This window comes from Actinoplanes cyaneus (assembly GCF_016862095.1).
Lineage (GTDB): Bacteria > Actinomycetota > Actinomycetes > Mycobacteriales > Micromonosporaceae > Actinoplanes > Actinoplanes cyaneus.
Genome location: NZ_BOMH01000061.1, coordinates 1 through 57,671, shown reverse-complemented (window position 1 = coordinate 57,671; position 57,671 = coordinate 1). Strand labels below are relative to the sequence as shown.

Annotated in this window: 38 protein-coding genes; 22 read left to right on the top strand and 16 right to left on the bottom strand. The window is 72.0% G+C overall.

Going from position 1 to position 57,671, the window contains the following annotated elements:
• Positions 1-965 precede the first annotated feature (965 nt).
• The 4 genes from Acy02nite_RS47310 to Acy02nite_RS36200 are packed head-to-tail and all read right to left on the bottom strand — an operon-like array spanning position 966 to position 5,867.
• On the bottom strand, positions 966-2,162 hold the full coding sequence (locus Acy02nite_RS47310) for an O-antigen ligase family protein (RefSeq protein WP_203751841.1): 1,197 nt from the start codon (positions 2,160-2,162) through the stop codon (positions 966-968).
• Positions 2,159-3,448, bottom strand: a complete 1,290-nt coding sequence (locus tag Acy02nite_RS36210) for a lipopolysaccharide biosynthesis protein (RefSeq protein ID WP_203751839.1) — start codon at positions 3,446-3,448, stop codon at positions 2,159-2,161. Before Acy02nite_RS36210 ends, Acy02nite_RS47310 begins: the two co-directional genes overlap by 4 nt.
• A gap of 15 nt (positions 3,449-3,463) precedes the next feature.
• On the bottom strand, positions 3,464-4,471 hold the full coding sequence (locus tag Acy02nite_RS36205; protein ID WP_203751836.1) for a glycosyltransferase family 2 protein: 1,008 nt from the start codon (positions 4,469-4,471) through the stop codon (positions 3,464-3,466).
• Between the two features lie 16 nt (positions 4,472-4,487).
• Positions 4,488-5,867 (bottom strand): tyrosine-protein kinase domain-containing protein, encoded by a 1,380-nt coding sequence (locus Acy02nite_RS36200; protein ID WP_203751833.1) that lies wholly within the window; start codon positions 5,865-5,867, stop codon positions 4,488-4,490.
• An 88-nt stretch (positions 5,868-5,955) separates the two neighbouring features.
• Between Acy02nite_RS36200 and Acy02nite_RS36195 the strand changes: the two genes are divergently transcribed.
• The 3 genes from Acy02nite_RS36195 (at position 5,956) to Acy02nite_RS36185 (ending at position 15,954) form a co-directional block, all read left to right on the top strand.
• Positions 5,956-7,740 (top strand): nucleoside-diphosphate sugar epimerase/dehydratase, encoded by a 1,785-nt coding sequence (locus tag Acy02nite_RS36195; protein ID WP_203751830.1) that lies wholly within the window; start codon positions 5,956-5,958, stop codon positions 7,738-7,740.
• Positions 7,741-8,152: 412 nt separating this feature from the next.
• Entirely contained in the window at positions 8,153-13,003 is a 4,851-nt protein-coding gene (locus tag Acy02nite_RS36190) for a PDDEXK-like endonuclease domain-containing protein (RefSeq protein WP_203751827.1), read from the top strand.
• Between the two features lie 176 nt (positions 13,004-13,179).
• Positions 13,180-15,954 carry a transglycosylase domain-containing protein gene (locus Acy02nite_RS36185; RefSeq protein WP_203751823.1) on the top strand — a complete coding sequence of 925 codons (2,775 nt, stop codon included), beginning with the start codon at positions 13,180-13,182 and terminating at the stop codon, positions 15,952-15,954.
• Positions 15,955-16,109: 155 nt separating this feature from the next.
• Here the strand turns inward: Acy02nite_RS36185 and Acy02nite_RS36180 are convergent, their stop codons facing one another.
• Together Acy02nite_RS36180 and Acy02nite_RS36175 are read right to left on the bottom strand one after the other, a co-directional pair.
• A complete protein-coding gene (locus tag Acy02nite_RS36180) occupies positions 16,110-16,715 on the bottom strand; it encodes a TetR/AcrR family transcriptional regulator (RefSeq protein ID WP_239175498.1) in 606 nt (201 codons plus the stop codon).
• Between the two features lie 22 nt (positions 16,716-16,737).
• Positions 16,738-18,318 carry an MFS transporter gene (locus tag Acy02nite_RS36175; protein WP_203751803.1) on the bottom strand — a complete coding sequence of 527 codons (1,581 nt, stop codon included), beginning with the start codon at positions 18,316-18,318 and terminating at the stop codon, positions 16,738-16,740.
• Positions 18,319-18,485: 167 nt separating this feature from the next.
• On the opposite strand from Acy02nite_RS36175, the gene Acy02nite_RS36170 reads away from it, so the two are divergent.
• Positions 18,486-19,493, top strand: coding sequence for an aldo/keto reductase (locus Acy02nite_RS36170; RefSeq protein ID WP_203751800.1), 1,008 nt, complete (start codon positions 18,486-18,488; stop codon positions 19,491-19,493).
• Here Acy02nite_RS36170 and Acy02nite_RS36165 read toward each other — a convergent pair.
• Both Acy02nite_RS36165 and Acy02nite_RS36160 read right to left on the bottom strand, forming a co-directional pair.
• Positions 19,416-21,716, bottom strand: a complete 2,301-nt coding sequence (locus Acy02nite_RS36165; protein WP_203751798.1) for a putative bifunctional diguanylate cyclase/phosphodiesterase — start codon at positions 21,714-21,716, stop codon at positions 19,416-19,418. The genes Acy02nite_RS36170 and Acy02nite_RS36165 overlap by 78 nt on opposite strands.
• Before the next feature lie 184 nt (positions 21,717-21,900).
• Positions 21,901-22,311: a MarR family winged helix-turn-helix transcriptional regulator gene (locus Acy02nite_RS36160; protein WP_203751795.1), complete on the bottom strand. Its 411-nt coding sequence runs from the start codon at positions 22,309-22,311 to the stop codon at positions 21,901-21,903.
• A 178-nt stretch (positions 22,312-22,489) separates the two neighbouring features.
• On the opposite strand from Acy02nite_RS36160, the gene Acy02nite_RS36155 reads away from it, so the two are divergent.
• The 4 genes from Acy02nite_RS36155 to Acy02nite_RS36140 are packed head-to-tail and all read left to right on the top strand — an operon-like array spanning position 22,490 to position 26,159.
• Complete coding sequence (locus tag Acy02nite_RS36155; RefSeq protein ID WP_203751792.1) at positions 22,490-23,359, top strand: SDR family oxidoreductase; 870 nt, start codon at positions 22,490-22,492, stop codon at positions 23,357-23,359.
• Positions 23,356-24,231 (top strand): amidohydrolase family protein, encoded by an 876-nt coding sequence (locus Acy02nite_RS36150; protein WP_203751790.1) that lies wholly within the window; start codon positions 23,356-23,358, stop codon positions 24,229-24,231. Before Acy02nite_RS36155 ends, Acy02nite_RS36150 begins: the two co-directional genes overlap by 4 nt.
• A complete protein-coding gene (locus Acy02nite_RS36145) occupies positions 24,228-24,683 on the top strand; it encodes a MaoC family dehydratase (RefSeq protein WP_203751788.1) in 456 nt (151 codons plus the stop codon). The genes Acy02nite_RS36150 and Acy02nite_RS36145 overlap by 4 nt, the downstream gene beginning before the upstream one ends.
• Before the next feature lie 9 nt (positions 24,684-24,692).
• Entirely contained in the window at positions 24,693-26,159 is a 1,467-nt protein-coding gene (locus Acy02nite_RS36140; RefSeq protein ID WP_203751786.1) for an acyl-CoA synthetase, read from the top strand.
• Between the two features lie 11 nt (positions 26,160-26,170).
• On the opposite strand, the gene Acy02nite_RS36135 is transcribed toward Acy02nite_RS36140, so the two are convergent.
• Positions 26,171-26,923, bottom strand: coding sequence for an SIR2 family NAD-dependent protein deacylase (locus tag Acy02nite_RS36135; protein ID WP_203751784.1), 753 nt, complete (start codon positions 26,921-26,923; stop codon positions 26,171-26,173).
• A gap of 224 nt (positions 26,924-27,147) precedes the next feature.
• On the opposite strand from Acy02nite_RS36135, the gene Acy02nite_RS36130 reads away from it, so the two are divergent.
• Together Acy02nite_RS36130 and Acy02nite_RS36125 are read left to right on the top strand one after the other, a co-directional pair.
• Complete coding sequence (locus tag Acy02nite_RS36130) at positions 27,148-27,693, top strand: hypothetical protein (RefSeq protein WP_203751782.1); 546 nt, start codon at positions 27,148-27,150, stop codon at positions 27,691-27,693.
• A 59-nt stretch (positions 27,694-27,752) separates the two neighbouring features.
• Entirely contained in the window at positions 27,753-28,883 is a 1,131-nt protein-coding gene (locus tag Acy02nite_RS36125) for a hypothetical protein (protein WP_203751780.1), read from the top strand.
• 89 nt (positions 28,884-28,972) lie between these two features.
• Here Acy02nite_RS36125 and Acy02nite_RS36120 read toward each other — a convergent pair whose 3' ends face one another.
• On the bottom strand, positions 28,973-29,899 hold the full coding sequence (locus tag Acy02nite_RS36120) for an alpha/beta fold hydrolase (RefSeq protein ID WP_203751777.1): 927 nt from the start codon (positions 29,897-29,899) through the stop codon (positions 28,973-28,975).
• Positions 29,900-30,019: 120 nt separating this feature from the next.
• Here Acy02nite_RS36120 and Acy02nite_RS36115 point away from each other — a divergent pair, with 120 nt between their 5' ends.
• Together Acy02nite_RS36115 and Acy02nite_RS36110 are read left to right on the top strand one after the other, a co-directional pair.
• Positions 30,020-31,675 (top strand): GMC oxidoreductase, encoded by a 1,656-nt coding sequence (locus Acy02nite_RS36115; RefSeq protein ID WP_203751774.1) that lies wholly within the window; start codon positions 30,020-30,022, stop codon positions 31,673-31,675.
• Positions 31,672-33,183 carry a flavin-containing monooxygenase gene (locus Acy02nite_RS36110; protein WP_203751771.1) on the top strand — a complete coding sequence of 504 codons (1,512 nt, stop codon included), beginning with the start codon at positions 31,672-31,674 and terminating at the stop codon, positions 33,181-33,183. The genes Acy02nite_RS36115 and Acy02nite_RS36110 overlap by 4 nt, the downstream gene beginning before the upstream one ends.
• A 38-nt stretch (positions 33,184-33,221) precedes the next feature.
• Here Acy02nite_RS36110 and Acy02nite_RS36105 read toward each other — a convergent pair whose 3' ends face one another.
• From Acy02nite_RS36105 to Acy02nite_RS36095, 3 genes are all read right to left on the bottom strand, one after another.
• Positions 33,222-33,806, bottom strand: coding sequence for an MmpS family transport accessory protein (locus Acy02nite_RS36105; RefSeq protein WP_203751768.1), 585 nt, complete (start codon positions 33,804-33,806; stop codon positions 33,222-33,224).
• Between the two features lie 350 nt (positions 33,807-34,156).
• Entirely contained in the window at positions 34,157-35,551 is a 1,395-nt protein-coding gene (locus tag Acy02nite_RS36100; RefSeq protein ID WP_203751765.1) for a glycoside hydrolase family 43 protein, read from the bottom strand.
• Positions 35,552-35,562: 11 nt separating this feature from the next.
• Entirely contained in the window at positions 35,563-38,025 is a 2,463-nt protein-coding gene (locus Acy02nite_RS36095; protein ID WP_203751762.1) for an alpha-L-arabinofuranosidase family protein, read from the bottom strand.
• A gap of 487 nt (positions 38,026-38,512) precedes the next feature.
• On the opposite strand from Acy02nite_RS36095, the gene Acy02nite_RS36090 reads away from it, so the two are divergent.
• The 7 genes from Acy02nite_RS36090 (at position 38,513) to Acy02nite_RS36060 (ending at position 46,444) form a co-directional block, all read left to right on the top strand.
• On the top strand, positions 38,513-39,052 hold the full coding sequence (locus Acy02nite_RS36090; RefSeq protein ID WP_203751747.1) for a SigE family RNA polymerase sigma factor: 540 nt from the start codon (positions 38,513-38,515) through the stop codon (positions 39,050-39,052).
• Entirely contained in the window at positions 39,036-40,235 is a 1,200-nt protein-coding gene (locus tag Acy02nite_RS36085) for a hypothetical protein (protein WP_203751744.1), read from the top strand. The genes Acy02nite_RS36090 and Acy02nite_RS36085 overlap by 17 nt, the downstream gene beginning before the upstream one ends.
• A gap of 88 nt (positions 40,236-40,323) precedes the next feature.
• Positions 40,324-40,812 (top strand): SRPBCC family protein, encoded by a 489-nt coding sequence (locus Acy02nite_RS36080; protein WP_203751742.1) that lies wholly within the window; start codon positions 40,324-40,326, stop codon positions 40,810-40,812.
• The gene (locus Acy02nite_RS36075) at positions 40,809-42,005 is read left to right on the top strand and encodes an acyltransferase family protein (protein WP_203751739.1); all 1,197 of its coding nucleotides are present in this window, start codon (positions 40,809-40,811) and stop codon (positions 42,003-42,005) included. Before Acy02nite_RS36080 ends, Acy02nite_RS36075 begins: the two co-directional genes overlap by 4 nt.
• A 173-nt stretch (positions 42,006-42,178) precedes the next feature.
• A complete protein-coding gene (locus Acy02nite_RS36070; RefSeq protein ID WP_203751736.1) occupies positions 42,179-44,290 on the top strand; it encodes a PhoX family protein in 2,112 nt (703 codons plus the stop codon).
• A 21-nt stretch (positions 44,291-44,311) separates the two neighbouring features.
• Complete coding sequence (locus tag Acy02nite_RS36065) at positions 44,312-45,250, top strand: NAD(P)-dependent oxidoreductase (RefSeq protein WP_203751726.1); 939 nt, start codon at positions 44,312-44,314, stop codon at positions 45,248-45,250.
• Between the two features lie 75 nt (positions 45,251-45,325).
• On the top strand, positions 45,326-46,444 hold the full coding sequence (locus Acy02nite_RS36060) for a sensor histidine kinase (protein ID WP_239175497.1): 1,119 nt from the start codon (positions 45,326-45,328) through the stop codon (positions 46,442-46,444).
• Here the strand turns inward: Acy02nite_RS36060 and Acy02nite_RS36055 are convergent.
• A complete protein-coding gene (locus Acy02nite_RS36055; RefSeq protein WP_239175496.1) occupies positions 46,431-47,192 on the bottom strand; it encodes an enoyl-CoA hydratase/isomerase family protein in 762 nt (253 codons plus the stop codon). The two genes, Acy02nite_RS36060 and Acy02nite_RS36055, sit on opposite strands and share 14 nt — an antisense overlap.
• A 133-nt stretch (positions 47,193-47,325) precedes the next feature.
• On the opposite strand from Acy02nite_RS36055, the gene Acy02nite_RS36050 reads away from it, so the two are divergent.
• The gene (locus tag Acy02nite_RS36050; RefSeq protein ID WP_239175495.1) at positions 47,326-48,225 is read left to right on the top strand and encodes an endonuclease/exonuclease/phosphatase family protein; all 900 of its coding nucleotides are present in this window, start codon (positions 47,326-47,328) and stop codon (positions 48,223-48,225) included.
• 785 nt (positions 48,226-49,010) lie between these two features.
• On the opposite strand, the gene Acy02nite_RS36045 is transcribed toward Acy02nite_RS36050, so the two are convergent.
• Positions 49,011-49,580 (bottom strand): helix-turn-helix domain-containing protein, encoded by a 570-nt coding sequence (locus Acy02nite_RS36045; RefSeq protein ID WP_203751722.1) that lies wholly within the window; start codon positions 49,578-49,580, stop codon positions 49,011-49,013.
• Between the two features lie 72 nt (positions 49,581-49,652).
• On the opposite strand from Acy02nite_RS36045, the gene Acy02nite_RS36040 reads away from it, so the two are divergent.
• A complete protein-coding gene (locus Acy02nite_RS36040) occupies positions 49,653-51,215 on the top strand; it encodes a bifunctional NAD(P)/FAD-dependent oxidoreductase/class I SAM-dependent methyltransferase (RefSeq protein ID WP_203751719.1) in 1,563 nt (520 codons plus the stop codon).
• Positions 51,216-51,294: 79 nt separating this feature from the next.
• A complete protein-coding gene (locus tag Acy02nite_RS36035) occupies positions 51,295-56,529 on the top strand; it encodes a DUF3320 domain-containing protein (protein ID WP_203751716.1) in 5,235 nt (1,744 codons plus the stop codon).
• A gap of 14 nt (positions 56,530-56,543) precedes the next feature.
• Here Acy02nite_RS36035 and Acy02nite_RS36030 read toward each other — a convergent pair whose 3' ends face one another.
• Positions 56,544-57,353, bottom strand: coding sequence for an SDR family oxidoreductase (locus Acy02nite_RS36030; protein ID WP_203751713.1), 810 nt, complete (start codon positions 57,351-57,353; stop codon positions 56,544-56,546).
• Positions 57,354-57,671: the final 318 nt, after the last annotated feature.

Genomic DNA, 57,671 nt, shown 5'->3' with positions numbered 1-57,671 from the left:
GGCGCGTTCCGGCGCTTGCGGCAGCATTTCCCTGGCTGGGATAATATAATGGTGGCGCAGATGTCGTTGTTCAGCCGAGGCGAGCTCGCGGGAATGCGGGATCGCACCCTGGCGCGCAACTATTCGGCGGAGCGGGAGCAATTCCGGCGCGACCATGAGCGGCATCGTGCCTGGGGTTTACGTCAGCGTCATGCACGGAAGCTGGTCCGGGCGGGATGGGGTGCTTCGGCAGCGTGGGCCGCCGTTACCGCAGGGGAAGATCGGCAGCGTGAAGCGGCGTCAGTGATCCCCGCTCCGTCGCGGCCGGCGAATCCTGCTCCGAGGTCGCCCGCTGCGGTTGCTGTCCATCGGCGGGACGGATTTCCGGTGGAGCACCGCTATCGCCGCAGCTCGCGCTTGGGCCGCCCGCGCCTGTGCTGCCCGCGCCTGTGCCTGCGAACTCGCAGTCGGCGTCTGGGCCGCCTGCGCCTGCGTCCGCGTACCTGCAATCCGCGTTCGGGCCACCTGCATCCGCGGTTCCGCAGCTTGCGCCCGGCTGGGGGCAAGGTGGGTTGTTCATTGTTTTGGTGGGCTGGTGTGTGATGGTGGTCGAGGTGGCACTCGATAGGGCGAGAGGCCGCCGGGTCCGCCGTGGTCACCGGGCTGTGGTTCAGCTCAGGGCAACCATTCCTGATGTTTCTGGTTGTGGGTGGGAGGCTTCTGGCGCGCGTGGTCCGCCGACAGTTTTCGTGCCTTTGCCAACGGTTGGTTGATCCTTTCATCGGTGTGATGAATATGCCGCTCGAGTGCCTTGATGCGTGCGCCCGCCACGGGAACGCCAGATCGGTCGACGTCGTGTCCAAGCGTGCGAAGATCATGGGCGAACTCCGCTCGCGGTCACGGCTCCATCGGCAGTGAGTCGGATTCGCTGGAGGTCAGTGCCGGCGGGAGGTCAGTGCCGGCGGGAGGTCAGTGCTGGTGGGAGGTTAGTGCCGGCTGGGGGTCGCTGCGGGAGCGCGGGCGGGATGTACCGCTGCCAGCAGCAGCATGATCCACATCGTGCGGGCGTCGTAGTAGTCGCCCGAGAACAGGTTCGTGCAGCCGATGAAGATGCCGCAGTAGGCCGCGAACCGTGCCTCCAGGCTGCGGTCGCGCAGCGGCACCGCGGCGTACCCGTGCCACAGCCCCAGCCACGCCACCAGCAGCAGCGCCAGCCCGACCGTCCCGCCCTCGGCCGCGATGGAGAGCGGCAGGTTGTGCGTGTACAGCTCCAGGCCGAAGCCGCTGACCATGGTGAAGCCGTTGAGCCCGGTGCCCAGCAGCGGGTGTTGCAGGAAGATCCGCACCGCCATCCCGAACAGCACGTCACGCGACGACGCGTTCTGCTGTTCGAGGGTGCCCTGGATGAACCGCGCCTGCACGTAGTCGGCGATCGTCGGCCCCGCGGTGATCACCAGGAGGATGCCGACGACGACGATCAGGCCGAACGGCTTGGCGAGCCGGCCGAAGTCGAGCCGCGGCCGGATCGCCAGCAGCGCGATCGCGATCGTGACGCCGAGCGAGACGAGACCGCCGCGGGAGCCGGAGGCGATCGCGCCGAACAGGAAGACCGGGATCGGCACCAGCCAGATCAGCCGTTCGGCCTCGCGCAGGTACAGGTAGAACGAGGTGATCATGCCGAGGATCATCAGCCGGACGAAGACGTTGGGCCCGCCGCCGAGCGCCGCCCATCGGCCGTTCACCTCCCGCCCGAAGCCGGCCGCGGCGGCCGCGAAGTAGACCCAGGCCGCGGCGTGGAACAACTTCAGGGTCGTCGCGGTCACCCGGTCGCGGTCCCAGGCGGCCAGGTTGTAGTAGACGATCAGCAGCCCGAAGACCGCGCACAGGTCGCCGAGGACCGGGCCGGTGACCGTGCCGGGCGGCACCCACAGGATGGAGAGCCCCTGGTAGGCGAGCAGCGCCAGGATGCCCAGGACGGCGTGCCCGCCCGCGGCCGGGCGAGGGCCGACATGGTGCGACTCCAGGGCCAGGCTCAGGACCAGGACCAGGAACATCGGCACCCGTACGTCGTTGGCGACCGGAATGTCCACGCCGGCGCGCGACAGCGTGAACCGGCCGGCCAGCGTGACCAGGAAGGCGAACAGCACGATCAGCCCGGGGCGGGCGGTGGGTTCGCCGGTCATGGCCGGGGCAGGCGGACGGCGTACGCGGCGAGCCCCACCCCGTCGAACCCGAGCGCCGTGGCCGCGGCGGCCAGTCCCAGCACCGCCGCGTGCGGTGGCGTCAGGAACACCGTCCCGATGGCGGTCACCACGATCTCCAGGGCGAGGCAGGCGATCAGCAGACGGCTCATGAACTTCGGCTCGAGCAGCGTGTCCATCGTCGGGCGGGCCGCGTAGAACATGGCGAGCGGGATCGCGGCGAACACACCGAGCCGCAGGATCGGGATCGCCGCGGAGAACTCCCGCCCCAGGAAGCCGTGCACCAGCGCCGGCGCGAACACCAGGATCACTGCGGTCGGCAGCGCGGCGAGCACCCCGGCCAGCACCGGCAGCGCGGTGAGCAACTGGCGCACCCCCGCGTTCTCCCCGGTGCGGTGGAACAGCCGGCTCAGCCGGGGCATCAGCACCGGGGTCAGCATCGCGAAGACCGAGCAGATCAGGGTCACCGCCGAGGTGGTGAAACCGACGTATCCGGCGTCCGGCCGGCCCGGCATGGTCACCGCCACGGCGAAGGTCGGGAAGGTGTAGAGCGTCGGCAGCGCCACCTCACCGGGCATGCGGCGGACGCCGTACGCCAGCAGGGTCTTGAAGGTCGGCTCGTGATCCTCGGCGGTGGAGGCGGGACGGCGGCGGACGACCAGGGTGCCCCAGAGCCCGACCGCTGTGGCGCCGACGCCCTGGATGATCAGGAAGTCCTCGATCGTCTCGGCGCTCAGGAACGCGACCAGCGGGATCAGGCCGAGCCCGAGCCCGTAGATCAGGTTCGAGTCGACGATCTGGTGATTGCCGCGCAGTGCCGCGAGCCCGGCCGAGCACAGGCAGTTGCCGCCGAGCATGACCACGATGGCGACGACCGCGTCACGCCCGCCGGTCAGGCCGAGCGCGTCGGCGATCCGGGCCCCCGCGCCGACGCCGATCAGGCCGACGACGGTGACGAGCGCGGTCTCCACGTAGAGGGCCTGCCGGGCGAGCCGCCGGGTGGTGTGCTCGGTGCGCGGCAGGTAACGCTGCAGCCCCAGGCCGAGCCCGAGTAGCAGGGCCGGCTGGAACGTGCTCACCGTGCCGCGCGCGATCTGGTAGTAGGCGAACCCGCTCACGCTGCCGCGCCGGGCGACCAGGTGGAACAGGTACAGCCCGGTGCCCAGCACGAACCACTGGACGGCCAGGGTGGTGACGTAGTCGCGCCGCACGGCGGCGGGCACGGCACGCAGCAGTGTTCGGAGGTCCGGGCGTTCACCGGCGGACATGCGGCCGAGCCGTGCTCATCCGCGCCGGGCGGCCGGGTCCAGCGCGCCGCAGATCGAGCCGATGCCGTAGAGGACGTGCGTGGTCACGAAGACGATCGGCAGCGTGACCAGCAGCGCCGGGTCACGGTGGCGCCGGGCCAGCCGCCCCGCCGAGGCGAGCGCCGCCGCACCGTAGAGGCCGGCGATCCCGGCCGCGGCCCGCCGGGCGTGCCGGCTCCGCGGCGACGCGGCGGCCGCGACACCCAGCGCCACGACGAATCCGACGGGTACGAGGTTGCGGAACGATCCGATCCAGCGGCCGACCGAGCGCGACGCGCGGAACGGCCAGTACCCGGCCTCGAACGTCCACGCGCAGAACTCGCGGAAGTCGCTGCGGGCGTAGTACGTGCTGGAGATGTCCGGCAGGAGGAGGATCTTCCCGCCGGAGGCCCGCAACCGATGGTTGAACTCTCGGTCCTGGGCCCGGTCCAGGTCCTCGTGGAACACGCCGACCCGCTCGAACACCGCTCGCCGGTAACAGCCGCCGAACACGGTGTCGACCCACTGCGGGCCGCCCGTGCCGGTCCGGTACCGGGCGCCGCCCGCGCCGAACATGTCGGTGCCGGCGACCGCGATGGCCCGGCCCAGCGCGGTGTCGTCGCGCGGCAGTGGCCGCCGGACGCCGCCGACGTTGTCCGCCTCCGGGTTCTGCAGCAGCCCGTGCACGCACTTGAGCAGGTAGTCCGGCTCGTACTCGGCGTGCACGTCGAGCCGGACGATGACATCGCCGCGCGCTTCGGCGATGCCCCGGTTCAGCGCGGCCGGCCGGCTGCGCCCCGGGTTGTCGAGCAGCCGGATGTTCGGCTCGCGCAGCGCGTGGTCACGGACGATGGCGCGGGTGCCGTCGTCGCTCATCGCGTCGACGAGCAGGATCTCCATCCGCTCGGGCGGGTAGGTCTGCGCCTTCACCGAGTCGAGGAAGGCGTCGACGAACCGGGCCTCGTTCCAGCACGGGATGACAACCGTGACATAGGGGAGTTCCATCATCGGGCTCCGATCATCAAGCGGCCGCCTGCATCTTCCAGCCGCCCCAGGCCCGCGGCGGCTTCCGGCCGGACAGATAGGTGTCGTAGCTCGGCACCGCGTCCGGGCCCTTGTGGGTGACCATGTTCAGCACACAGCCGAGCAGTGTGGCGTTGACCGCGTGCAACGCCCGGACGGCCTGCGTGACCTGCGCGGACGTGGTCCGGCGAGCCCGCACGACGAGCAGCGTCCCGTCGGCGCGGGCGGCGACCACTGCCGCGTCGGTGACCGGCAGCAGCGGGGGACAATCGAAGATCACGACATCGAATCTCTTGCGTACGTCGTCGACCAGCTCCGTCATCCGCGGTGAGCTGAGCAGCTCGCTCGGGTTCGGCGGGGTGCGCCCGCTGGCGAGCAGCCACAGCCCCGCGCCCCACGGCTGGAGCACCTGTTCCAGCACCGCGGTCCCGTCCAGCACCGTGCTGAGCCCGGCCGCGTTCTCCTGCCCCAGGAACGCGGCCAGCCGCGGGTGGCGCAGCTCGGCGTCGACGACCAGGACGCGCTGCCCGGCCTCGGCGAAGAGCAGGGCCAGCCCGCACGCGGTGGCCGACCGGCCCTCGCCGGGGACGGCGCTGGTGACGGCCAGGGTCTTGACGGAGCTCGCGGCGGCCGCGCACTGCACCTGCGTACGGACCTCGCGCAGCGCCTCGGTCCGCGGCGACGTGCTCGCCGAGACGAACGGGCCGCCCGGGTCCATCGGCACCCGGGCCAGCACCGGGGCCGACGTGAGCACCTCAAGGGTCTCCCCGGTGCGTACGGTGTGGTCGGCGACCTCCCGCCCGACCGAGCCCATCGCGCCCAGCACCAGCCCGGCGACGGTGGCGAGCGCGAAGTTGTTCAGCGTGTTCGGCGCGACCGGCTTGTCGTCCAGACCGGGCCCGGTGACGACGGTGACCTTGACGGTCGACGGCTCGGTCGGGGCCGGCCGCTCCAGCTCCTCGACCGCGTTCCGGAAGCGTGCGGTGACCCGGGTGAGCAGCAGCAATGCCCGGTTGCGATCCCGGTCCTCCACGCTCACCTCCATCATCACCGTGTCCGCCACCGTCTCCGAGGAGATCGCCTCCCGTACCTGCTCGGCGTCCATGTCGATGCCGGGCGTGCCGGCGAGGGGAGTGGCGACCTCGTCGCTGGTCAGCAATCTGGCGTAGGTGGTCAGCCGGCTGGTGTTGAACATGCTGGCCGGGTAGAGATCGGAGGCGCCGACGGCCGGGGTGGAGAAGAAGAACGTGACCCGTGCCGCGTACACCGGGGTGGTGTTCAGGTTCACGACCAGGGCAGCGCCGAGCGCCAGGACCACCGAGGCCAGCATCAGCAACCAGTGCCTTCTGGCGACACGGAGGTAATCGCGCGGGCCCACGCGGCAACGATATGGCGGCGTATGGGGTCCTTCTCCGGTATCGAAAAAGTCCGTTTTAATCTACGTTTGTCCTGCTAAAGTGCCGGTCATGAGGGCCGCTCGCCTGCTGCCGCTGCTCGTGGACGGCGCCGCGTGGGCGGCCGGCCTGGTGATGGCCGTCCTCGCCCGGTACGACCTGGCGCCGCACCGCCACCAGGTGGCCGGCGCCCTCGCCGTCGTGCTGCCGGCCGTCGTGCTGCAGGCGGCCGTCGGTCACACCCGGGGGCTCTACCGCGGCCGCTACCGGTTCTCCGGCTTCGACGACATCCGCGCGGTCGCCTTCACCGCGGTCATCGTCACCCTCGTCCTGACCGTCACCGACCTGATGCTCACGCGACATCCGATCCCGCCCGGCCTGCCAACGATCGGCGGCGCGGTGGCGCTGGTGCTGATGCTCGGGGTCCGCTACCTGCGGCGGGCGCGGCTCTCCCGGCGCCGCCGGCCGCGCGGCGCCGACCCGGTCATCCTCTTCGGGGCCGGCGCCGCGGCGGAGGTGCTGGTCGACTCGATGCTGCACGACCCGTCCGGCCGTTACGTCCCGGTCGGCCTGATCGACGACGACCCCCGCAAGCGGAGCCTGCGCCTGCGCGGGGTGCCGGTGCTCGGCGCGCGCGACGACCTCGCCGCGGTCCTGGCCCGGACCGGCGCCGAACTGGTGGTCTTCGCCGTGGCGAACGCGGACGCGGCGCTGGTCCGCGACGTGCGGGACCGCGTGACCGCGGCCGGGGCCGGCTTCCGGGTGGTGCCGTCGGCCAGCGAGCTGATGAACCACCCGGTCGAAGTCGGCGACATCCGCGAGGTGCAGGTCACCGACCTGCTCGGACGCCACCAGATCGACACCGACCTGTCCGCCATCGGTGGCTACCTGACCGGCAAGCGGGTCCTGGTGACCGGGGCCGGCGGGTCGATCGGCTCGGAGCTGTGCCGGCAGATCCACCACTTCGGCCCGGCCGAGCTGATGATGCTGGACCGGGACGAGACGTCGCTGCTCGCGGTCCAGCTGTCCATCGATCCGCGAGCTCACCTGGACGACCCGCGGGTGATCCTGGCCGATCTGCGGGACGGTCCGCGGATCCGGGAGATCCTGCGGACCCGCCGGCCGCAGGTGGTCTTCCACGCCGCCGCCCTCAAACACCTCGCGCTGCTGCAACGGCACCCGGTGGAAGCGATCAAGACCAACGTCCTGGGCACCCTGAACGTCCTGGAGGCGGCCGAGTCGGTCGAGCGGTTCGTCAACATCTCGACGGACAAGGCGGCCGACCCGTCCAGCGTCCTGGGCTACTCGAAACGGATCACCGAGCGGCTCACGGCGTGGACCGCGCGGCGGCGTCCCGGCACGTTCCTCAGCGTCCGCTTCGGCAACGTGCTGGGCAGCCGCGGCTCGGTCTTCACCACGTTCAGCACGCAGATCGCCGAGGGCGGGCCGGTCACCGTGACGCACCCGGACGTGACCCGCTACTTCATGACCACCCAGGAGGCCGTGCACCTGGTGATCCAGGCGGCGGCGATCGGCCTCGACGGGGAGGCGCTGGTCCTCGAGATGGGAGCCCCGGTCCGGATCGCCGAGGTGGCCCGGCAGATGGTGGCGCTGTCGAAGAAGCAGATCCCGATCGAGTTCACCGGGTTGCGCCCAGGCGAGAAGCTGGCCGAGTCGCTGTTCGGCACCGGCGAGGTGGACCGGCGGCCCTTCCACCCGCTGATCTCGCACGTCGAGGTGCCGCCGCTGGACCCGGTGCGGCTGCGGCCGCTGTTCGCTGAGGCCGACACCGCGGTCCAGATCGCCCGCCTGTCCGAGGTGTGCGACGCACCAGCCCCGGCACCGGTCCTGCGCTGATCGACCCGGTCCCGCCGGAGCCCGGCGCGAAGCCGCTGCCACGCCCGGCCGCGGCCGCGGTCCCGCTCGCCGGCTGGTCCTGGTGGTCGTTGTTCGTGCCTCATAACAACCACCAGCACCAGCCCGATGCGCGAGCGGTCGCTGGGACGGGTCGCGGTCGTCGGCTGGTGCTCACGGTCGTTGTTCGTCCCTCATGACCACCGTGAGCACCAGCCGGCGAGCGGGGGCGCGGCTGGGCCGTTTCCCGCGGCGGCGGTGGCGTTCCGGCTTGCGGGCGCGCTGAGGCGGGGCGGGCGGCTCATGGCCGTACGGGGAAATCGGGGTCTGCCGAAGGCTCGGCGAACGGAAACCGACAAAGACGAAGAACGCCATTTTCCAGCGCGAAAGCCTTTCGCACTGCTGCAATCGGGGCATGGGACCCCGCCTTGAGGATGACCGGCCCGAACCGAGGCCGGCGCGGGCCGGTGTGCACGCGGCGCTGCGGGCGTGGCGGGAGAGCCTGGTCGACCTCGGCGACAACAACCGGTTGATCAACTTCGCGGGCGGCAACGCCGACCTGGTGGAGATCACCTCGCCGGAGCCGGCTCAGATCGTCACCGCGCTGACCCGCGGGGCCCTCGCCGCGCTGACCGGGCCGGGCGGCATGCCGGGGGACGCGGTCTTCCGGACCGAGGTGCCGGAACGCTCGCTGGGCCCGCTGCTGCGCCGGATGCAACGCCGGGGCCAGCAGGAATACCTGGATCGTGGCGTCTCCGTGCTGCACCTCGCGCTCGGGCTGCTGCACTGGCGGCCGCTCGCCGACGACGAGGACACCGCCGAGACCGCCGGAGCCGCCGGGTACACCAGCCCGCTGCTGCTGCTCCCGGCCGAGCTGGTCACCGGCGAGCTGGGGGAGCTGCCCGAGCTGCGGCTGCGCGACGAGGAGCCGGTGCTGAACCCGGCGCTCGCGCTGCGACTGCGCCGGGCCGGGATCGCGGTGAAGCAGCTGGAGCCGGGCGCCGAGCTCGACGTCGACCGATTCTGGTCAGAGTTCACCGACACCGTGGCGCGGCGGCACGGCTGGCACATCGAACGGTCGGTGATCCTGACCTGCCTCACCTTCCACAAAGAGGCGATCTACCGCGACCTGCAGGAGAACGAGGAGCGCATCCTCGCCCACCCGGTGATCCGCGCGCTGGCCACCACTGATCACCGGCGGCAGACCGACGAGTTCCGGTTCACCCCGATCAGGCCGGAGGAGGTGGACCGGCTCGCCCCGCCCGAGGACGTGCCGCTGGTCCTGGACGCCGACTCCTCGCAGCGGGCCTGCGTGGCCGCCGCGCTCGCCGGGCACAGCTTCGTGATGGACGGCCCGCCCGGGACCGGCAAGTCGCAGACCGTGGCGAACATGGTCGGCGCGCTGCTGCACGCCGGCAAGCGGGTGCTGTTCGTCTCCGAGAAGGTCGCCGCGCTCGACGTCGTCCGCAACCGTCTCGCCGAGGCAGGGCTGGACCGGTACATCCTGGAGCTGCACGGGCAGCAGGCCGGGCGGCGCGAGGTGGCGACGCTGCTCGCCGCGGCGGTCGACGAGACGCCTGAGGTGCCCGGTGAGGGCCCGGTCGTCGACCGTGGCTCGCTGCGCGAGCGAAGGGAGAGACTGACTGCTTTCGCGTACGCGATGAACGAGACCCGCCGGCCCCTCGACGCCACCCTCCACGAGATCATCGGCCGCTGCGCCGGGCTCGACGAGGCTCCCGCCGCGCCGGTCCCGACGATCGTCCCCGGCTCGCTCACCCCGGACGTGATGCGCCGCGTCCACGAGGCCACCGACCAACTCGCCCGCTCCTGGCGTGCGATGGCCGGCGGCGACGGGCTGCTCTGGCGCGACGTGATCACCCGTGAGCCGCTCGACCCGGCGCTCAGCCGTGCCGAGAAGGCGCTGGCCGCGCTGGCCCGGTCGGCCAGGATCGCGGACGCCGCGGCGAAGGCGTTCGGGCTGACCGGACCGGACGACGCGCCGGCGCTGGCCCGGCTCGCCGACCACGCCGGGAGGCGTCCGGCCCAGGTCGCCGACTCGTGGCTGACCGCTGAAGACCTGGCGCCGGTGAAGAAGGCGGCCGACCGCCGGACCGGGGAGCTGGCCAGTGCCGCGGAAGCCGCCGACGCGGTGAAGCAGCGTGCCGGGGTGCCGTGGACCGCGCTGCCGTCCCCCGCCGACCTGCCGATGCCGCCCGCGCTGGAGACGCTCGTCGCGCCGGTCGAGCTCGGCTCGCTCACCGCCGCCGACGCCGACGAGCTGGCCCGCACCTTCACCAGGGCGGCCGAGCAGCTCGACAAGCACCGCCGCGCGGTCAACCGGGTCACCACCAAGCTCGGCCTGCCGCAGGCGAACACCATCCGGGACATCGCCCGGGTGGCGGCCGTCGCCGAGCTGGGAGCACGGACGCACAAGCCGGAACGGTTCTGGTTCTCCCCCGGCGCCCTCGCGGGCGTGCAGACCGGGGCGAGCGCGCTGCGCCGGGCCCTGGAACTGCTGGTCGGGGCGGAAATCCAGGCACGTCCGTACTTCTCCGAGGCGATCCTGGCGCAACCCGTCGAGGAGATCGCCGAACGGTTCGCGACGACGCACCGCGGGTTCGGAAGGCTGCGGGCGGCGTACCGGCGGGACAAGCGCGCGCTCGCCGGGTTCGTGCTGCCGGCCGCGCACCTCGGGGACGCCATCGACCGGCTGAGCACCGCCGTCGCGTGGAAACGGGCGCGGCAGGAGCTGGCGGCGGCGGAACACGCGTACGCGACCGCGCTCGGCCGGTACTGGCAGGGCCGGGCCACCGACTTCACCGCCCTCGACGAGGCGATCGCGGTGGCCACCGCCGCGCTCGCCTCCGCACCGCAGTCCGGCTTCGAGGCGGTGCTCGCCTACGTCTGCGCGCCGGCACCCGACCCGGAGCCGATCCACGTCGTCACCGAGGCGCGCGACGCGCTGCTGCGCTGGCAGGCGACGCTGCGGCCGGCGCCGTACCCCGCGGCGCGGCCGGAGCTGGTGTCCGGGCCGATCGAGGACGCGATCACCTGGCTGAACGAGCACGTCACGGCGTTGCACGCGACAGCGGACACGGTACGGGCGTTCGACGCCGCGACCGGGCGGACCCTCGACTACGCGGAGACGCTGCGGCTGGGCGAGCTGCGCGCGGCGGCCGCCACGGCGGAGGCGGCACTCCGTGGCCGCGCCGAGGAGCTGCCGGAGGCCGATCCCGCCGCGCTCGCCGCGACGGTCGAGTGGGCGGCGGCCACCCGCGAGGTCGCCGATGGGCCGCTCACCGACGCGCAGGTCGGCGCGCTCCGCGACCTGCGGCCGATCACCGGGCTCGCCGAACGCGCCCAGGAGTGGGCCGAGGCCAGCCGCGCGGTCCTCGCCGGCTTCGCCCCGACCCGGCAGCCCGACCTGCGCGAACGCTTCGCCGACTATCAGCGCGCCGCCGCGTTCCTGCGCGAGATCCGCGACGACAGCAGCGGCCAGGAGGAGTGGTTCGCCTGCCTCGACGCCCGCGACGTGCTCACCTTCCACGGCCTCGACGCGGCCGTCGAGTTCTGCGCCGACCAGCACCTGGACAGCCACGACGTGCCCGCGGTCATCGAGCGCGCGCTGCTGCACGGCTGGGTGGACGCGGTCGTCCGCGACGACCACCGGCTGCGGCCCTGGCGCGCCGAGGACCGGGACCGCCTGGTCGCCGAGTTCCGGGCCGCCGACGAGCGACTGGCGGCGGTCGCGACCCGGGACATCATCGCGGCTGTCGAGGCCCGCCGGCCGTCGGGCGACAGCACGGCCGCCGGGTTGCTGCGGCGGGAGGCGATGAAAGCAGACCGCCAATTGCCCGTACGGGAGTTGATCGCCCGCGCCCGTGACGTCGTGCTCGCCCTCCGGCCGTGCGTCCTGGCGTCGCCGCTGACCGTGAGCCAGTCACTGCCCCCGGACATCGGCTTCGACGCCGTCATCTTCGACGAGGCCTCGCAGATCACCCCGGCCGACGCGATCAACTGCATCTACCGTGGCCGGTCCCTGATCACCGCGGGCGACGACCGTCAGTTGCCGCCGACGTCGTTCTTCGACCGGGCGTTCACCGCGGACGCGACAGCGGACACCGAGGTGCTCGACTACCAGTCGGTGCTGGAGCTGGCCAAGGCGTGCGGCGCGTTCGCGGGCATGGGGCTGACCTGGCACTACCGCAGCCGCCACCAGGCCCTGGTCGCGTTCGCCAACGACGCCTTCTACCAGGGACGGCTCAGCACGTTCCCGGCGCCGGGCAGCGGCGGGCCGGACACCGGCGTCGAGTTGTTCCCGGTGGCCGGGGTCTACCGGCGCGCGACCAGCCGGGACAACCCGGTCGAGGCGGAACGGGTCGCCGAGCGCATCGTCCACCACTTCACCACCCGCCCCGATCGCACGCTGGGCGTGGTCACGTTCTCGGTGGCGCAGGCCGAGGCGATCGAACGTGCGCTGGAGAAGATCGCGGCCGGGCACCCGGCGCTGGAACGGGCGGTCGCCGACGACCGGCTGCACGGCTTCTTCGTCAAGAGCCTGGAGTCGGTGCAGGGCGACGAGCGCGACGTGATGATCTTCTCGGTCGGCTACGGGTACGACGAGTCCGGGAAGATCAGCGCCAACTTCGGGGCGCTGAACCGGCCCAACGGCTGGCGGCGGCTGAACGTGGCGATCACCCGGGCGCGGCACCGCGTGGAGCTGGTCACCTCGATCCTGTCCCGGGACGTCCCCGAGTCGGAGAACGAGGGGGTGCGGCAGCTCGCGGCCTACCTGGACTACGTCGAGCGCGGCGCCGGGGACACCAGCGCGGACCTGGCCGACGGCGCCGGCGAGTTCGTCGAGTCGGTGCTGGAGACCGTCCGGTCCTGGGGCTACCCGGCGCGGACCGGGCTGGGCACCGCCGGTGGGCGGGTCGACATCGCGATCCGGCACGGCGACGACCCGGCGGGCGACTACCTGCTCGGCATCCGGTGCGACGGGCCCGGGTACCGGGACTGCCCGGCCGCGCGGGACCGCGACCGGCTCACCGACCAGGTGCTGATCGACCTGGGGTGGCGGCTGCACCGGGCGTGGGCGCTGGCCTGGTACCGCGACCGGGCGGGGGAGGAGGCCCGGCTGCGGGCCGCGCTCGAACGGGCGGCGGCCGGTCGCCCGGGTCGTACCGGAGCGATCGAGGCGCCGGCCACGGACCGGGCGCCGGGTGCCCGGCGCCGGGTCGTGCCCGCCGCCCCGGCCAGGAAATGAGCGGCCGCGCGGGCCGGAAAGCGAGCCGCCGTTCCGGCCCGGAAGTGAGCCGCATACGGATTTTCGGGCGCAATGGTTGCCTCCGGCCGTAAAAAGTGAGCCTTTCCACCCGCGTCACCCAAATCGCCCCCTCGCGCGCGTCTCGGACATAGACGTAGCGCGAAAGGGAGGCCCGCATGCAACGGAACCCGGCCCGGCACCGCGAACAGTCCCGCCTCCCGCACCGGTTGCGCTGGCTGCGCTGGCCGGTGGCGTGGTTCCGGCGGCGTCCACGGTGGCTGCGCCGGGTGACGGCCGCCCTGGTCGCGCTGCAGGTGGTGCTGATCCTCGTCGCCGCGGGTTACGTGGTGAGCGTGGACCTGCCGTCCGATCCGACGCCCCCGCAGGCCTCGGTGCTCTACTACCGGGACGGCAAGACGGTGCTCGCGCGGATCGGCACGACCGACCGCACCGACGTCCGCCTGGACAGGGTGCCGACCGGGGTGCGGCAGGCGTTCCTGGCCGCCGAGGACCGCGGGTTCTACGACCATTACGGCGTCTCGGTGCGCGGGTTGCTGCGGGCCGTGTGGTCGAACGTGGTGAAGGACAGCGGCCAGGGCGCCTCCACGATCACCCAGCAGTATGTGCGCAACGCCTACCTGACCCAGGAGCGCACGGTCAGCCGCAAGGCCAAGGAGGCGGCCCTCGCGCTCAAGGTCGAGCACCGGTTCACCAAGGACGAGATCTTCGAGCGCTACCTCAACACCATCTACTTCGGCCGTGGGGCGTACGGGATCGAGGCCGCCGCCCACGCCTTCTTCGGCACGTCGGTGGACCACCTGAGCGCGTACCAGGGTGCGGTCCTCGCCGCGATGGTCAAGGACCCGACCCGTGGTGACCCGGCCGTCGACCCGCGCTGGACGCTGGACCGGTGGAAGTGGATCCTGCGGGCGATGAGCGGCGCAGGGTGGCTGCCGCCCGGTGCCGCCGACGCGACGCCGTTCCCGGCTGTCGCCGGTCAGTCGGTCACCGCCAGCACCAACGACGGCCCGATCGGCCTGATCACCGACCGGGTGGAGGACGAACTGGTCAGTGTGGGCATCAGCCGGCAGCAGATCCGCACCGGCGGCCTGCACGTCACGACCACCCTCGACGCGACCGCGCAGCAGGCGGCCACCGCGAGCATCGGCACGGCGCTGAAGGGCCAGCCGGCCACGCTGCGGTCCGCGCTGGTCGCGATCGACCCGCAGGACGGGGGCGTGCGGGCGTACTACGGCGGCGACCGCGGGCGCGGTTTCTACGACGACGCGCAGGCGGCCCGGCCACCGGCGTCGACCTTCAAGCCGCTGGTGCTGGCCGCGGCCGAGGAGCGCGACATCAACTACCGGTCGTACTACAACGGCGCGTCGCCACGGGTGTTCGCCGACCGCGGCGGGGCGCCGCTCTACAACCTGGAGAACCTCCAGTGTCCGATCTGCCCGCTGGACACCGCGATGGTGCACTCGTTGAACACGCCGTTCTACGCGCTGACCGAGCAGATCGGCCCGGCGAGCGTCCGGGACCTGGCCGTGCGGCTCGGTGTGCCGGAGCGTTACGGGGAGCAGACCACCCTGGTCGACCTCAAGGGCGAGCCCACCCCGGGCCGGACCCGCGCCGACATCTCCATCGGGCGCTATCCGGTCACCCCGGCCGACCTGGCCAGCGTCTACGCGACACTGGCCGGTGGCGGCGAACGGGTGAACCGGCACTTCGTCGCGTCGGTCGCGGGCCTCTACCGGGCGAAACCGAGGGCGGTCCGGGCGCTCGACCGTGGCGTGGCGGCCGACGTGGGCGCGGTGCTCTCCGAGGTGGTGGACCACCACGGCCGGGTCGCGGGGGTGCCGGCCGCCGCCAAGACCGGCTCCCAGCAGTTCGGGAACACCGCCGACTCGTCGGACGCGTGGACCGCCGGATGGGCGTCGGGCCTGGCCGCGGTGATCTGGATCGGCCGGGAGGCGCCCGGCCCGATCCGCACCAAGAACGGCAAGGCGATCAACGGCGAGGGCCTGCCGTACCAGATCTTCCGCTCCTTCCTCTCCGGGGCGCTCGCGGGACACCCGGCGAAGCAGCTGCCACCGGCGGCGAACGTGGGCAGCCCGGGCAAGGGAGACCTGGAGACCCTCGCCCCCGACACCGCCAAGTTCGCGCCCGGCCAGGTCTTCCCCGGCCCGCAGCGGGGTGACCAGGTCGACAAGTCACTGGCGAAAGGCAGTTGGGAGCAGCGCACCGAACGGCTGACCGGCGAGCTGTCGAAACTCGCGGCGGCCGGACAGGACTTCGCGGTCTCGTTCGTCGATCGCAAGTCCGGCCGGCGGTACGACTTCCGCGGCGACCGTCCGTTCGAGACCGCCAGCGTCGTGAAGGTCGAGCTGCTCGCCGCGCTGCTGCTCCAGGCGCAGGACGCCGGGCGTGCACTGACCTCCGCCGAGCGCACCCGCACCCGCAAGATGATCGTGGCCAGCGACAACGACGCGGCGTCGCAGGTCTACGCCGCGATCGGCGGCACGGCCGGGCTGCGCCGGGCCCTGGAACGGCTCGGCCTCGACGACACCGACCCGGCCGCGAACTTCGGCCTGACCACGACCACCGCGAAGGACCAGACCCGGATGGTCGACGCTCTCACGGCCACCGGCAGCCCGCTCACCAAGGCGTCCCGCGACCAGATCCTGTCGCTGATGTCCTCGGTCAACGCCGACCAGACCTGGGGCATCAGCGCCGCGTCCTTCAGCGGCGAGCAGACCGCCCAGAAGAACGGCTGGCTGGCCCGGTCCACCGAGAACAACCGCTGGATCATCAACAGCACCGGCCGGATCAGCAGCGACAAGGTCGACGTGGGGCTCTCGGTGCTGTCACACGGGCACAGCGGTCAGCCGGACGGCATCAAAGCCGTCGAGCGGATCGCCGCCCTCACCCGCAGCTACCTCGGCTGGTGACGACGGGCCGCGGCGCCGGCCTGTTCCCGTGCCGGCCCGCGGTGCGGCTTGCGCTCTGCGGCTGGTTCCCACCGTGGTTGTCGACGACGGACGACCACGGGACAACCAGCCGCAAGCGTGCGCCTTCCGGAGCCGCTGCGTCGGGCGGGGCGGGTTCAGGCGGCGAGGCCGCGGACGAGGGCGTCGACCAGCCTGGCCGGGAAGTCCTCCTCGGAGACGCCGGTCGCGTCGCCGAACATGCCCAGCATCATCGACGGGCCGGAGAGCATCAGGGCCGCCAGGTGAACGTCCAGGTCGGCCCGGAACTCGCCGTTCGCGACGCCCCGGCGCAGGATCTCGCGCATGCGCTCGCGGCGGGGCTCCATCACGGCGTGGTGCATCCGGTTCAGCTCGGGGTCGCGCTGCAGCTCGGGGAGGATGCAGGCGGTGACGATGCCGAACTCCCGGGCGCGTGACGATCGGTTCGCGGTGACCAGGGCGATCAGGTCCTCGCGGGCGGAGACGCCGCCGACCTCCGGCAGCGGGCCCTTCATGCTGCGGACCGCGTCGATGAGCAGGGCTTCCTTGTTCGCCCACCGGCGGTAGATGGTGGCCTTGCCGACGCCCGCCTTGGCGGCGACCGACTCGATGGAGAGGGCCGCCGCGCTCTGCCCGTCCGCGAGCAGCGTGAGCACCGCGTCGAGGATGGCCTGGTCGGCCTGGGCGTTGCGGGGCCGGCCAGGAGCCTTGCGCTCCTGGCCGGTCGTCGTCGTGCTGGTCATGGGGTTCATTGTTACTGAGGCGTTACGCCTCGACCAGGGCTACGCCCTGCTCCTCTGCGAGAACCGGGCTGTGCGGGCCCGCCGTCCGCTTGCCCGGCAGGAAGAGCGCCGCGACGAGAGCGCCGAGCAGCGCGAACACCAGCGAGCCGGCGGAGGCCCAGTGCATCGCGGTGACGAACGACTCGTTCGCGCTGGTGATCAGGTTCGCGCCGGTCGGGCCGGCCTGTGCCGCCACCGCGTACGCCCCGGAGATCGACTCGCGGGCCGTGTCGGCCGCCGCGCCGGGCAGGCCGTCGGTGGCCGAGCCCAGGTTGTCGCGGTAGACCGAGGAGAGGATCGCGCCGAGCACCGCGACGCCCAGGGCGCCGCCGAGCTGGCGGATGGTGTTGCTGACCGCGGAGCCGACGCCGGCCTTCTCCCGGGGCAGCGCCGACATGATCGACTCGGTGGCCGGCGGCATCACGTTCGCCATGCCGACGCCCTGGACGAAGAACGCGAGGGCGACGACCACGATCGGGGTGTCCGAGCCGATGAACAGCCAGGTGGCCAGGCCGAGCGCGACGAGCAGCAGGCCGACGGTGCTGACCAGCTTCGGGCCGAACTTCTTCACCATGTTCGAGCTGATCGGGGCGAAGACCATCTGGCCGACCGCGAACGGGACGAACAGCGCGCCGGAGGCGAGCGGACCGTAGCCGCGGACCAGCTGCAGGTAGAACGCGCCGAAGAACATGGCGCCCATGGCCGCGAAGAAGACCAGGCCGATCATGCCGGTGGAGGCGGAGAACTGACGGTTCTTGAACAGGCGCACGTCCAGCGAGGGGAACGCGATCGACCGCTCGAAGAGGACGAAGCCGATCAGCACCAGGATGCCGCCGGCCAGCGGGCCCCAGGCGAGCACGTCGCCGAAGCCGTCCTCACCGCCCTTGATCACGCCGTAGGTGAGCAGGGTCAGGCCGATGATGGAGAGCAGCACGCCGACCACGTCGATGCGGCCCGGCTTCGGGTCGCGCGACTCGGGCACCAGCAGGAAGACCAGGGTGACGCCGGCCACCACGATCGGGACGTTGATCAGGAAGACCGAGCCCCACCAGAAGTGCTCCAGCAGGAAACCGCCCAGGATCGGGCCGAGGGCGACGGCGAGACCGACCGCGCCGGCCCAGACGCCGATCGCGCGGCCGCGCTCCTTCGGCTCGAAGACGTTGGCGATGATCGACAGGGTGGCGGGCATGACCGCCGCGGCGCCGAGGCCCATCAGCGCGCGGGCGCCGATGAGCTGGTCGGGGCTGTTCGCGTAGGCCGAGATCAGCGACGCGATGCCGAACAGCGTCAGGCCGATGGCCAGGGTGATCCGGCGACCGATCCGGTCGGCCAGGATGCCGGCGGTGAAGAGCAGGCCGGCGAAGACCAGCGTGTACGAGTTGATGGCCCACTCGAGCTGACTCTGAGTGGCGCCGAGGCCGCGCTGCGGGTCGGAGATGATCCGCAGGGCCACGTTCAGCACGGTGTTGTCGAGAACCACCACGAGCAGGCTGATGACCAGCACCGCCAGGATGGCCCAGCGTCGGGGATGCCCGGCGGTCTGGGTTGTTTCTTGCGCGTTCATCCGGTGTTGCTCCCCGGTTTTCGAAACGGAACTGTCTCGTATCTCAATGAGGGACAGTAGTCCTCGGCATTGGGAAACGGAACGCTCTCGTATCGAAAGTGTCTCCCGTCACTGAAGTCGGCGGCGACGGTTGACCTGGAGCGCGCTCCAGGTCCTACGGTCGAGTCATGGAAATGATCGAACTGGGGCAAACCGGCACCCACGTCAGCAAGCTCGCCCTGGGCGCCATGCAGATGGGCGGCGCGACCGGCGAGCCCGACGCGATCCGCATTCTCGACAGCTTCCTCGACGCGGGCGGCACGTTCCTGGACACGGCGGACTGCTACGAGTGGTGGGCGCGCCGCGGCAGCCGTGGCGGCGAGAGCGAGGAACTGCTCGGGCGCTACCTCAAGGGCCGCCGCGACCAGGTCTTCCTCGCGACGAAGGGCAGTGCCCTCCCGGCGTACTCGGACAAGCTCTGGAACGCCGACGGGAGCACCGACTGGGAGCTCGCGCGCCGGACCTTCGCGGGAGCCGGCGGAGACACCCTGCGGCAGGCGCTGGACGGCAGCCTGCGACGGCTCGGCACCGACCACGTCGACCTCTACTACGTGCACGTGGACGACCTGGGCACGCCCCTCGAGGAGACCCTCGAAGCGCTCGACGGGCTGGTCCGGGCCGGCAAGATCCGCTACCCGGGCTGGTCGAACGTGCGGACCTGGCGGCTCGAGGCGATCCGGCAGCTCTGCGACCGGCACGGCTGGGCGGCGCCGGTGGCGGTCCAGCAGCAGCACTCCTACCTGCGCCCGAAGGTCGGCAACGCCTCCGCGTCGATCGTCGGCGCGGAGCAGTCGGAGTACCTGGACCAGCATCGTGACCTGCAGTTGGTCGCCTACTCGCCGATCCTCAAGGGCGTCTACGACGACCCGGCGGCCCAGCGGACCGGGGCCTGGGCGCTGGAGAACTACGCGGGGCCGGACGCTGACGCGCGTCTCGCCGTACTGCGGGAGGTCGCCGGTGAAGTCGGTTCGACGCCCAACCGCACGGTGCTGGCGTGGCTGCTGCACCAGACCGCGCCGTCGGTGATCCCGCTGATCGGCCCGAGAACTCCCGGGCAGCTAGACGACCTGCTCCCGGCCCTCGACATCAAGCTCGACGCCGGTCAGCTCGCCCGCCTGGACGCGGCCGGGGCGTAACTCCACGGACTCGCGCGGCTCGACCAGGGCCAGCTCCAGGATGCCCTCCTGTCCGACGGGGTGGGACAGTAGGTAACCCTGGGCGAACTCGCAGCCGAGCCGCGCCAGAACTTGCAGGTCGGCGGCGTTGTCCACGCCCTCGGCGACGGTCACCATGCCGAGGGCGTGCGCCATCTTCACCATCGCGTCGGCCAGCGCCGTGCGGGCCTGGTCGCGGTGGATGCCGGCGACGAACGCCCGGTCGATCTTCACCACGTCCCAGCCGTGGTCGGCGACCCGGGCCATCGACGAGTAACCGGTGCCGAAGTCATCCACGGCGATCTTCACGCCGGCACGGCGCAGCGGCCCGAGCGCGTCCTCCACGGTCGCGGGCTCGGCCACCCCGGTCTCGGTCAGCTCCAGGGTGAGCATGTCCGGCGGGGTGCCGGCCCGATCCAGCGCCGCCAGCACGAAGTCGGCGGTGAACCGGTCGAGCTGGCGCGGCGACAGGTTGACCGCGACCGGGATCCACCGGCCGGTCCGGTCGAACCAGCCGCGCTGCGCGGCGAGGGACTGGTCGAGGACCACCGCGAAGACCTGCGCGATCGTGCCGGCCGCCTCGGCGATCGGCACGAACACCGCCGGGGGCAGCACGCCGTCGGCCGGGTGATGCCACCGGGCCAGCGCCTCCACCGAACTCAGCCGGCCGTCGCCGACCCGGAACACCGGCTGGTAGACGCAGAAGATCTCACCCGGATGGCTCAGCGCGCGCCGCAGGTCCGCGTCGATCCGCAGCCGCTGCGCCGCCTCCGCGCGGATCTCCGCGTCGAACCGCACCATCCGGCCCCGGCCGGCCGCCTTGGCCTGGTACATCGCGGTGTCCGCGTCCTGCACGAGCGCGTCCGGGTCGGCGTTCCGGTCGCCGGTGGTGCGCAACCCGATCGACAGCGTCGCGAAGAACTCGGTGCCGTCGGCGAGCCGCATCGGCCGCCCGAGGGTCGTGGCGACCCGGTCGGCGATCTGCGCGGCCTGCTCCTCGGTCGTCTCCGGCATCAGGATGACGAACTCGTCGCCGCCGAGCCGGCAGACCACGCCGGCGTCGCCGACCGCGGCCCGCAGCCGGGCGCTGATCTCGATCAGCAGCTGATCACCGGCGTCGTGCCCGAGACTGTCGTTGACGTCCTTGAAGTGGTCCAGGTCGCAGAAGAGCAGCCCGACCCGGGCCGTGGGCGCGGGCGGCATCGCGTTGAGTGCCAGCGCCAGCCGGTCCATCAGCAGACTGCGGTTGACCAGCCCGGTCAGGATGTCGTGCCCGGCCCGCCAGGACAGCTCGTGGATCGGCCCGGCCAGCCGGACCGCGACCAGCGCCATCGACAGCGCCGACCCGAGCACCAGCGGGGTGTCCGAGCCCGGCTCCCAGAACAGGTGCAGGCAGGGCAGCAGCAGCGCCGCCCCGAACAGGATCAGCGCCCGGGGCAGCGTCAGCGTCCGCATCACCGAGCGCCGGGGCGTGGTCGCCACCATCGAGGGGTGCAGCGCGGCCGTGCCGAGCAGGATCGGCATCGCCATCCAGCCCAGATCGATCAGACCCCCTTCGCGGTACGACCCGGTCAGGCCCTGATGCGTGTAGAGCGCGTCGGAGAGGAACCAGGCCACGAGCCCCGACAGCAGCCAGCGCACGCCCGGGGTGCGCAGCTCGACGCCGAGGGCGAGGGCGAGCGCGCAGTAGACCACCAGCAGCGTGCTGACCGGCGCGGCCATCGCGACGAACCGGGCGGTCACGCTGCCGCCCTCGGTCATCGTCGGGCCCACCACCAGGATCCAGGCGATGCTCGCCAGCGGTGACAGGATCACCGCCGCGTCGACGAAGGCGGTCCGGCCGGCGCGGGACGCCAGCATCGCCGTGCCGGCCGCGATGGTCAGGTGGCCGAGAAGGTAGAGCACGTCGGCGGGGGAGGGGAACGCGGGATCCCCGGTCCGGGCGGTGTGCAGCGCGAAGATCACGTCGCCGGCCGCGGAGAGCGCCAGGCCGCCGCCGATCACCAGCCAGCCGCCGCGCCGCCGCGGGACGTGCCCGCGCAGGCCGATCCAGGTGGCGATCGGGGCGGTGCTGTTCACCACCACGTAGATCCACCGCGTCCCGGCGTTGAACGGCACGGTGAGGTAGACGACCGCGAGCGCGGACGTCACCAGCAGGTAGATCCACCACAGGTGGCGGATGCCGCCCCGGGAGCGGCCGATCATGCGCCGTCACCGGTTCCGGGTCCGCGGGTCTGCACGCCGCTCCTATCGGCCGCCGTCCTGCTCGCCGGAGAACTCCGGGCGGTGCGCCTGCCCTCGCCCGGGGGCGGCCGCCGGGGACCGGAGCGCGGGAGTGCCACTGGACCGAATACTGCCGCACCCGGGCGGGGAGGGTGTGCTCTTTCGCTCAGACCAGGGACTGCCAGGCCGTGATCAGCGACTGGCGGAGCTCCGCGGCCTGATCGGCGGTCAGCTTCGCGATCATGCGGTTCTCCAGCTCCCGGACCGGTGTGGCGACCGCCGCGATCAGCGCCCGCCCGTCCCCGGTGAGGTGGATCAGCAGTTCGCGACGGCTGGCGGGGTTGCGCTCGCGGCGGATCAGGCCGCGGCTCTCCAGCGCCCGGACCATGTCGGCCATGGACTGCGCCGTCACGAACGAGTCGCGGGCGAGCTGGGCCGCGGACAGGCCGTCATGTCGTTCGAGGACGGTGAGCGACGTGTATTGCAGGGCGGTGATGCCGTGTCCGCGGACCACCTCGTCGAGGCGTGCGCGGACTGCCAGCTCGAGCTGTTTGACCAGGTAGAGCAGCGACGGCATGGGGCCCTCCGACGTGGTGAAGATGCTGCGACATTACCGCGTTGACAGGAAACCTGATCATCCATGAGACTCGGAATCAACAGGATTCCTGTTAATCGTGGGTGGCGCGCCGAGTTCGGCGGGCTGCGGGGCCCGGACCGGTCGCGCCACCCACCGTCTTCGTGAGAGGTTGAGACACATGGATCTGAGCGGCAAGGTCGCCGTCGTCACCGGCAGTGGCCGGGGCCTCGGCCTGGCATACGCCAAGGCGCTCGCCACGGCCGGCGCGTCCGTCGTCGTCAACGACGTGGAGCCGGCCGCGGTCGACGCGGCGGTGGCCGAGGTGCCCGGATCCGTCGGGGTCGCCGCCGCGGTCGGTGCCACCGAGAGCGCGGAGCAGCTGGTCGCGGCCGCGGTCGAGGCGTTCGGCAAGCTGGACGTGCTGATCACCAATGCCGGCATCCTGCGCGACCGGGTGCTCTGGAAGATGACCGACGACGACTTCGACGCGGTGATCAAGACTCACCTGCGCGGCACCTTCACCTGCGCTCGCGCCGCCGCGATCCGGATGCGCGAGCAGGGCACCGGCGGGCGGCTCATCCTGATCTCCTCGCCGGCCGGGCAGCGCGGCAACTTCGGGCAGACGAACTACGCGGCGGCCAAGGCCGGGATCGCGGCGATGGCCCGGACCTGGGCTCTGGAGCTGGCCCGCAGCGAGATCACCGTCAACGCGGTGGTGCCGGTCGCCGCGACCGAGATGACCAAGACGATCCCCGCCTTCGCGCCCGCCATCGAGGAGGCCGAGCGCACCGGGCAGCCCTACCCGGCCTGGTTGCGCCACGACGAGGGGCTGGGCACCGTGGAGGACGTGACCGGGCTGATCACCTTCCTGGCCTCGGATGCCTCGAAGGCCATCACCGGGCAGGCGATCGGGGTCGGCGGCGACAAGCTGGCCCTCTGGTCGCACCCGGCCGAGAAGGAGGTCGTCCACCGCGACGGTGGCTGGTCGGCCGACGACATCGCGGGGTCGTGGAACTTCCCCTCGGAGACGTACGGCATCCCGTCATGAATCTCGACGACCTCGTTGCGATCGACGTGCACACGCACGCCGAGGTCAGCAAGGACGGCCACAGCTCGCTGAGCCCCGACCTCTTGAACAAGTCCGCGGACTACTTCAAGGCGCACGGCCACCGCCAGCCCACGATCGACGAGATGGCGGCGTACTACCAGGAGCGGAAGATGGCCGCCGTCGTCTTCACCGTCGACGCCGAGCACGCCACCGGCCACCCGCGCATCGCCAACGAGGAGATCGCCGAGAGCTGCGCGGCGCACCCCGGCACGCTGATTCCGTTCGCCAGCGTCGACCCGCACCGGGGCAAGGCAGGTGTCCGCGAGGCCCGGCGACTCGTGGAGCAGCACAAGGTCAAAGGCTTCAAGTTCCACCCCAGCATCCAGGGTTTCGCGCCGGACGACCGGCTCGCCTACCCGCTCTACGCGGCGATCGAGGAGCTGGGCGCGGTCGCGCTCTTCCACACCGGCCAGACCGGGATCGGCGCGAATGTGCGCGGCGGTGGCGGCATCCGCCTCAAGTACTCCAACCCGATGCTGGTCGACGACGTGGCCGTGGACTTCCCGGATCTGCGGATCATCCTGGCCCACCCGTCGTTCCCGTGGCAGGACGAGGCGCTCGCCGTCGCCACGCACAAGGAGCACGTGCACATCGACCTGTCCGGCTGGTCCCCGAAGTACTTCCCACCCCAGCTCGTCAGGTACGCGAACAGCCTGCTGCAGGACAAGGTGCTGTTCGGCTCGGACTATCCGGTGATCACCCCGGATCGCTGGCTGGCGGACTTCGCGAAGCTGGAGCTGAAGGACGCCGTACGGGAAAAGATCTTGAAGTTGAATGCCGCCAGGCTGCTTTTCGGAGAGGAAACAGAATGACGACTGTGGTGAATGGTCTCGACGAGCTCAAGGCCCTCGCGGGCACGGACCTCGGCGCCAGCGAGTGGCTGGAGATCACCCAGGAACGGGTGAACACGTTCGCCGACGCCACCGGCGACCACCAGTGGATCCACGTGGACCCCGAGCGGGCCAAGGACGGGCCGTTCGGCGGGCCGATCGCGCACGGCTACCTGACGTTGTCGCTGGTCATCCCGCTCTTCGGCGATCTGCTCAAGGTCGAGGGAACCAAGATGGGCGTGAACTACGGGCTGGAGAAGGTACGTTTCCCGCACCCGGTCCGGGTCGGCTCGAAGATCCGGCTCGCCGCGAAGGTGGTCAGCGTCGAGGACGTGCCCGGTGGCACGCAGAGCACGTTCGACTTCACCGTGCAGATCGACGGCGTCGACAAGCCGGCCTGTGTCGCCCGCACCGTCTACCGCCAGTACTTCTGAGGCCTGACCATGCACAACGCGGGGCTGGGCTCCTGGCCGGCGCGCCGGGCGGCGATGTCGCCCGGGCGCGTCGCGCTGATCTTCGAGGGCCGGCGGGTGACCTACGCCGAGCTGCACGTGCGGATCGCCCGGCTCGCCGCCGCACTCCATGAGGCCGGGGTGCGGCGGGGTGATCGGGTCGCCTATCTCGGTCCGAATCATCCCGCTTTCGTGGAGACGATGTTCGCGACGTGGCTGCTCGGCGCGATCTTCGTGCCGTTGAACTTCCGCCTGACCGCGACCGAAATCGAATACCAGCTGAGCCACAGCGGGGCCACCGTGCTGATCCAGGCGCCGGGCATGCCCGCGGTCAGCGCGCCGGTGACGTTCTCCACCGGGTCCCTGCCGGACGCCGAGCCGATCCATCCTGACGAGACCGTCGCGCACGACGACGTGGCGTGCATCCTCTACACCTCGGGGACGACCGGCCACCCCAAGGGCGCGATGCTCACCCACGGCAACCTGATCTGGAACTGCTACAACCTGCTCGTCTGCGTCGACGTCGCGAGCGACGAGGTCACGCTGGTCAGCGCCCCGCTCTTCCACGTCGCGGCGCTCGACCAGTGCCTGCTGCCGACGTTCCTCAAGGGCGGCACCTCAGTGATCATGCCGGCCTGGGACGTCGACGGCTGCCTCGACCTCATCGCCGAGCACCGCGTGACCTGGATGTTCGGCGTCTCCACGATGTACGCCGGGCTCTGCCAGTCCCCGCGCTGGGCGGACGCCGACCTCCGCTCGGTCCGTAGCCTGATGACCGGCGGCGCCTCCGTCCCGGCGGCGCTGATCCACCGGTACCAGGAGCGGGGACTGCTGTTCTGCCAGGGCTACGGGATGACCGAGACCGCGCCCGGCGCCACCTTCCTGGAGGCGCGCGAGAGCCGGGAGCACGCCGGCTCGGCGGGGCTGCCCGTGTTCTTCACGGACGTGCGCTGCGTCAGACCCGATCTGACCGGAACTGATCCGGGGGAGCCCGGCGAGATCCTGGTCCGTGGGCCGAACGTGACGCCCGGCTACTGGAACGATCCGCAAGCGACCGCGGCGGCGTTCGTGGACGGGGGCTGGTTCCGCTCCGGTGACGTGGCGGTCGTCGACGAGCACGGCCACTTCCGGATCGTCGACCGGACCAAGGACATGTACATCTCCGGCGGCGAGAACGTGTATCCGGCCGAGGTCGAGGCCGCGATCTTCGAGCATCCCGCGGTGGCCGAGGTCGCCGTCGTCGGTGTGCCCGATCCGAAGTGGGGAGAGGTCGGGCGGGCCTTCGTCGTGCCACGCCAGGGGGCGTCGCTCGCGCCCGGCGACGTGCCGGCGTTCCTCCGCGACCGCCTGGCCACATACAAGATTCCGGTCTACGTCGACGTGGTCGGCGACCTGCCGAAGACCGGCTCGAACAAGGTGCGCAAGGGGCCACTGCGCAGTCTCCCGCTGCCGCGCTGACCCCGGCCGGGTCAGCTCCAGGCCGCCGAGACCAGGGCGGGAAGGATCTCGGCGGCCGGACCCCGCAGGTTCGCCGTGGCGATCGGGTCGAGCGGCGTCGGCTCAGGGTTCACCTGCAGGACCGCCGCGCCGGAACGCGCCGCCAGCCGCGGGATCTCGGCAGCGGGATAGACCAGGCCGGACGTGCCGACGGTCAGCAGGACATCGCACTGCGAGGCGGCCTGGGCGGCGGCGAAGAGCGCCTCCTCGGGCAGCTGCTCGCCGAACCACACCACGCCCGGCCGGACCGGGCCACCGCAGTGGGCGCAGCGCGGCGGCGGGATGCGCCGGCCCTCGGCCGGCTGCTCCGGCGTCGCGGGGCTCGGCGTGGGACGGGAACAGGTGGCGCAGCGCGGCGCGAAGAGGCTGCCGTGCAGGTGGACCGCGGCCTCCGAGCCGGCGCGCTCGTGCAGGTCGTCGACGTTCTGGGTGATCAGGGTCAGCTGCGGGACGTGGGCGGCCAGACGGGCGACGGCGAGGTGCCCGTGGTTCGGCCGGACCTGCTGGACGAGCCGGCGACGCCACTCGTACCAGCCCCAGACCAGCTCCGGGTCCTCCTGGAACGCCTGCGGAGTGGCCAGCGACTGCGCGTCGAAGCGGGACCACAGGCCGGTCAGCGCGTCCCGGAACGTGGGCACGCCGCTCTCCGCGGAGATCCCGGCGCCGGTGAAGACCACCACGTGGCGGGCCTGTCCCAGCAGTTTCGCGGCGTCGTTCAGGGCCATGTCAGCGCGCTCCTCATCCGGTGCGGTGAATTCCCGCGTACCGCTTCTCGTCGGTGCAGTCCGAAGAGACACCGGCCGCCCCTCGTCGACCTGCGCCGATGAGGACGGGTGCCGTTCTTCTCCGGCCGGGGCCGAGGAGAAGTGTGGCAGCCGCGGCCCGCGGGCCGCATCACCGTTCCCGTCGTGGGTCGTTTGAGGGGTCAGACGGGTGTGCTGGAGGTTCGGTGAGTCGAGGGCGAAACCTCTTGGTGGTCGCGGTTCTGGCCGGGATGACGCTGTCCGGCTGCGGCGGGTCCACCGCGGCGGGGCGCGGGCTCGGCCCGGCCGCCGGCAGCTCACCGCCCGGAACCGTGGCCACCACCGCGTCGCCGAGCGCGCCGGCGCGGGTGATCCTCGCCCCGGAGGATCCGGTCCGGACCGTTCTGCCCGGCGGCGAGATGCCCGTGGACGACTCGCCGGACCCGGCCGAGCCGGCCGCCTCCGCCCCGGCGAGCTCCCGTCCCGCCACTGTCCCCGACCGTGCGCCGGCGCCGGCGTCGCGACCGCCGCACCCTCGGCCGCGGGACACCACGGATGGTCCGGCACGGCGGGCGCGGCCGGCCCCGTCGGCCCCGATCGTCAGGGATCTCCCGGCCAAGCCGAAGAAGAATCCGCCGAAGCCGGCGAAGACAGCGGTCTCGGCGCCGGCGGCCACGGCGGCGCCCGCCGCAGCGGCTTCGGCGCCCGCCCCGGTCCCGGAGAAAGCGTGCGCCGCAGCGGAGTGCCGTTGACACCGGCGCGGACCGCTGCGGACTGGCGGCGCCGCGTCGATCGATACGGATCGCGCGCGATGACGGTGGTCGGCGACTGGATCGTGCCCGGCCCGCGGCCCGGCCCGTCCGAGCCGCGGATCAGCGCGCTGGTCGCGCTCGTCGCCCTGCTCGGTGGCGTGCTGCCGATCATCGTCATGGTGGTGACCTGGGCTTCCAAGCCGAAACCGGTGCACCGGGACTGCCCGGTGGCGGCGCACGCAAGGTCCGGATCGGTGCTCGCCGATCAGCCCGCGCGAGGACGCTACCGGCCCGGCGGACAGTGCAATTCGACAGGATCGGAAAACCGCGTCGAGCGTACGGACGTGGGCCGCTACCGCGTGACCTTCGGCGGGCTGGGGCAGGACGGTGGCGTGGCCGAGGTCACTCCGCTCACCGGCGACGACCGGATCTGCACACTCCCGGACTGGCGGCCGGACGGCGACGACGAGCGGGTCGAGGTGGCCTGCTTCGATCGTTCAGGGGCGCCCGCGGACAGTGGGTTCTCGGCCCGGTACTGGTATCTGCGCGACAGCGGTGGAACGGCTGCCTACCTGCGGCTCGGTGACCCGGGGCGGACGAGTCAGACGGTCGAGGACGCGTACGGCTACAACTCGGCCGGCGGGATCAACTCGGCGGACCGTGAGGACGTCGGCTCCTATGTGGTCTACTTCGGTCGTCAGGACCGGGCGTCGGGCGGAACGGTGAAGGTGTCGGCCGTGGGTGGCACGGCGGCGGTGTGCGGGGTCGAGCGGTGGTTCGCCTACCCGGAGGGCAACTACCTCGCCGTCCGGGTCCGCTGCCGGGACGCCGCGGGACAGGCCGTGGACTCCCGATTCGCTGTCGCGTTCTCGGTGGGGCTCGGCGGCGGGGTGCCCGGGGCCCATCTGCTGGCCGATCGGCCGTCGGACGCCGGGTACACCGCGACCGGGGCCTACCAGTTCAACAGCGCGGGACGGTCGAACACGGTCACGCGCTCGGCGGTGGGCGATTATCGGGTGAGCCTGCCCGCGGTGTTCGGCGCCGGCGGGAACATACAGGTCACGCCGTATGCCGGTGATGCCCGTTGCGTGGCCGTCCTCGACGACCAGATCTCCGGCGTACGGGTCGTCTGCCGCGGCCCCGCCGGGACGCCCGTCGATGCGCAGTTCCTCCTGGCCTACTGGCAGTGACCGGTACCGATCAGCCTGGCCCCGCCTCACCGGCATCGGCAGGTTGACTCTGCCCCGGGGGCAGGGCCGAGGCTTCTCCTCAGCGGCGCTCACCTCAGGCCGGCGGGATGCAGGAGCAGATCGGCGCAGCGTCGAGGGGCGTCGGGGAAGGGGAGGTGGCCGCAGCCCGGCAGGGGGACGTGACGGGCGGCCGGCAGGACGGTGCGGGTGCGAAGGGCCTGGTTGCGGTAGGGAAGGACGACGTCGCGGGTGCCCCAGGCGATGGTGACCGGAATGCGGGACAGGGCGCCGGGGTCCACCGAGGACCACGGGGTGAGGTGGCGGAAGGCGGAACGGGAGGAGCGGAAGCCCGGGGCGCCGGCGAGTGCCCGGGCGTCGGCAAGGCAGTCGGCCGGGTCCAGGCTGCCCGGGTGGGCGTAGAAGACGGCGCACAGGGCTGTGCGGCCGGCGCGGGTGGCCATCAGGCGCGGCAGTGAGGAGGCGAGAGCGGTGCTGCCGGCGTGGGCGGCCCCGACGACGAACCGGCCCCAGCGGCCACCGCCGACCGGCCAGAAACCGACCGGGGAGAAGGCGGTGACGGCGTGGGCGCGGCCACGCCGGCCGAGCTCGAGGGCGATGCCGCCGCCCATCGAGCTGCCGCCGACGTCGACGGTGTCGAGGCCGAGCGAGTCCAGGAACGACTCGACCAGGTCGGCGAGGTGCGGCACCGAGCCGGGAACGGTGCGGTTCTCGGCGGCATCCCCGTGGGCGGTGCCCGGGTGGCCATTGTCCGGTTGGGCCTTGGCCGGTTTGGCCTCGTCCGGGTGGGCGGTATCCGGGTGGGCGGCGTCCTTGCCGGCGGTGGGTGGCGGCCACAGGGGTGAGGCGCCGAAGCCGGGAAGGTCGACGGCGATGACGTCGCGGTGTGCGGAGAGGAGATCGAGGATCGGGGTCCACACCTGCCAGCGGCTGCCGATGCCGTGGATCAGCAGCAACGGCGGGCCGGAGCCGCGGCGGTCGTAGTCGAGCGACGTCATCACGGCACCATGCCGTGGAGTGCGCCGCGACGGCACTGTCAAGGGGGTGGATTCGCGGTGTGCGTCAGACCGGGAACGACGTTGTTGACATGTCGCCAATAAGGGCGTGATGCTACGCCGATGTCGTACGACTACGACGTCCTCGTGATCGGCTCCGGGTTCGGCGGCAGCGTGACCGCGCTGCGCCTGACCGAGAAGGGCTACCGCGTCGGCGTTCTCGAGGCCGGCCGCCGGTTCACCGACGAGCAGTTCGCCACGACGTCCTGGCGGCTGCGCGACTACGTGTACGCGCCGGCACTCGGGTGCTACGGCATCCTGCGGCTGACGCTGCTCAAGAACGTACTGATCATGTCGGGAGCGGGGGTGGGGGGTGGGTCCCTCGGCTATGCGAACACGCTCTACGAACCGCCGGACGCGTTCTACGACGATCCGCAGTGGTCCGCGATCACGGACTGGAAGGCAGAACTCGCGCCCTACTACGACCAGGCGAAGCGCATGCTCGGCGTGACCGTCAACCCGGTGGAGACGGACTCCGACCGGGCGTTGCGGGCCGTCGCGGAGGACCTCGGAGTGGGGCACACCTATCGCCGTACGCCGGTCGGGGTCCTGTTCGGAAGCGAACCCGGCGCCGGCCTGCCGGACCCCTTCTTCGGCGGCGCCGGCCCGGCCCGGCGGGCGTGCACCCTGTGCGGGTCGTGCATGACCGGCTGCCGCAACAACGCCAAGAACACCCTGGTCAAGAACTACCTGTACCTGGCCGAGCGGGCGGGCGCGACCGTCCACCCGCTGACCACGGTCCGCGACGTCCGGCCGCTGCCCGGCGGTGGATACGCCGTCCACACCCGCCGCACCGGCGGCCTGAGCAGGAAGTCCTACACCGCCGGGCAGGTCGTCTTCGCCGCCGGCGCGCTCGGCACCCAGCGACTGCTGCACCGCCTGCGCGACCGCGGCAGCCTCCCGGGCATCTCCGCGCGCCTGGGCGAGCTGAGCCGCACGAACTCGGAGTCGATCCTCGGCGCGCGCACCCGCCGCAAGGACCGCGACTACAGCCACGGCGTCGCGATCACCTCGTCGATCCACCCGGACGCGGTCACGCACGTCGAGCCGGTCCGCTACGGCCCGGGCAGCAACCTGCTCGCCCTGCTCTCCACCGTCATGGTCGACGACGCCGGCCGGCGGCCGCGCTGGCGGGCCGGCCTCGGGCAGCTCGCGAAGGCCGGCCGTGACCTGCGGCTCTACCTGTCCCCACGGGACTGGTCCCGGCAGACCGTGGTGCTGCTCGCGATGCAGCCGCTGGACAACTCGATCACCGTGTTCCGCCGCCGCGGGCGCCTGACCAGCAGGCCGGGGATCGGCGAGCCGAGCCCGGAATGGGTCCCGGCCGCGCACGACGTCGCCCGGCGCACCGCCGAGAAGATCGACGGCGTGCCGCTGGGCTCGTACACCGAGCTGGTCGGCAAGCCGGTGACCGGCCACTTCATCGGCGGCTGCGCGATCGGGGCGGTCGTCGACCCGTATCACCGGCTCTACGGGCATCCGGGCCTGCACGTGATCGACGGCTCGGTCGTCGCCGCGAACCTCGGGGTGAATCCGTCGCTGACCATTACGGCTCTGGCCGAACGCGCGGTCGCCCTGTGGCCGAACGCGGGGGAGCCGGACGCGCGTCCGCCGATCGGCGACGGCTATGTCCCGATGGATCCGGTCGTTCCGGGCAACCCGGTGGTGCCGGCGACAGCGCCCGCCGCTCTGCGACTGATCCGGGTGGAGGGGCGATGAGCCCCCGCATCCTGATCATCGGCACCGGCTTCGGCGGCGTCGCGGTCGCTCACGCCCTGCTCAAGGCGGGTTTCACCGACCTGATCATGCTGGAGAAGGCGCCCCGGCCCGGCGGCGTGTGGCGCGACAACCTCTATCCCGGCTGCGCGTGCGACATCCCGGCACCGCTGTACTCGTTCTCCCACGCCCAGAATCCCGCCTGGAGCCGCCGTTTCCCACCCCAGCCGGAGATCCTCGCCTACCTCGACGCCTGCATCGAGAGGTTCGGCCTCGCGGACCGGATCCGATGCGGTACGGAGGTCGCCGCCGCCACCTGGACCGGAACGTTCTGGCAGGTCACCACCACGACCGGGGAGACCCTGGAAGCCGACGTGCTGATCCCCGCCGTGGGCCAGCTGTCCCGCCCGATCGTCCCGCAACTACCCGGAACGTTCGACGGCCCGGCCATGCACACCGCCGGCTGGGACGCGACGGTGCCGATCGCCGGCAAGCGGGTCGCCGTGATCGGCACCGGCGCGAGCGCGATCCAGCTGGTCCCGGCCATCGCGGGGGTCGCCGCGCACGTGACGGTCTTCCAGCGGACCGCGCCGTGGACGCTGCCGAAGCCGGACCGCCGCTACGGCCGTACGCGCAAAGCTCTTTATGGGTCGTTCCCGGCGTTGATGGGCCCGGCGCGCGCCGGGACGTGGCTGATGACCGTCGTCACCGGCCTCGCGGTGACCGGCAACCGGGCCGCCGCGGCACTCCTGCGCGCCGTTTCGATCGCGCAGCGTCACTGGCAGGTGCGCGACCCCGAGCTGCGCCGCAAGATCACCCCGGTCGAGCCGATGGGCTGCAAACGCGTCCTGTTCACGAACGCGTGGCTGCCGGCCCTGGCACGACCCGACGTCGAGCTGGTCACCGACCCGATCTCCGCGGTGACCCCGGGCGGGATCCGGACCGCTGACGGCACGGAGCACCCGGCCGACGTCATCGTCTACGGCACCGGGTTCGCGGCCACCGAGTTCCTGGTCCCGATCAGGGTCACCGGCCGTGACGGCGAGTCCCTCAACGAGGTGTGGCGGGACGGCGCGCACGCGTACCTCGGCATGGCGGTGCCCGGTTTTCCCAACATGTTCCTGGTCTACGGCCCGAACACGAACACCGGGAACACCTCGGTCGTCTTCTTCCACGAGGCCCAGGCCCGCTGGATCGTCCAGGCCGTCCGTCACTTGGATCACAGTCAGGTGCCGCTCGAGGTACGACCGGAGGTCGCGGCCGGCTACGACCAGGAGCTGCAGTCCCGCCTGGCCGGCAGCGTGTGGGCCTCCTGCCGGAGCTGGTACCGCACGGCCGCGGGCCGCGTCGTGACCAACTGGCCCGGAATGGCCGCCGAGTACCGTCGCCGCACCGCCCGCCTGCGCCCTTCCGACTTCCAGCCCGCGGTGCATTCATCCCGTTCGCAAAGGCGCGATTCCGAGATTCCTGATCTGACCCGGCAACGCTCGGACGGACATTCCGGTGACTAGTGCCCGTCCGTCGCCGGATGGGCACCGATCACCGTTTTCTACAGATTGCTGGCAGTGCAGGTGACCACGGCGAAGTCGCCGGTGGACTTCTGTTCCACCTTCAGCGCGCCGTCGATGTAGATTTTGCAGCCGACCGATCCGCTGCCTTTGTCCTGCGCGATGAGCGAGACGACGTTCCAGCCGGTCACCGTGACCTCCTTCGTCCACGGCAGGGCAGCGCCGCCGGCCTGCTCGGTGCCGAAGTTCGCGGTGGTGTAAGTGATGTCGGCGGCGTCCCCGCCGGTCACCTCGTAGCGGACCGTGTGATCGGTCTTGGACTCCTTGGTGACGTCCGAGGCGGCCTTGCCGAAGATCGCGAACCCTCCGCCGCAGCAGAGGACGACCAGCCCGCCGATGATCCCCAGGATGATCCAGAGTGTTTTGCGGCTCTTCTTCGGCGGCGCCGGGGGCGGGTACTGACCCGGGAAGTAGGGCTGCTGCGGCGGGAACTGCCCGCCCGGCTGGCCCGGCGGAAAGCCCGCACCCGGCGGCGGGAACTGTCCACCTGGCTGGTACGGCGGGATGCCCGCGCCGGGTGGTGGGAACTGTCCACCGGGCTGTTGTGGATGCTGTTCCGGTGGCATATCTGGTTGCACTGTGGTGAATCCCCTCCGTGGCCACGCAGGCTCGGTGACCGCTTGATCACGAAAGGTATTTCCCCAAGATCAACTTGTGAATTGACCGAACGGTAGGGAGTTGCCGCACGGACGGCTGAAATCCTTTCGGATGTCCGGCTGCGAGCGGAAGTCGCGGCTGGGGGTGACCGGTCACGGCGTCGCGTGAGGCGGGGCCACGGCCGTGGTGCGCTGCCGGGATCGTGGTGCTCGGCTGGATGCTGCGGTGCGGGTCCCGCGGTCGCCGGCCACCGGCTGCTCGCTGGTTCGAGGGCGCTGATCGCCCCGCATCAGCGGGCTGCCGGTGACCGGCCTCGGTCTCAGCTGAGCTGGAAGACCGTCCCCGTGGTGCCGGTGGTGACGACGCCGGAGGCCACCCGCAGGTACACGGCCGGGTCGGCGACCGTCCGGATCGTCACCCCGCCCCGGGCCGGGACCCGGCGCACCGGCGTGCCGGCGGCGTCCAGCGTCACGGACGTGCCGTCGATCCGGACGAACAGGGACGGCTTGTCGACCGACTGGATGAGCTCGCCGCCGGCGGAGGCGGTGAACCGGAACTGGGTCGAGGCCAGGTCGTGCGGCGCCGGGGCGACCTGGACGGCCGTTCCCGCGTGGCGCACGAACTGACCGGCGACGCTGAGCCGCACGATCGGGCCGCCGTCACCGACCGGCACGCCGAACAGCGGCGTCCCGTCCGGATGCCAGTAGAGCTTCTGCACCCGGGTGTGGCGGTTGGGGTCGTACAGCGGGTCGCCGGTGATCTGCTTGTAGTCGCGGGCGTGATAGACCAGCACGTCGGTCTTCCCGTCCTCGGCCACCGTGAACGAGTTGTGCCCGGGGCCCCACCGCTTCGTGTCGTCGTTGCTGACGAAGATCGGGTCCGGGCTCTTCACCCAGCTCGCCCGGTCCAGCAGGTCGGCGTGCGCGTCAGCGGTGAGCAGGCCCATGCAGTAGTTCGCGTCGGTCGCGCTCGCCGAGTACGTGAGGAACACCCGCCCGTTGCGGATGATCACGGCCGGGCCCTCGTTCACCCGGTAGCCCTGGATCTCCCAGCTCTTCGTCGGCGTGGTCAGCCGCGTCGGTTTGGTTTTGAGCGTCCACGGGTTCGCCAGCTCGGCGATGTAGACGCTGGAGTTCGCGACGATCTCCGGCTCGCTCTGCGCCCACAGCAGGTACTGCCGGCCACGGTGGCTGAACACTGTCGCGTCCAGCGCGAAGCTGTCCCATTCGAGCGCGATCTCGCCCTTGACGGTCCAGCCGGCCGGGTCCATCGGATCGTCGAGAGCCGATTCCAGGACGAACGGGCGAATGTGCCAGATGTCGTCAGCGTCGCTGCTGGTGAAGTAGATGTACCACTTCCCGCCGATCCGGTGGATCTCCGGCGCCCAGACGAAACCACCCATCTTGCCGCTCGACGGCCGCGTCCAGATGGTCGTCTCGGTCGCGTCGGTGAGCCCGGCCAGGGTCGGCGACCTGCGCAGCACGATCCGGTCGTACTCCGGCACCGAACCGGTGAAGTAGTACGTCCCGTCGTACCGCTGGCTGATGAACGGGTCGGCCCGCCGGCTGATCAGCGGCTGGGTGGTCGGGACGCCGTAGATCTCGGCGTCGGTGCGCACCGGGTCGGCGTGTGGGGCGCCCTCGGCGCCGGCGGGCAGGATGACGGCGAGCGTGCCGAGGGCGGCGCCGCCGGTCAGTAGGGTCCGACGATTCATGATCGGGCTCCTCATCGGGTCCGGATGCGCAGGAAGGTGACCGAGTTGGCCGGGAACTCACGGGTGAAGCTCGACGAGACGCCCTTGATCGTGCTGGTGACAGGCAGGATCGGCTCGGCGGTACGGGTGTTCTGCTCACCCGGGTCACCGGCGAGAACGGTCATCTTCGCCGTGCTCGCGACCTTGCGCCCGCCGAGGTCGATCGTCGTGGTCGCCGGGGTGTCCTGGGCGTTCACCACCTTGACGATCAGCTCACCGGTCTTCGCGTCGGTCGTGACGACCTGCGCGAACGGCTCGGTCACGGCGTTGTCGTCGAAGCTGCCCCACTCCTGGCCGTCGAGGTAGAGGGTCACCTTCGTACCGCGGACGGAGATCTTCAGGTCGTAGGTCTGACCCGTGGTGACCGTGTTCGGCTTGGTGAGGATCTGCTCCTTGGCGCTGGTGATGCCCTTCTCGACAGCGCCCTGGGTGTTGTTCCAGCCGCCCAGGTTCCACCAGTAGAAGTTGCCGGTGTCCTGGATGCCGAACGCGACCAGGAAGCCCTCGGCGCCGGCCTGCTTGGTGGCCTTGAGCGTGTAGTCGTAGTCGGTGTCGGTGATGGTCGCAGCCTTGACCATGGTGTCCTCGGTGTCGGTGGTCGTCTGGGCGTACCCGCCGCCGATCACCGTCCAGGCGCCACGGTTCTGCACCGGGGTCCAGCCGTCGGCGTTGCCGTCACCGAAGTCGTCACTGAAGATCGTCGTGCCGTCCGGCCTGGTCACCTTGACGTCGTCGTAGGTCGCGGCGGTCCGCCAGGTGGACAGGCCGATCGCGCCGGTGATCGGCTTCGGCTGCACGACGCGGCCGCCGCTGACCGCGCTCGGCACGACCCGGTCGCCGACGTTGTTCATGAACAGCTTCTGCATCTGGTAGCTGGTCGAGCCCCACGACTCGTCGTTGTCGAACCAGATCATGTCCGGCTTCCACTGCACGTTGTCGATGTTGGCGAGCAGCGGCGCGTAGGACGCCATCTTCACCACGTCGGCGTTGCGCTCCAGGCCCGTCATGTAGGCGGCCTCGGCGAGGGAGTTCGCGAACTTGGCGTCCAGTGACGCGTATTCACCGAGGAAGACCTTCGGACCATTCCTGTCGTACGAGTCGTAGCGCGCGTTGTTCTGCAGGAACCACGCCGGGCTGTTGTAGTAGTGCTCGTCGACCATGTCCGTGCCGTGGGCCTTGTTCTTGGCCCACAGGTTGTCGAAGGTGGCACCCTGGTCGTCCGGGCCGGAGTTGCTGACGACCGTGAAGCCCGGGTGCTTCGCCTTGATCGCGGCCTCGAACTTGACGAAGTTCGCCCAGTACTCCTCGGGCAGGTTCTCCTCGTTGCCGACCGCGACAGTGGTCAGGCCGAACGGCTTCGGGTGGCCCATCTGCGCGCGGAGCTTGCCCCACGTCGAGGTGACCGGCCCGTTGGCGAACTCGATCAGGTCGAGCGCGTCCTGGATGTGCCGCTGCAACAACGCCTCGTCGACCGTGGCCTTGTTCTGCCCGCACCCGGTGACCAGGGCCGGCAGCACCGGTAGCGGCATCGCGCCGATGTCCTCGGAGAACTGGAAGTACTCGTAGTAGCCCAGGCCGTAGGACTGGTTGTAGCCCCAGAAGTTCTTGTTGGTGGCGCGCGTCTCGACCGGCCCCACCGTGTCCTTCCACTGGTAGGCGCGGGCGCGCGGGTAGTTGCTCGCGGCGTCGTAGGAGGACATGCTGCCGGTGTTGACCAGGCAGCCGCCGGGGAAGCGGACGAAGCCCGGGTGCAGGGCCGCGATCTTCTCGGCGAGGTCCTCGCGCAGGCCGTTCGCGCGTCCCTTGTAGGTGTCGTGCGGGAACAGCGAGATCTCGTCGAGGCTGAGCGCCCCTGCCGTGCTGACCGTCAGGCGGCCCTTGTCGGTGGTGGCACCCGCCTTGACGACCCCGGTGTACTTCCTCCAGGAGTCACCGCTGACTCCGATCGTGATCGGCCGCGCGCCGGTCACGTCGACCTGGACGGTGGCGGTGCCGCGGGCCCAGATCGAGAAGTCGTACCGTTCACCCTTCTTCAGGGCGATGCCGCTGTTGTAGCCGGCGTTGGTGACGCTGCCGGTCAGCTTCAGGTAGTTGCGGTTGCGGTCGTTGAGCCGCCGGTCGTCGTTCACCACGGTCGCCGAGCCGGACGGGGTCCAGGCGGTCAGGCCGGTGAAGCCGGTCGCGTCGGTGGCGTCGAACTCGAACGAGCGGTTGCGCACCAGCTCGGCGTAGAGACCGCCGTCGGCCGCGTAGTTGATGTCCTCGAAGAAGACGCCGTACTGCTGACGGGACAGCCGGGCGCCGTCGGCCGCCGGGCCGACCGTGATCGTGTAGTCCGGTTCGACCGGACTCGCCGAGACCGGCGGGGCGGCCGCCAGCGGCAGGGAGACCAGGACGGCTGCTACGCCGGCCAGGCGCTTTCTGTTTCGGGGCATGCGAAGTCCTCCGATGCGGGATGGGGACGCAACGTGGATGTATCGGGGATGTTTCGTATCGGGGCGGTAGGCAATGTGTACGCAAACATCGATAGCGCTGTCAAGAGGGCGGCGTCGATGTTCTGCCTGCCGAAACTCCCGCCCTGGCGCACGAAGAGCGCTCTTGTTAGCGTTAACGCAACCGGTCTGCGCGGAGCCCGGACAGGACGGTTTCCTATCGATGGCCGACGCTGTGTCGGAGTCGCCTTCACGAACTGCTCCCGCCGTGCGGGATCCGCGTGCCGCGCCGGCCACGGCAGCATCACGGCCTCGTCGCGCGCCCGCTGTGCCCGTTCGTTTCCGCAGCGGCCGGCCAGGATGAGTCCCACCAGGCTGACCAGGGCGAACGGGGCCGGGCAGAATCTTCTCCGAAAATAGTTCGGCTCCACCGCATCCGGAGCAGGGTCTTCCGGCCGTCTAGTGCTCGGACAGACAGGAGCCATGGTTGGTGAACAGTGACGAAGAGACGAACTATCGAAGTTTCGTCGACGCGCAGGCGCACTCGTTGCGCCGGCTCGCGTACCTCACCTGCGGCGACTGGCAACTGGCGGAGGACGCGGTCTTCACCGCCCTGGCGAAGCTCTACACCCGGTGGCGGCGCGTCGACCGGCCGGAGAGCTACGCCCGAAGCATGGTGGTGCGCGCCGCCATCGACGAGGGGCGCCGCCCGTGGTGGCGCCGTGAGCAGCCGGCCGGTCACGCCATCCCGGAGCGCGCCGTCCCCGACCGCACCGACGAGGTCGACGAGCGCCTGCGCATCCACGCCGCGCTCGACCGGCTGCCGCGGCGCCGCCGGGCCGTGCTGGTGCTCCACTATTTCGAAGGCCTGACCGTGCAGGAGACCGCCGAGGCGCTCGACTGCCCGGAGGCCACCGTGAAGAGCCACATCGTCCGGGGCCTGCGGACGCTGCGTGAGGTTCTGGGCGCCGGCGCGGATCTGCCGGCCGGAGAGTTGGACGAGGTGGAGCGCTATGCCAGACATGCGTGAGTTGCTGGAGACGGCGTACGCCGGCGAACCGCCCATGCGGCACAGCACCGACGACTTCGTCGCGGGAGGCCGCACCCGCCGGGCCCGCCGGCGCGCGGCCTGGGCCGCCGGCGCGGCCGGGACGATACTGGCGGTCGCCGCCGTCGCGGTGGTGCCGCAGATCGTCGCCGGGCACGGTGAGGTGCCGGCGAGCGCCCAGGACGCGATTCGCTACCCGGTGACGGCGTTCGGCTACACCCTGACCGGCTACACGATCGGCGGCATCGCGGTCAGCGACCCGGTCAACGTCACCCCCGGCTATCAGCAAGCCCGGATCCGGCGCGGCGACGAGGCGACCCGCCTCGACCGGGGCGACGGCACCTCCGAGAAGGTCGAGGTCAGCAGCTCGGTGCTCACCGTCTACCGGTACGGGGTCTTCGACTCGGCGGCGGTCGGCGGCGGCGAGCCGGTGCAGGTCGGCGGGACCACCGGGCGGTACGTCCCGGACACCATGCTGGCCTGGCAGTACGGGCCGGACGCCTGGGCGGTGATCCGCTCCGCCCCCGGCCACCTGAGCCTGAACGACATGGTGCACGTGGCGGCGGCGATGCGGATCGGGCCGAGCCGTCCGGCGACACTGCCCTGGCGGATGACCTACCTCCCGGCCGGCTACCAGCTCAGCTCGATGGGCCTCGTCGCGGACGACAGCGTGTCCGGCGCCCACGTGCAGCGGGGCGCCGCCCGGTTCACCCGGCAGCCGGAGCGGTACTCCGGGCTGAGCGGGCCGCTGACCGGCGCGGACGCCGACAGTCTGCGGATCAAGGTCTTTCCCCTGTGGTACGGCGAGAGTCAGCTCCCCCCGCTCCTGCGCAGGACCTCCGCCCAGCCGTCGGCCGGCCCTTCCTACGAGCCGTCCCTCGACCCGTCGAGGTGGCCGTCCTACGATCCGTCGGCCGGCTCCTCGGTCTGGCCGACGTCGGACCCCTCGGCGTATCCGTCACCCGTCGATCCGTTCTGCGTGCCCGGGCAGAGCCGCTGCTTCCGGTACACCGCCGACGGCGCGTACCTGATCGAGGCGACCGCCACGGCGCCGGAGCAGAACGGCGAGTTGATCCAGGTGCTGCGCGGCACGCGGCTCGCCGATCCCGACGACCCCACGACCTGGTCAGAACTCGGTGAGGCGTTGCCCCGCCCGGCCCGGTAGCCACCGAACGTCACACGACACCCCCTGCGTTCACCCCTCCCGGTGGTGGATCGCTTCGCCATGCCCGGACGGAGATTCAATGATCAACATGCAACGCCGCGTCATCCCGGCGCCGGTCAGGGTTCTCGGTAACCTGCTCGACCGGCTCGCCGGTCCGGGCGACCGGCTGTGGCCGGTCGACCAGGAGCCGCTACGGCTCGACCGGCCGCTCGGCGCCGGCGCGACCGGCGGCCACGGCAACCTCAGGTACACCGTCACCGCGTACGAGCCGGGCCTGCGGATCCGCTTCACCTTCCTGGCCGACTCGCCGTTCGAGGGCTTCCACGAGCTGTGGGTACGGTCGCTCGCGGTGGACCGGTCCGAGGTGGTGCACATCCTGGTGGGCCGGCCGCGCGGCGCGATGCTGCTGCTCTGGCCGCTGGCGGTGCGCTGGACGCACCAGGCGCTCGTGGCCGGCCTGCTGGACAACGCCGAACGCGCCGCCACCGGCCGGGTCCGTCACCCGGCCCGCTGGTCACCGTGGGTCCGGCTGCTGCGCGCCGTGACCGCGGCGCCGGTGACGGAGGCGGCCCCATGACGATGACGGCGGTCGAACCGGTCCGGCTCACCGAACCGGCGGTCCCCGCCGCGCCGGACGGCCGGCGCACGCGCCTGGCGGCACTGGACCTCTTCCGGTTCGTCGCGGCCCTCGGCGTCGCCCTCTTCCACCTGGTGGCGGTCGCCGGTACCGGGAGCGTCCGCATCTGGGGCGAACCGCCCGAAGCGGTCTTCGGCGCGTTCTACCGGATCGCGGCGTACGGCTGGGTCGGCGTCCCGTTCTTCTTCATGATCAGCGGTTTCGTGGTCTGCATGACCGCCTGGGACCGCACCCCCGAGCAGTACCTGCGCTCCCGGTTCGTGCGCCTGTTCCCAGCCCTGTGGGTCTGCATGACGATCACGACGGTGGTCGCCGCCGGCTATCCACGGGTGTTCACCCCGGTCCCGTTCCGGGCGTTCTTCGCGAACATGTTCCTGCTCGCCGACCCGCTCGGCGTGCGCCGCGTCGACGACGTCTACTGGACGCTCTGGCTGGAACTCAAGTTCTACCTGCTGTTCCTCGTCGTGGTGTGGATCGGTGTCACGTACCGCAACGTGGTCGCCTTCTGCCTGCTCTGGAGCGCGGCCTCGGTGCTGGCGGCCGAGATCGGGAAACCCTGGCTCGACGCTCTGACGATGCGCGGCAACTCCCACTACTTCGTGGCGGGCATCGCGTTCCACCTGATCCATCGTCGTGGCTCCCGGCCGGAGCTGTGGTTGCTCGTCGCGCTCAGCTGGGCCCTGTCGATGCACTACTACGAGGGCAACCCGTGGCAGGCCGGCCACGGCATGTCCTACACGCCGTCGAGCATCGCGGTGACGCTCTGCTTCGCCGCCCTGGCCCTGCTGGCGGTGGGCCGCCTCGACCGGATCCGCTGGCGCCCGCTGGCGGCCCTCGGCACCGCCACCTACCCGTTCTACCTGCTGCACTACGTCGCGGGATTCGCCGCCGTCCACCTGCTCCGCCGGCACACGACGATCGACCCGGTCCTGCTGCTGGTCCTCGTCGTCGTGGCCCTGATCGGCGTGTCGGTCCTGGTGAGCCGCCAGGTGGAACGGCCTCTCGCCGCCCGGCTGACAACGGCGTTCACCAGAAGGACCGTGCCGGGCGATGCAGAGGTCCCCGGTGCCGTCGGCACGTCGCCTGCCGGGCGGGCGGAGTGGACGGCGGACGGACGGCATCGACGTCGCTGAGCGGCCGCGGCGGTCGGCGGGCCTTCCCCTGCTCGCCGGGAACGGTGGACGATGGGGTGGCGACTTCGACGTTCACCTTTCGTTCACCGGGCCCCGGTGGCCGCCGTACGCCGGTTTTCATACCTTGCCGGGAAGGCCGTCACCTGCGCGGGACCATTCACGAGGGAGATTTCATGACAGACAAGCCTCGCCGTTTCCTTCCACTGCTGGGACACAGCGGCGGCAACCGGGACGCGATGACCTGTCTCTACCGTTGCGGGAACGCGTGTGACCACCCCGCGCCCAACGAGTCCGGGAACGCGTACCTCGGCGATGTCGTCAGCTCCGAGCTGAGCCGCCGCGGGGTCCTGCGCGCCGGCGCCGTCGGCGGGATGGTGCTGGGCTTCGGTGGCGCTGTCGCGGCCGCCACCCCGGCGATGGCCGCGACCCCGGAAGCCCTGATCCCGGAGTCCCTGAGCCACCGCCCCACCCGGGCCGGCGCCCTGACGTTCGAGACTGTCGCCCCGAACACGCGGGACGCGGTCACCATCCCGGCCGGATACAAGACGTCGGTCGTGATCCGCTGGGGTGACCCGGTCGTCGCCGGCGCGCCCGCGTTCGACCTGCACCACCAGAGCGCGGCCCGCCAGTCGCTGCAGTTCGGCTACAACAACGACTTCGTCGGCGTGGTCCCGCTGCCCGGTCGCGACGATCGGGCGCTGCTCGTGGTGAACCACGAGTACACCAACGAGGAGCTGATGTTCCCCGGCTTCACCAGCCTGGACGCGCTCACCGTCGAGCAGATCGAGACCGCGATCGCCGCGCACGGCCTCTCCGTGGTCGAGATCGAGCGGGTCGGGCGCACCGGTCAGTGGAAGCCGGTGAAGAGCCGCCACCTGCCCTACAACCGCCGGATCACGGCGCTCGCCACCAGGTTCAGGCTGACCGGCCCGGCCGCCGGCACGGCCGCGCTGAAGACCGCCGCTGACCCGCGCGGCACCACCGTCATCGGCACGCTGAACAACTGCTCCGGCGGCGTCACCCCGTGGGGCACGGTGCTCTCCGGCGAGGAGAACTTCAACCAGTACTTCGTCGGCGCGGACAGCGCTCCGGAGGCCGACAAGGTCCGGCTGGCCCGCTACGGCATCCCGACCACCAGCCGCTACCCGAGCGGCTCGCGCAAGTGGGACCGCGCGCAGGAGCGCTTCGACCTGGCCAAGCACCCGAACGAGGCGAACCGGTTCGGCTGGATCGTCGAGGTGGACCCGTCCGACCCGGACGCGGCGCCGCGCAAGCACACCGCGATGGGCCGGCTCAAGCACGAGGGCGCGAACGTCATCGTGGCCCGCAACGGGCACGTCGTGGCGTACATGGGTGACGACGAGCGCTTCGAGTACCTGTACAAGTTCGTGTCCGAGAAGAAGTACCTCCCGGGTCACTCGCACCTGGCCCGCAAGCACAACCTGACGCTGCTGGAGTCGGGCACGCTCTACGTCGCCAAGGTCACCGGCGACAGCCCGGCGTCCGAGATCGACGGCACCGGGCAGCTGCCGTCGGACGGGCGGTTCGACGGCAAGGGACAGTGGATCAAGCTGGTCTCCGGCAACCGGTCGTTCGTGCCGGGCATGACCGCGGCCGAGGTGCTGACCTTCACCCGCCAGGCGGGCGACGCGGTCGGCGCGACCAAGATGGACCGGCCCGAGGACGTGCAGCCGAGCCTGCGTACCGGCAAGATCTACGCGGCGATGACCAACAACACCAACCGTGGTGTCGGCGCCAACGCGCCGGTCGACGAGGCGAACCCGCGCGTGGCGAACAAGCACGGCCACATCTTCGAGATCACCGAGGACCGCGGCGACCACACCGGCACCACGTTCCGCTGGCAGCTGCCGATCGTCTGCGGCGACCCGGCCGCGGCCGACACCTACTTCGGCGGGTACGACAAGAGCGCCGTCTCGCCGATCTCCTGCCCGGACAACGTCGCCTTCGACAGCGCCGGCAACCTGTGGATCTCCACCGACGGCACGCCCAGCACCCTGAAGACCAACGACGGCCTGTTCGCGGTGCCGGTCGAGGGCCGGGAGAAGGGCCACCTCAAGCAGTTCCTCACCGTGCCGGTCGGCGCCGAGACCTGCGGCCCGTTCATCACCGCCGACGACAGGTCGGTGTTCACCGCGGTCCAGCACCCCGGCGAGATCACCGGCGCGACCGTCGACAAGCCGGCCTCGGTCTGGCCGGACGGCGATTACGCCAAGCCGGCGGTCATCGTGACCTGGCGCGGCGACGGCGGGCCGGTCGGCAGCTGATCCACCGGCTTTAATGAGCGGATGAAGGTGCTGCTGCCCGACTCCGTGGAACTCGACGTCGCCCTGCCGGACGGCGTCACCGCCGTCACCTACGCGATCGGCGTGCCCGTCCCCGACGAGCACGCCGACGCGGAGGTGCTGGTCGTCTGGGGCAACCCGGCGGCCCAGCTCGCCGACGCGGCTCAGCGGCTCACCCGGTTGCGCTGGGTGCAGACCCTGGCCGCCGGGCCGGACGCGGTGCTGCAGGCCGGCTTCGACCCGGCCGTCGTGGTCACCGCCGGGCTCGGGCTGCACGACCAGACGGTCGCCGAGCACACCCTCGCCCTGTTGCTCGCCGCCGCACGGCGGATCAACCTGCTGGTCCGGGCGCAGCTCGAGCACCGCTGGGCCGGTGAGCTGGGCGGGCGGCAACCGGTCGAGGACCGGAGCTCCTTCCGTACGCTGCGGGGCGCGCACGTGGTGATCTGGGGCTTCGGTGGCATCGCGGCGACCCTCGCGCCGCTGCTCGCGGCGCTCGGCGCCCGGGTCACGGGCGTGGCCCGCAGCCCGGGGGAGCGGCACGGCTTCCCGGTCGTGACCGACACGGGCCTGCCCGAGCTGCTGCCGACGGCCGACGTGCTGGTCGGGATCCTTCCGGCGACCGCGGAGACCGAACGTACCCTGAACGGTCCTGTCTTCGATCTTCTGCCGTCGCACGCCTGGGTGGTCAACGTCGGGCGGGGCAGCACGCTGGACGAGGACGCGCTGCTCGGCGCGGTGCGGGCGGGCCGGATCGGCGGGGCCGCGCTCGACGTCTTCGCGACCGAGCCGCTGCCCGCGGAGTCCGGGCTGTGGGACGAGCCGAATGTGATCATCACTCCGCACGCGGCAGGCGGGCGCCCGCTCGGCGCGGCGCGGCTGATCGAGGAAAACCTCGCCGCCTTCCGGGAGGGCCGCCCGCTGCGGAACCGGGTCGCCTAGGTTGACCTTGTAGAACGGATCGGGCCCTTCCGGCTGCTGGGTTCCGGACCGCGTGCGGCGGCCCGGCAGGCCGGTGTGCTCTTCGCGCTGGCCGCGCTCCTGGCATTGCTCGGCACCGTGACCGACCCGGCGCACGCCCGCCGGCTGCACCTGGTCGCGGTCTGCGACACGGCCGTGGCGGCGGTCGCGCTGCTGTACCCGTGGCGGCGGACCGTCCGGAACGCGCCGGCCCTGATCGGGCTCGCCGGGTTCGTCGTCCTCGGCATGTCCACCTGGTCGTTCGGCGGGGTCGCGGCCGGCACCGGGCCCTTCCTGGTGCTGCTCTACGCCTGGGCGGCGCTGCACTTCCCGCGATGGATCCTGCTCGCCTACGTCCTCCCGGCGACCCTCGCCTACCTGATTCCACTGATCATCACCGGTCAGCCACCGCTCGTCCTCGGCAGCGCGGCGATCATCATGCCGGTCGCCGTCACGGTGGCGCTGCTGATCGAGGCACAGGCCCGCCACCTGCGCGACGACCGCGAACGGCTCGCCCGGATCGAACGGTGGCGGGCCGCGATGATCAACACTCTGGCGCACGACGTGCGCAGCCCGCTGAGCGCGGTGCAGATCGTTCTCGACGAGCTGCGCGAGGACGCGACCGGGGTGGAGGCGCTCATGCTCGACGGGGCGTTGCGGCAGGCCGCACGGATCAACCGGCTCGCCGACGCGCTGCTCGACGTCCAGCGGATCGACAGCTCGGGGGAGCTGAAGCTGGACCGGCAGGAGTATCCGGCGCTCACCCTCGTCCGGGACGCGCTGACCTACCTGCACCCGGACGAGGAGATCGAGGTCGAGGTCGGCCCGGACCTGACGATCGAGGTCGACAAGCAGCGATTCGAGCAGATCCTGCTGAACCTGGTGAGCAACGCGCTGCGCTACGGCGGGCCGCCCGTGGTGATCAGAATCAGCCGTGACGGGGACGTGGACCGGCTGGAGGTCCGCGATCACGGGCCCGGCATCCCGGAGTCGCTGCGAGGCTCGCTGTTCGGGCAGTTCGCGGTCGGCGGGCCCGAAGGGGTCGGGCTCGGGCTGTGGATCGTGCGTCAGCTCGCGGTCGCGCACGGCGGGACGGCGGCCGCCGAGCACCGCGATCCGGGCGTCGCCATGATCGTCACGTTCCCGGCGCTGCCGTCCCGGCTCACTCCCCCGTGAAGACCGGGCTCCGCCGGGCCAGGCTCGCCGCGATCCCCTCCGCGGCATCCCTGGTCGCCCAGTGCACCCGCTGCTCGGCCAGCTCATGATCGAGCGCCGCCCGCACCCGGCCGGCCAGATCACCGCGCAGCGTGGCCCGCATCGACCGGACCGCCAGCGGCGCCGACGCGGCGATCTCCAGCGCCAGGGCCCGCGCGGTCTCCCGCACCCGCCCGGGCTCGGCGAGCCGGTCGGCCAGCCCGATCCGATACGCCTCCTCGCCACCCACCCGGCGCGCCGTCAGCATCATGTCGGTCGCCTTCTGCCGCCCGACCAACTCCGGCAGCGTGACGCTGAGCCCGAACCCCTGATGGAACCCGAGCCGGGCGAAGTTCGCCACGAACCGCGTGCCCGCCTCCGCCACCCGGAAGTCGGCAGCGCACGCCAGGCCCAGCCCACCCCCGACCGCCGTGCCCTGCACCGCCGCCACGATCGGCGTCCGCACCTCGAACAGCCGCACCGCCCGCCGATACAACCGGGCCGCCGCGTCCACGTGATCGGCCGCGAAGTCGCCGCCGCCGAAATCCGCCCCGGCGCAGAAATGCCTGCCCTCCGAGGCCAGCACGATCACCCGGCACCGCGGATCGTCGTCCAGCCCCAGCGCGGCGTCGACGATCCCGCCGATCAGCACCTCGTCGAAGTGATTGGCCGGCGGCCGCCGCATCTCCAGCAGCGCCACCCCGTCGTCCACCGTCACCGAGAGATCCACAACCCGCAACCTTAAACCCTGCTTCGGCGTACGCCGCTCGCCGCTCGCCCCGCGGTGCAACTTAACTGGCAACAACATCTACAGTGGCCACTCCGTTCCATATCGACGGAAACCATCACTACGGGGAGAAATCTTGAGGAAGCTTCGCGCCGCCCTCACCGGCGCTCTGCTCATGCTGGCCGCGCTGGTGCCGGTCACGCCCGCAGCGGCCGCCGCGCCCGCCGGGACGAATCTGCAACTGATGTCGTGGAACATGTGCGACTCCCAGCGCACCAGCTGGAACTGCGGGTCCTACGGCACCTTCGCCGACAAGCTCGGCGTCATCAAGTACCACGTGGACAAGAACTACGTGCAGGCCATGCTCCTGCAGGAGATCTGCGAGAACGACCTCACCACGCTGAAGGCCTCGCTCGGCTCCGGCTGGAGCAAGAACTTCGCGCCGTACTTCTACTCCAACAACGGGGTGCTGACCAACAGCCGGTGCGGCAACGACGGCAGCAGCCGGCAGGACCGCTACGGCACCGCCATCGTCGTCCACGCCGGGCTGACCAACCCGCAGATCATCCCGACCACCCAGCCGTGGAACGGGCAGAACACCGTGCAGCAGTGCGCCACGGCCACGTACTTCGACAACATCCGGCTCTGCAACCTGCACCTCTCCCGGTACGGGGTCAACCCCGACCACCCCACCTGGGACTACGCCGACGACCAGCTGGCCGAGGTCAAGGCAGTTGTCGACAGGTACGACCACGTGGCCTTCGGCGGCGACCTGAACGTGGTACCGCCGGACTGGCCCGGCGACAGCTCCCGCGACTGGGTGTGGCCGGCCGGCCTGTACTGGGACGGCACCACCGGATACCGCGAATGCGACCAGACCGACGCGGCGAACCCGCTGCGTACCGGCCGCTCGACCACCGTGTGGAACGTCAAGCTCGACCACGTCTTCAGCACCGAGCCGTGGCGCTGGTGTGCGGTCGGCGACACCGCGTTCTCCGACCACGACGTCGTCGTCTACAGCATGAAGATCGCCTGACACCCCCAACACGGTCCACCCACCCGCACCCCGCTGGCCGGACCGGACACCGTTGACGCACGGAACATCACCGACGCACCCGGACCTCGCTGGCCGGACCGGACACCGCTGACGCACGGAACACCACCGACGCACCCGGACCTCGCTGGCCGGACCGGACACCGCTGACGCACCGGATGGACCGGACAGCGCTGACGCACCGGAACCCGACGCGGCCTCGGGCCGCGACTCCCAGCAGCGCTCGGCGGGCAACCCGCCGGGAGCTGCTCGCATCGGACACCCCGCAGTCGGTTGCCGGCCCGCTCGATGGGCGCGAAGCGTGAGCCTTCCCCGGGCCCGGCTGGCGCTCAACGTTGTTTCCGCACCTGGATACAACCCTGAGCACCAGCCGCGCGGGTTCGGCTGGTGCTCAGGGTTGTATCCGGCTCGGGATACAACCGTGAGTGCCAGCCGCGTGGGTTCGGCTGGTGCTCAGGGTTGTTTCCGGCTCGGGATGCAACCGTGAGCGCCAGCCGGCGACCGCGACCGGCGGCACCACCAGAAGCCGAAGCCCGCCCGGCCTGGCAAGCGACCTCGGCCACGCCGAAACCGTGAGCGGCGTCAAGACCGTGCCCGGCGCCCACCCCGCCTGGCAAGCCTCTCGGCCAGGGGTGCGCGGACAGTACCCGCCCTCCCAGGGGGGCCACCTCCACGCCGGTCATTCTGGCGGGGAGGGGCGAGGGTGTGCTGGGGGCCTGTGGACAGAGCGCTGGTGTGGACAACTCCGGGACGGGGGCCGTGACCGGCTAGGGTCGGGGGCGCGCACGGACATGCACCCGCTCCCCCTGCGGGCCGAACAGGCTGATGATCTCGGCGGGCTCGGTGCCGGGGTTCAGGACCAGGTGGGGGAGCCTGGTGTCGAACTCGGCGGCCTCGCCCGGGGTCAGCACGATGTCGTGGTCGCCGAGCCGCAAACGGATGAGGCCGCTCAGGACGTAGAGCCATTCGTAGCCTTCGTGGGTCTGCTGGTCCATGCCGAAGTCGGGCGGCGTGGGCGGGATGATCTGTTTGAACGCCTGGACGCCGCCGGGGCGGCGGGTGAGCGGGACGTAGATGTGGCCGTTGCGCTCGATCGGCCGTTGCCGGACCCGGGGGTCGCCGGTTTCCGGGGCGTCGACCAGTTCGTCGAGCGTCACCTGGTATGCCTCGGCGAGCGGCAGCAGCAGTTCCAGCGTGGGTTTCCGGGTGCCGGACTCGAGCCGGGACAGCGTGCTGACGGAGATGCCGGTGGTCTCGGCGAGCTGGGTCAGGGTGATGTCGCGTTTCTGCCGCAGCGCGCGCAGTTGTGGGCCGACCGATGCCAGGGCTTTTGCCATAACAGCAAAGATACTTGCCGTTATGGCGACGGGCGAGCGACGGTGGCGGCAGCAACGACGAAAGGAAGAACCATGGAGCAGACGTACGACGTCGTGGTGATCGGTGGCGGCGCGGCCGGGCTGAGCGGTGCGGTCACCCTGGCCCGGTCCCGCCGGTCGGTCCTGGTGATCGACCGGGGAGATCCGCGCAACGCACCGGCCGGGCATGTGCACAACCTGCTCGGCCGCGAGGGTGTCGCGCCCGCCGAGTTGTACAAGGCGGGCCGGGCCGAGGTCGCGGAGTACGGCGGGGAGGTGCGCGAGGGCACCGCCGAGCGGGCCGAGCGAACCGGTGACGGCTTCCTGGTGACGCTGGCCGGCGGGGAGCAGGTGCGCGCGCGGCGGCTGCTGGTCACCACCGGCCTGGTTGACGAGTTGCCGGACATCCCGGGGCTGGCCGAGCACTGGGGCGACCAGGTGGCGCACTGCCCGTACTGCCACGGCTGGGAGCTGCGTGACCGGCGGATCGGGGTGCTCGCCACCGGCCCGCTGAGCGTGCACCACGCGCAGTTGTGGCGGCAGCTCAGCAACGACGTGGTGTTCCTGCTCAACGGCGGGCCGGCGCCGGCGCCCGAGCAGGCGGAGCAGTTGGCGGCCCGCAGGATCCCGGTGGTGCGCGAGCCGATCGAGGAGGTGCTGACCGAGGACGGGCGTCTCACCGCCGTACGTCTCGATGGTGGTCGGGTCGTTGATCTCGAGGTGATCGCGGTCGGCCCGCGGTTCGTCGCGCGCTCCGAGTTCCTGCGCTCGCTGGGGCTGGAACCGGCGCCGATGGAGATGAACGGGCATGTCATGGGCCTGCGGATTCCGGCCGAGGAGACCGGCGCGACAGCGGTTCCCGGTGTCTGGGTGGCCGGGAACGTGACGAACCTGGGCGCGACCGTGGCGGTCGCCGCGGCGGCCGCGCAGACCGCCGCCGCGATGATCAACACGGATCTGATCGCCGAGGAGGTCCGGGACGCGGTCGCCGGGCACCGCCGGCAGCAGGAGACGATGTTCGAGGCGGACGCGTGGGAGGAGCGCTACCGGTCCTCGGACGCGATATGGAGCGGTGAGCCGAACGTGCAGCTCGTGGCCGAGGCCGCCGGCCTGCCCGCCGGTCGCGCGCTGGACGTCGGCTGCGGCGAGGGCGCCGATGCGGTCTGGCTCGCGGCGCGCGGCTGGGAGGTCACCGGCGTGGACATCTCCGCGGTGGCGCTGGAGCGGGCGGCCGGGCACGCGAAGGCCGCCGGGCTCGCCGATCGGATCACGTTCACCCAGGCCGACCTGCGCGAGCAGCCGCCGCGGGAGCGGGAGTACGACCTGGTGTCGGCCCACTTCATGCACCTGCCGGCGGACGCGCGGCGGGAGCTCTACGCCCGGCTGGCCGGCGCGGTGCGGCCCGGCGGCACGCTGCTGCTCGTCGGCCATCACCCGGACGACCTGGCCACCGCGCCTAGGCCGATGCACTTCCCGGACATGATGTTCACCGCCGCGGAGCTGGCCGCCGAGCTGGACCCGGCCGGATGGGAGGTGCGGGCCGCGGAGAAGAGGCCCCGCGAGGGCCGCGACGGCATCGTCCACGACGCGGTGCTGGTGGCCCGCCGCCGGGGGTAACGGGCGAACACGCCGCAAACGTGGGTGTCTTTCGGACGAATCGCCAGCAAGGGATCGGTTGCCTTGCTGCAATGGGCACATGCGGCCGGAAGATGACGAAGGACAGAGCGGGCCGGGCGACGACGCTCGCGCGGCCCTCGCCGCCTGGCGTGACGGGATCAGCGACCCCAGCGCCGCCGACCGGCTCATCGACCTGCCGCGTGCCGGGGCCGACCTGGTCGAGATCACCGCCCCCGGCGCGGACGCCGTGCTGGACCGGCTGCGCCAGGGGCGGGACTGGTCGTTCGGCGCGGGCGGCGACACGCTGCGCACCGAGCTGGCCGCGGACGCGCTGCAGACCCTGCTGCGGCACCTGCGCCGGCGTTCCCACCAGGAAAGCCTGGACCGTGGCGAGGACGTCCTGCACCTGGCCACCGGCCTGCTGCACTGGCAGGACGCGGACGGTGCCGCGCACGCCAGCCCGGTGCTGCTCACCCCGGTCGACCTGGTCGCGCTCGGCCCGGGTGACGTGCCGCGGCTGCGCGCCGGCGTCGGGGATCCGGTGCTCAACCCGGCCCTGGCCCGGCGCCTGCGCGCGCTCGGCGTCGAGCTGAGCGCTGACCCGGAGGCGCTGCGCCGGGGGATCGCGAAACGGTCCGGCTGGCGGCTCGCCGACGCGGTGGCGCTGGCCGCCTTCGACCTGGCCGCCGAGGCGGTCCGGGACGACCTCGCCGAGCACGAGGCGGCGATCCTGGACCATCCGGTGGTACGGGCGCTGGCCGCCGACGACGGCAGTTTCGCGTTCGAACCGGGCGAGCTGGACGGGCTGGACGACGGCGTGCCGCTGCTGCTGGACGCCGACGCCGACCAGCGCGGGTGCGTCGCCGCGGCGCTGGCCGGGCACAGTTTCGTCGTCGACGGCCCGCCCGGGACCGGCAAGTCGCAGACCGTGGCGAACATGATCGGCGCGCTGACCCACGCCGGCAAGCGGGTGCTGTTCGTCTCCGAGACCGCGTCCGCGCTCGACGTGGTCCAGCACCGGCTGGCCGCCGCCGGGCTCGGCAACTACCTGCTGGACCTGCACGGGCGGCGCGCCGGGCGACGTCAGGTCGCGGCCGCCCTGGCCGCCGCTCTGGAGGCGGTTCCGCTGCCGTCACCCGGGATGGACGAGCACGATCGGGAGACGCTGCGGGACCGGCGGGAGCGGCTCACGGCGTACGCCGAAGCGGTCAACGAGATCCGGGAACCGCTGGGAGCGAGCCTGCACGACGTCATCGGGCGCCATGCCCTTCTCGACGGGGTCCCGGAGAGTCCGGCGCCGGCGTTCCAGCCGCTCACGCTGACCGAGGAGGCGCTGGAGCGGGTCCGGGCCGCCGCCGATCGGCTGCGCGGCGCGTGGCGGCCGGCCACCGAGCGCAGCGGCTTCCGCTGGCGTGAGGTGATGGAGCGGGGATCGCTCGAGGCCGCGCTGGAGCAGGCGCAACTCGCGCTGGACGTGCTGGGTGAGGCCACCGACGCGTACGCGCCGATCGCCGCCGCGTTCCATGTCCGGCTCCCGGTCGACGCCGCGGAACTGGCCGAGCTCGCCGCGCACGCCGCGACCCGGCCGGCCGAGGCCGCCGACCACTGGCTCACCGCGGCCAGCCTGCGCCCGATCCGGGAGGCCGCGGAGACCCTGGCCCAGCTGATCGACGACGTCCGGCGGGCCGAGGAGCAGGCCCGGGCCCGGACCGGTCTGGGCGCCGCCGAGCTCGCCGAGCAGGAGGTCGCGGCGCTCCCCGAGCAGCCGGAGCTGGACCCGCCCGCGGTCGAGGTCGCGCCGCTGACCGCGGACGCCGCCAAGGCCCTGGCCGGGAGGTTCGCCGCCGACGCCGACGAGCTGGAACATCAGCAGCGGAGCCTGGACCGGATCACCGGACGGCTCGGCCTGCCCGACATCGTCACCTTCTCCGACGTCGAGCTGGTCACGCTCGTCGCCGAGCTGGGCGCCCGCCCGGACAAGCCGGAGGCGGCCTGGTTCGGGCCGGGCGCGCAGGCAGGCGTGCACGCCGCGGCCGGCGCGCTGCGGCGGCACGTCGAGGCGGTCGCCGCGGCCCGGGCGCAGGCCCGGGAGTACTTCACCGAGGCGGTGCTGCACGAGCCGGTCGAGGATCTCGCCGAACGGTTCGCGACCGTGCACCGCGGCATGCGCAAGCTGCTGGCCGCGCACCGCTGGGACAAGGAGACCGTGGCCGCTCTCGCCGAGCCCGGCGTCACCGTCGACGAGGCGATCGCCAACCTGCCGCTCGCCGTCGCCTGGCGGCGCGCGAACGAGGGGCTGATCGCCGCGGAACGGCAGAACGCCGCGCTGCTCGGCCGCTACTGGAAGCGGCTCGACACCGACTTCCTGGCGATCGGGCGGGCCCTGGAGACGGTCGGCGAGGTGCTGCGGGTGACCCCGCCGGAGGCACTGGCCGCGGTCATCGACTACGTCTGCAACCGCGGTGACAGTGAGCTGCCGCGGGTGGCCGGCGAGGCGCGGGACGTGTTCCGTCACTGGCGGTCCACGCTGCGCCCGGCGCCCGAACCGGCGGCCCGGCCGGAACTGGGCCACGGGCCGGTGACGGCCGCGATCGCGTGGCTGCGCGCCCAGGTCGGGCCGTTGCGGGCGGTGGCCGCGACGGTCGGGCAGCTGAGCGCCGCCACCGGCCGGGAGCTGGATCTGGCCTCGGCCACGGAGATCGCCGCGATCCGCCTGCGGGTGGTCGGCGCCGCCCGGGCGCTGGCCGAGGCGACACCGGGGCTGCAGGCCATGCTCGGGGAGACGTTCCGCGGCCGGGACACCGACCTGCGCGCCGTCGACCGGGCGCTCGACTGGACGGCGCGGGCCCGGTCCCTGCGCACCGGCTCCGAGGTGGCGCTGACCGCCGAGCAGGCGGCCGCGCTGCGCAGCGGGACGGCACCGGACCTGTCCGACTTCATCGCCCTGTGGCAGGAGGCCCGGCAGCGGATCATCGACGCGTTCGGCCCGGCCCGGCAGGTCCGGCTCGCCACCAGCCTGGACCGCTTCGAGACCGCCCGTGACCTGCTGCGCGACCTGCGTGAGGACGAGACCGGCCAGCGCGAGTGGTTCGAGTACCTGGCCGCCCGTGAGGTGCTCGCCGAGCACGGGCTGGACACGGTCGTCGACCACTGCGCCGACCACGGCATCGACGTGGGCCGGCTCGGCCAGGTGATCGAGCGGACCGTCTACCGCGCGTGGGCCGACGCGGTCCTCGCCGAGCACGAGCGCCTCGCACCGCTCGCCGCGGCCGAGCGCAACGAACTCGTCGAGGAGTTCCGCCGGCTCGACGCCGAGCTGATGCAGGACGCGGCCGGCACGATCGTCGAGGCCCTCACCGCGCGCCGGCCCCCGGTCACCAAGGAGGGCGCTCCCGCGCTGATCCGGGCCGAAGGCCTGCGCCAGGACGGTCATCTTCCGGTCAAGGACCTTCTCGCGCGTACGTGGGACACCGCCGCCGCCCTCAAACCGTGTTTCGTGATGCCGCCCGCCGCGGTCAGCCGCTACCTGCCGGCCGGCCGCCGCTTCGACGTGGTGATCATCGACGAGGCGTCCCGGATGACGCCCGCCGCGGCGGTGGCGTGCGCGTACCGCGGGACGTCACTGATCGTGATCGGTGACGACGCGCAGCTGGCCCCCGCGAACGGCCAGGCCTCGGTGCTGGTGGCCGCGAACGACTGCGGCGCGTTCGCCCGGCTCGCGCTGACCCGGCACTATCGCAGCCGCCACGAGTCGCTGATCGCGTTCGCCAACCACACGTTCTACCAGGACCGGCTCGTCACGTTCCCGAGCGCGCACCCGGTCGGCCCTGACCTGGGGGTGCACCGTCTGCCGCCGGTGGACGCCGCGGCCGAGGCGGCGCTGGTCGCCGAGCGGGTCGCGCACCACTTCACGACCCGGCCGACGATGTCCCTGGGCGTGGTCACGCTGACCGCCGGGCAGGCCGACGCGGTCGCCGACGCGGTGGAGCTGGCCCTCGGCGCCCGGCCCGACCTGGAACGGTTCCTCGGCGACGACCCGCTGACCGGGTTCTTCGTCAAGCCCGCCGACGCGGCGCAGGGCGACGAGCGCGACGTGATCATCCTGTCCACCGGGCCGGACCTCGCCGCCGCCGGGGGACCGGCCGGCGCGCGCCGCCTCGACGTGGCGATCACCCGCGCCCGCCACTGCGTGGAGGTGGTCACCGCGATCGCCGAGGCACGGCGTGAGGAGCCGGCCGACGAGGGGGAGCGGCGGCTGGCCGCGTACCTCGACTCCGCCGCGGCCACCGGGGAGGCCGGCGAGCTGTCACCGATGGCCGCATCCGTCGCCGCCGTCGTCCAGGGGTGGGGCTACGCGATCACCCGTCAGGCCGGCGTGGGTGGCTGCCGCATCGAGATCGGCGTACGGCACGCCGACGCCGGCCTCGGCGCCTACGCCCTCGGCGTGCAGTGCGACGGCCCCGGCTATGCCGCGCTCACCGACGCGCGCGACCGGGACCGGCTGCGCGAACAGGTGCTGCACGGCCTCGGCTGGCACCTGCACCGGGTGTGGAGCGTCGCCTGGTTCCGGGACCGGGCGCAGGAGGAGGGCCGGCTGCGGACCGCGATCGAGAACGCGCTCGCCGTCCCCGACCTGTTCGCCGAGCCCGACCTCGACCTGGTGACCCGGCCCGCGCAGCCACCCGAATGGGCGCTGCCCTACCAGCACGCGCAGCTGGAGCCGCTGCCCGCGGCCGCACGGGTCAACGACACCGTGGTACGGGCGTTGCTGGTCCGTACCGTCGAAACGATCGCCGAGGTGGAAGGGCCCGTCCACGTGGCCGTTCTCCTCCGCAGGATCCGCGAGGCCTGGGGGATCAGCCGGGTCACGCAGCCGATCCGGCAGGCTGTCGAGTCCGCGATCGCCGCATCGACTGCCCATTTCGACGGTACGTTCGTGACCGCGGCCGACGCCCCGATCCCCGCCGTGCGGGTGCCGGGCGACGGGGTGGCCCGCAAACCGGAGCAGGTCGCCGATGCCGAGTTGCAGCTCGCGCTGGAATACCTGGTGCTCGACGCCGGCCTGGTCGAGAGCGATGATCTGATCGCGGCGGCCGCCCGGCTGTTCGGGTGGAGCTCGAACAAGGCGGGGTCGGCCCGGCTCGCCGCGATGCTGGACGACCTGGTCGCCGGCGAGCGGCTGATCGCGCACCGCAACGGGCTGATCGCGGCCCCGGCCGACGACCTGCTGGACCTGCCCGACCCGGCGACCCTGCCGCACCGCGACGACACCACCTCGATCGGCTTGGAGGCCCCGGAGACCGCCGGCCGCTGATCACCGGCCGGGGGTCAGCCCTCGCGCCAGTCGCCGGACTGCAGGTGGGAGCCGGCCTGCGGGCCCATCAGCAGCATGCCGCCGTCGACCACCCAGGACGCCCCGGTGACGTAGGCGGCCGACGGGGAGGCCAGCATGGCGATCACGGCGGCGACCTCGTTGGCGTCGCCGGGACGGCCGGCCGGGATGCCGGGGCGCTCGACAGTGTGCGGGTCGACGTCCTCGTTGCCGGTCATCCCGGTGGCGATCTCGCCGGGGGCCACCGCGTTGACGGTGATCCCGGACGCCGCCAGTTCCTGTGCCATGACCTTGGTGAGCAGCCCGAGGCCGCCCTTCGCCGCGCAGTAGGCGCCGGAGCCGACCCGCGGGGCGTGCTCGTGGACGCTGGTCACGTTGATGATCCGGCCGCCCCGCCCGGCGTCCAGCAGGTGCCGGGCCGCCCGCTGGGCGCACAGGAACGGCCCGTCCAGGTCGACCGCGAGGACCTGGCGCCAGTCCTCCCAGGACGTGTCGACGACCGGGGTGGCGATGCCGGTGCCGGCACAGTTGACCAGGACACCGAGACCGCCCAGCTCCGCGGCCAGCTCGTCGATCACGTCGGCGGCCGCCGGCAGCTCGGACAGATCCATCCGCCGTACGACGCAGCGCCGGCCCGCCTCGCGAACCTGCGCCGCGGTGCCCTCCGCGCCGTCGGAGTCCGACCGGTAGGTCACCCCGACGTCGAACCCGGCCCGGGCCAGGGCAACCGCGGTGGCCCGGCCGATGCCGGAGTCGGAGCCGGTGACGATCGCGGTCCGTGAATAGTCGTCGAAGCGCTGAGGCATGGCCGCCGCATACCCGGTCCGAGCCGTCGCACACCCGGCCCGCGGGCCCCGGCCCGCGGGCGGAGATCAGCTGCTGGTGGCGGCCGGTCCGGCGGCGTGGACCGTGCCGGCCGGCCCGAGGCGGTCGGGCCGGAACATCAGCTGCGCCGGCCCCGGCCGGTCCAGAGCGCCCACGCCGGGTCGTCAGGTGCCTGACGATGGTGAACCAGCCGACGGCAGTGCTGCGTCGAGTGCCTCCGTCGGCTCATCGCGCGCGGGCAGCGCCCGGCGGGGACGGCTGAGTCGTTGGGTGCGTTCCCGCAGTTCACCGATGAGGGC

Bases quoted from the DNA above. Each gene is read 5' to 3' on its own strand.
- Acy02nite_RS36040 (WP_203751719.1), top strand. From the start codon at position 49,653: ATGGAGCAGACGTACGACGTCGTGGTGATCGGTGGCGGCGCGGCCGGG.
- Acy02nite_RS36110 (WP_203751771.1), top strand. From the start codon at position 31,672: ATGAGCCCCCGCATCCTGATCATCGGCACCGGCTTCGGCGGCGTCGCG.
- Acy02nite_RS36140 (WP_203751786.1), top strand. From the start codon at position 24,693: ATGCACAACGCGGGGCTGGGCTCCTGGCCGGCGCGCCGGGCGGCGATG.
- Acy02nite_RS36100 (WP_203751765.1), bottom strand. From the start codon at position 35,551: ATGAATCGTCGGACCCTACTGACCGGCGGCGCCGCCCTCGGCACGCTC.
- Acy02nite_RS36080 (WP_203751742.1), top strand. From the start codon at position 40,324: ATGCAACGCCGCGTCATCCCGGCGCCGGTCAGGGTTCTCGGTAACCTG.
- Acy02nite_RS36210 (WP_203751839.1), bottom strand. From the start codon at position 3,448: ATGTCCGCCGGTGAACGCCCGGACCTCCGAACACTGCTGCGTGCCGTG.
- Acy02nite_RS36070 (WP_203751736.1), top strand. From the start codon at position 42,179: ATGACAGACAAGCCTCGCCGTTTCCTTCCACTGCTGGGACACAGCGGC.
- Acy02nite_RS36205 (WP_203751836.1), bottom strand. From the start codon at position 4,471: ATGGAACTCCCCTATGTCACGGTTGTCATCCCGTGCTGGAACGAGGCC.
- Acy02nite_RS36180 (WP_239175498.1), bottom strand. From the start codon at position 16,715: ATGACCAGCACGACGACGACCGGCCAGGAGCGCAAGGCTCCTGGCCGG.
- Acy02nite_RS36165 (WP_203751798.1), bottom strand. From the start codon at position 21,716: ATGATCGGCCGCTCCCGGGGCGGCATCCGCCACCTGTGGTGGATCTAC.
- Acy02nite_RS36075 (WP_203751739.1), top strand. From the start codon at position 40,809: ATGACGATGACGGCGGTCGAACCGGTCCGGCTCACCGAACCGGCGGTC.
- Acy02nite_RS36175 (WP_203751803.1), bottom strand. From the start codon at position 18,318: ATGAACGCGCAAGAAACAACCCAGACCGCCGGGCATCCCCGACGCTGG.
- Acy02nite_RS36120 (WP_203751777.1), bottom strand. From the start codon at position 29,899: ATGACGTCGCTCGACTACGACCGCCGCGGCTCCGGCCCGCCGTTGCTG.
- Acy02nite_RS36115 (WP_203751774.1), top strand. From the start codon at position 30,020: ATGTCGTACGACTACGACGTCCTCGTGATCGGCTCCGGGTTCGGCGGC.
- Acy02nite_RS36030 (WP_203751713.1), bottom strand. From the start codon at position 57,353: ATGCCTCAGCGCTTCGACGACTATTCACGGACCGCGATCGTCACCGGC.
- Acy02nite_RS36190 (WP_203751827.1), top strand. From the start codon at position 8,153: ATGGGACCCCGCCTTGAGGATGACCGGCCCGAACCGAGGCCGGCGCGG.
- Acy02nite_RS36045 (WP_203751722.1), bottom strand. From the start codon at position 49,580: ATGGCAAAAGCCCTGGCATCGGTCGGCCCACAACTGCGCGCGCTGCGG.
- Acy02nite_RS36195 (WP_203751830.1), top strand. From the start codon at position 5,956: ATGAGGGCCGCTCGCCTGCTGCCGCTGCTCGTGGACGGCGCCGCGTGG.
- Acy02nite_RS47310 (WP_203751841.1), bottom strand. From the start codon at position 2,162: ATGACCGGCGAACCCACCGCCCGCCCCGGGCTGATCGTGCTGTTCGCC.
- Acy02nite_RS36145 (WP_203751788.1), top strand. From the start codon at position 24,228: ATGACGACTGTGGTGAATGGTCTCGACGAGCTCAAGGCCCTCGCGGGC.
- Acy02nite_RS36135 (WP_203751784.1), bottom strand. From the start codon at position 26,923: ATGGCCCTGAACGACGCCGCGAAACTGCTGGGACAGGCCCGCCACGTG.
- Acy02nite_RS36160 (WP_203751795.1), bottom strand. From the start codon at position 22,311: ATGCCGTCGCTGCTCTACCTGGTCAAACAGCTCGAGCTGGCAGTCCGC.
- Acy02nite_RS36085 (WP_203751744.1), top strand. From the start codon at position 39,036: ATGCCAGACATGCGTGAGTTGCTGGAGACGGCGTACGCCGGCGAACCG.
- Acy02nite_RS36065 (WP_203751726.1), top strand. From the start codon at position 44,312: ATGAAGGTGCTGCTGCCCGACTCCGTGGAACTCGACGTCGCCCTGCCG.
- Acy02nite_RS36095 (WP_203751762.1), bottom strand. From the start codon at position 38,025: ATGCCCCGAAACAGAAAGCGCCTGGCCGGCGTAGCAGCCGTCCTGGTC.
- Acy02nite_RS36155 (WP_203751792.1), top strand. From the start codon at position 22,490: ATGGATCTGAGCGGCAAGGTCGCCGTCGTCACCGGCAGTGGCCGGGGC.
- Acy02nite_RS36105 (WP_203751768.1), bottom strand. From the start codon at position 33,806: ATGCCACCGGAACAGCATCCACAACAGCCCGGTGGACAGTTCCCACCA.
- Acy02nite_RS36125 (WP_203751780.1), top strand. From the start codon at position 27,753: ATGACGGTGGTCGGCGACTGGATCGTGCCCGGCCCGCGGCCCGGCCCG.
- Acy02nite_RS36035 (WP_203751716.1), top strand. From the start codon at position 51,295: ATGCGGCCGGAAGATGACGAAGGACAGAGCGGGCCGGGCGACGACGCT.
- Acy02nite_RS36150 (WP_203751790.1), top strand. From the start codon at position 23,356: ATGAATCTCGACGACCTCGTTGCGATCGACGTGCACACGCACGCCGAG.
- Acy02nite_RS36170 (WP_203751800.1), top strand. From the start codon at position 18,486: ATGGAAATGATCGAACTGGGGCAAACCGGCACCCACGTCAGCAAGCTC.
- Acy02nite_RS36185 (WP_203751823.1), top strand. From the start codon at position 13,180: ATGCAACGGAACCCGGCCCGGCACCGCGAACAGTCCCGCCTCCCGCAC.